This window comes from Mycobacterium sp. NGS50, from assembly GCF_059812545.1.
The window spans coordinates 1-56566 of the sequence record NZ_JCALCW010000029.1 but is presented as its reverse complement, the minus strand read 5'-3'; the positions used below and the strand labels follow the sequence as shown (position 1 = coordinate 56566).

Genomic DNA, 56566 nt, shown 5'->3' with positions numbered 1-56566 from the left:
ACGTCGGCCGCATCGACGGGCGGGGTTTCGTCACGCTGACCGATCGGGCCAAGGACGTGATCAAGTCCGGCGGTGAATGGATCTCCTCCGTCGAGCTGGAGAACGAACTGATCGGGCACCCCGACGTGGTGGAGGCGGCCGTGGTCGGGGTCCCCGACGAGCGCTGGGAGGAGCGGCCGCTGGCGGTGATCGTGGCGCGCGAGGGTGCGCACGTCGATGCGGGCGAGCTGCGGGCGTTCTTGGCCGACAAGGTCGTTCGCTGGTGGCTGCCGGAGCGCTGGACGTTCGTCGACGAGATACCGCGGACCAGCGTCGGCAAGTACGACAAGAAGACCATCCGGGCCCGCTACGCCGAGGACGCGTACCCGGTCACCGAGGTGCGAGACTGACCGCCGCCGGGTGTTGGGCCCACTTCGAGCAGACACTAAATCGCACGATTTCGGCCGTGAACGTGCGAGTTTGTGTCTGCTCGCGGTAGAAAGTGAGCATGAGTCTGCGGGTCGTGCAGTGGGCAACCGGATCGGTTGGGGTGGCCGCGATCAAGGGAGTGCTCGAACATCCCGAACTCGAGCTGGTCGGCTGCTGGGTGCATTCGGAAGCCAAGAGCGGCAAGGATGTCGGCGACATCATCGGGACGCCGCCGATCGGGGTGATTGCCACCAACAACATCGACGACGTGCTGGCCATGGACGCCGACGCGGTGATCTACGCCCCGCTGCTGCCCAGCGTCGACGAGGTGGCCGCGCTGCTGCGCTCGGGCAAGAACGTGGTCAGCCCGCTCGGGTGGTTCTATCCGGGTGAGCGTGAGGCCGCGCCGTTGGAGATCGCCGCGCAGGCCGGCAACGCCACGCTGCACGGCGCGGGCATCGGGCCCGGCGCGGCCACCGAACTGTTTCCGCTGCTGCTGTCGGTGATGTCCACCGGCGTGACCTTCGTGCGCTCCGAGGAGTATTCCGACCTGCGGACCTACGGGGCCCCCGACGTGCTGCGCTACGTGATGGGCTTCGGCGGCACACCGGACGAGGCGTTGACCGGACCGATGCAGAAGCTGCTCGACGGCGGGTTCGTGCAGTCGGTGCGGTTGTGTGTGGATCGGCTGGGCTTCGCCGCCGACCCGCAGGTCCGCTCCTCCCAGGAGGTGGCGGTGGCGACCGCCCCGATCGACTCGCCGATCGGGGTGATCGAGGCGGGGCAGGTCGCCGGGCGCCGCTTCCACTGGGAGGCGATGGCAGACGACACCGTGGTCGTGCGGATCACGGTCAACTGGTTGATGGGTGAGGAAAACCTGGATCCGCCATGGTCTTTCGGGCCGGCGGGGGAGCGCTACGAAATGGAGGTGCTGGGCAATCCGAACACCTTCGTCACCGTCAAAGGCTGGCAGCCGGAAAGCGTCGAGGAAGGCCTGAAGAGCAACCCCGGCATCGTCGCGACCGCCGCGCACTGTGTGAACAAGATCCCGGCGGTCTGCGCCGCACCGGCCGGCATTCAGAGCTTCTTCGATCTGCCGCTGGTCACCGGCAGGGCCGCGCCCGAACTGAGGCGATAGCCGCTAATCTCGGCTGATGGCTCTCGTCGTCGAGCAATCCCTGGCGATCCCGGTCCCGGTCGAGGAGGCGTTCGCCGGCACGCTGCCGATACCGCTGCCGACCCTGTTCCGGCGCCGGTACGGACCCATCCCGCCGATCAAGCAGGTGCGCGACCAGACCGGGGACTGGGCGGCCGCCGGGCAGACCCGCACCGTGCTGCTCAAGGGCGGCGGCAGCATGCGTGAACAACTGACCGGGGTGGACCCGCCGCACAGCTTCGACTACACACTGACCGGGATAACCGGCCCGATGGCGCCGCTGGTGCGCCTGGTGGAGGGGCAGTGGCTTTTCAACCCGGCCGGTACCGGAACCGAGGTCACCTGGCGCTGGACACTGCATCCCCGATCCGCGCTGGCCGCCCCGGCGCTGCCGGTGCTGGCCGCGCTGTGGCGCGGCTACGCACGCCGCTCCCTGGAACAACTCTCGACGCTGCTGACCGGCTGACCACGGTGTGCCGACTGTTCGGGCTGCACGCCGGGACCAACGTGGTCACCGCCACCTTCTGGCTGCTCGACGCCCCGGACAGCCTGGCCCAGCAGAGCCGGCGCAACCCGGACGGTACCGGGCTGGGCGTCTTTGACGCGCACGGAAACCCGGAGGTGCGCAAGCAGCCGATCGCGGCGTGGCAGGACCGCGACTTCGCGGTGGAGGCGCACCACATGACCGGCACCACGTTCACCGGCCACGTTCGCTACGCGACGACCGGCGCCCACGACGTCGTCAACACCCACCCGTTCCTGCAGGACGGCCGGATCGGCGCGCACAACGGCGTCGTGGAGGGCCTGGACCTGCTCGACGAACGCCTCCGCGAGGTGGGCACCGCCGACCTGGTGGCCGGCCAGACCGACTCCGAGCGGGTATTCGCCCTGATCACAGCCGCGATCCGGGCCCGGGGCGGCGACGTGGCCGGCGGTCTGGTCGACGCGGTGGGCTGGCTGGCCGCCAACGTGCCGGTGTACGCCGTCAACCTGCTGTTGAGCACGGGCACCGACGTGTGGGCGCTGCGCTACCCCGAGCCCAACGAGTTGCACCTCCTGGATCGTCGCGACGGCGGCGCGCCTGTCGGCTTCGAGCTGCGCAGCAAGCGAATTCACGCCCACGCCGAACAGTTGCGCGACCGGCCGGCGGTGGTGATCGCCAGCGAACCGATGGATGACGACCCGCGCTGGCAAGCGCTGGCCCCCGGTGAGTTGGTGCACGTCGACGCCGGCCTGCGGATCACCCGCGAGCTGGTGCTGCCGAACCCGCCCACCCACCAGCTGCACCGCAAGGATTTGAGTTCGGTGGCGGCCGCGGCGCAACACCCGTTCGGGTGATCGTCGGCGCCTGGCAGACTCGAGATCGTGACGGCAAAACGTGCGCTCGTGCTGGCAGGCGGGGGAGTGGCGGGAATCGCCTGGGAGACAGGGATTCTGCGCGGGATCGCCGACGAGGATCCCGCGACGGCGCAGCGGCTGCTGGATTCCGAGGTGCTGGTCGGGACGTCCGCGGGGGCGGCGGTGGCCGCCCAGATCAGCAGCCCGGCGTCGCTGCAGGAGCTGTTCACCCGCCAGGTCGACGGGCCGTCCGCCGAGATCGACCCGGGTGTGGGCACCGAAGCGATCGGTGAGCTGATCCTGGCCGCGATCAGCGAGCCCAACACGTCGAGGACCCAGCAGCTGCAGCGCATCGGATCCGTTGCCCTGAGCGCACAGACCGTCTCTGAGCCGGTGCGCCGCAACGTGATCGCGCAGCGCCTGCCATCACCCGACTGGCCGGAGCGGGAGCTGCGGCTGACCGCGATCGACGTCGCCACCGGGAAGCTTTTGGTGTTCGATCGGGATTCGGGCGTGCAGCTGGTCGACGCCGTGGCGGCCAGCTGCGCGGTCCCCGGTGCCTGGCCGATGGTGACGATCGGCGGGCGCCGCTACATGGACGGCGGGATCGGCAGCACCGTCAACCTGGCATTCGCCGAGGACTGCGCGGTGGCGGTCGTGCTGGTGCCCGCGGCCGAGGACGCGCCGTCGCTGTTCGGCCGCGGCCCCGCCGTGGAGATCGCGGAGTTCGCCGGGCGCGCGTTCGGCGTCTTCGCCGACGACGCATCGGTGGCCGCGTTCGGCGGCAACGCGTTGGACCCCCGCTGCCGGACCGCGTCGGCGCGGGCCGGTCGCGAGCAGGGCCGGCGGGTGGCTGCGACGGTCGCGGAGTTCCTCGACGGCTGAGTCAGCGTGCGTCGAGCGCCTGGCCGGTCAGCTCGCGGCCGACGTCGACCAACTCCGCGGCGCGGTGAAACTCCAGGCTGCGACACGCGGTGCGGGGCACCTCGATGAGCAGATCGGGTGGATGGCTGGCCAGGTGGTGTCGGGTCAGCGCCGCCTGAGCGATCTCGATGGTCCGGTTCATCACCTCAAAGCTGCCCAGCTTGGGTACCGCGGGCAGTTCGTCAGGCTCGGGTTCCAGCTCGGAGTCGGAGCCGCCGAACCGGCTGAGCACCGCCCGGGCGGTCGGCCGGTCCAGCAGCGACCGGGCAGCGCTGGTGTCCAGCAGCGCCGACGTGCTGCGCAGCACCCGGTTCAGCAATTCCGCGGTCGGACCCGGCTCGGGGTCATCCTCGGGCTCCTCGCAGGTGACCGGATCGTCGGCCCGGCCGCTGAGGTTCACCGCGACCGTCAGATCGGCGTTCACCGCGGCCATCGGCGCCATCGGCAGCGGGTCGAGGATGCCGCCGTCCGCCAGCAGCCGGCCATCGACGACGTGCGGCGCGATCACCCCGGGAATGGCGATCGAGGCCCGGATCGCCTCGTCGAGCCGGCCACGTTGCAGCCACACCGATTTCCCGGCGATCAGGTCCGTCGCGACCGCCGTGTAGGGGATGGGCAGCTGTTCGATGAGGACGTCGCCCAGGATCTCTCGGACGGCGTCCAGAATCTTCTCCGCCCGCAACACCCCGGACGCGGTGAGCGACGGGTCCAGCAGCCGCAGCACCGCGCGTTGGGTCAGCGACTTGGCCCAGTCGGTGAAGTCATCGATCCGCCCGGCCGCCTGCAGCCCGCCGACCAGGGCACCCATCGACGAACCGGAGATCCCCACGATGTCGTAGCCGCGGTCGCGCAGCTCGTCGATCACGCCGATATGGGCGTAGCCCCGGGCGCCACCGCTGCCCAGAACCAGGGCCACCCGTGGATTCATGGCGTCCATTGTGCCTGCGGTGACAGCCGGGATTTGTTCGGCGTGATCGGAATTGTCCCCGTTCACCGGGTATCCGACATTCCTGCACGTGGCGCCGCTGATCGCCGGTATGCGCGCGGCCACCAGGTGCACCTGGCCCGTCGGCGAGGGACACCGGCGTTTAGGCGGGCTATAGCATTGACGCCGTGATGGAACTCGCCGGACTCGGATCCGGATTCTGTGGATGTTGTCGCTGTAGCTGACCGCTGCCGCCGCTATCCCCAGCCATCCCATTTGGAGTTCCCGAAATGCTCACTGCAAATCCTGTCGCGTTGCGACCGATCCCGACGCCGTCGCCCAGCCCCACCCGGTTGCGACTGCCCGACCTGCTGCACGCCACCGACCGAGCCGCCGACGAGGTGCTCAGCGGACGCTATGACGCGCTGCTGCCGGCCGGCGGCGTGCCCACCGACGCTCGCTGGTTCACCCGCCTGCACGGCGACGAAGACCTCGATATCTGGTTGATCAGTTGGGCGCCCGGACACGCCACCGAACTGCACGACCACGGCGGGTCCCTCGGGGCGTTGACGGTGTTGTCCGGCTCGCTGCACGAATTCCGTTGGGAAGGTCACGAGCTGCGCCGGCACCGGCTCGACGCCGGCGATCAGGCCGCGTTCCCGCTGGGATGGGTGCACGACGTCGTCTGGGCACCGACATCGCCCGCGGAAATCACCTCCGGACCGGCCCCGACCGTGGGACCCACGCTGAGCGTGCACGCCTACTCGCCGCCGCTGACGGTGATGTCGTACTACGAGGTCACCGATCGCGACACCCTGCGCCGGCAGCGCACAGTGCTGACCGACGAGCCGGAGTCCTAGCCATGAGCCGCATTGATCAGGTGCTGGACGCGGCGCGGGCCCGGTTGCGGCGCCTTTCCGCGGAGGAGGTGCCCGCCGCACTGCGGCGCGGCGCGCTGCTGGTCGACATCCGTCCGCAGGCACAACGAGCGGCCGAAGGCGAGGTTGCGGGGGCACTGGTGATTGAGCGCAACGTCCTCGAATGGCGCTGCGACCCCACCAGCGATGCCCGGCTGCCGCAGGCGGTCAGCGACGACGTCGAGTGGGTGATCCTGTGTTCGGAGGGCTATACCTCCAGCCTGGCCGCGGCCTCCCTGGTCGATCTCGGGTTGCACCGCGCCACCGATGTCATCGGCGGATATCACGCCTTGGTGGCTGCCGGGGTGCTGAGCGCGGTTTAGCCGCCGCCACCGGCAGCGCCGCCGCCACCGCCGGTGTCGCCGGATCCCTCGTCGTCCCACGGGTTGGAGCTGGGGACGGTGGGAACATCGTTGCTGCCCTGGGCGGAGGCCGGGATGAGGTAGTAGCAGGTGGTCGCGGTCCGGGCCACGCAGGTGATCTCAGTCGGTGCGGCGTGCGCGATGGCGGGGAGGGCGAGCGCGGGGAACGCGATGAACGCACCGGCCACCGCAGCCTTGGCGATCCCTGTTATCGTCATCCGGCCCATCGCTAACACCTCCCGTGCAGGTCTCGTTCACCTGTTGTACATCTTGGATTCACCGAATGTAAGCGACGGCACGGCGTGTTGCAAGTTTTGGTCCCTGTGAACTGCCTGTACGGGTCAGCCGGGGCTGTGTAGCAACGGGTGCAGTTTCCTGGTCTTCTCAGGTGTCCAGCCCGGCGGCTGCAGGATCTCCGCCCAGGCATCGGCGACATCCTGGGTGTAGTGGTGGCCGTGCCCGTCGGGCACGTCGACAGCGACCGCCATGTCGGCGGAGACCTGCAGGAACGTCACCACCGGGATCCAGCCGACCTCGGGCAGCACGTCGTAGCCCCTGGGCTCGCCCAGCCAATCGGGTTTGTGGAACAGCAAATCCGGGTTCCACCAGGCGATCGGGTCGGACGCGTGCTGCAGGTAGACCACCTTCGGCGAGTTCCAGGCGGGGTGCGGGCGGTGCAGGTCGTCGGGGCGGGCAACGAATCGGACATTGTTCCCGTCGTCGTAGACCGGCAGCCACTGCGGCGAGCCGGGGTCACGGTTGATGGTCAGGTCGGCCCAGATGGTGTTGTTGAACGTCGGACCGGAGAACAGCGCCCCGTCGGTGCGCGCCAGCACGTTGTTCAGGCTCATGAACGGCGACTCGCCGCCGAAGGAGCCCAGGCTCTCGCCGAACACCACCAGCTTGGGGCGCCGGGACTCGGGCATCGCGCGCACCAGCGCGTCGACCGCTTCGAACAGTGCCTGGCCCGCCTGGCGGGCGTTTTCCTTGTCCACCAGAAAGGACAGCCAACTGGGCAGAAACGAGTACTGCATGCTCACGATGGCGGTGTTGCCGTTGTACATGTACTCCAGCGCCGAGGCTTCGGCCTCGTTGATCCAGCCGGTGCCGGTCGTGGTGGCCACCGCGACGACGGCGCGATTCAATCCGCCGGTGCGCTGCAGTTCCTGCGCCGCCAACCGCGCGGTTTCCTTGATGCCGTGCGCGGAGTTCAGTCCGGCGTAGGCCCGGATCGGCTCGACGGCCGCCGCACCGTTGAAGGCGGCGAGCCGGCTGACGTCGGGTCCGCCCTCGATGAACACCCGGCCCTGATGGCCCAGCGACTCCCAGGACGCCAGCGATCCGGGCCCGCCGGAACGCAGCGGCGAGGTGGGGGCCGAATGGTCGGGGTCCATCTCGTTGTTCACCCTGGCGAAGGTGGAGTTCATGGTGTGCATGGCGACCTTGACCACGACGCCGTTGAGCAATGCGATCGTCAGCGCCACCAGTAGCGACACCGCGACCACGAACGACACCCGCGGCGGCGCCACCCGGTTGAGTTGTCTGATCAACGCGCCGAGCAGCCGTCGGGTCAGCTGGCCGATCTCGACCAGCGTGAACAGCACCACCACCGACAGCAGCCCGGCCAGCGGGTATGCGTACCAGGCCAGGCGGGGCACGCCCATCAGATCGCGCACCCGGTCCTGCCAGATGTGGAACCAGGCGTCCATCCCGACCAGGCCGATCAGGCTGACGGGCAGCAGGATCGCCCACGCGCGGCGCGGCGCGGGCGGGCTGGTGTCCTGGGAGCGCAGGTAGCGGACCAGCCACACGGCGAACACGCCGAGGCCGTAGCCGACGGCGCCGGACACGCCGCTGACCAGGCCCTGGAACAACGGTCCGCGGGGCAGCAGCGACGGCGTCGTCGACAACCAGATGAACACCATGCCGACCGCGCTGCCGGTGAATGTGTAGCGCCGAACCCACCACGGCCGGCGGGTCTTGGCGCCCTCGGATTCGGCCGCGGCGGTTGCGCTCACGCCGAACCCCTAGCGGTGGGTGAAGTTCGGCGGTCGCTTCTCGACGAACGCCGCCATGCCCTCGGTCTGGTCGTCGGTGGCGAACGCCGAGTGGAACAGCCGGCGCTCATAGAGCAGGCCTTCGGCCAGCGTGGATTCGAAGGCCCGGTTGACGGCCTCCTTGGCCATGCGGGCCGCCGACAGCGACATGCCCGCGATGGTCGCGGCAACCTTCTTGGCTTCGGTCAGCAGGTCATCGGCGGGCACCACCCGCGACGTCAGCCCGGACCGTTCGGCCTCGGCGGCGTCGATGGTGCGGCCGGTCAGGATGAGGTCCATCGCCTTGGCCTTGCCGATCGCCCGGGTCAGCCGTTGCGAACCGCCCATGCCCGGCAACACGCCCAGCTTGATCTCCGGCTGGCCGAATTTCGCGGTGTCCGCGGCGATCAGCAGATCGCACATCATCGCCAGTTCGCAGCCGCCGCCGAGCGCATGCCCGGCGACCGCGGCGATGGTCGGGGTGCGCACCGCCGCGAGCTTGCCCCACGCCGCGAAGAAGTCGGCGCGGTACACATCGGCGAAGGACAGCTCCGACATCTCCTTGATGTCGGCGCCGGCGGCGAACGCTTTCGCCGAACCGGTGATGATGATCGCGCCGATGCCGGGGTCATTGTCGAACTCTGCTGCGGCGCTGGTCAGCTCGTCCATCACCTGGCTGTTGAGGGCGTTGAGCGCCTGCGGCCGGTTCAAGGTGATGGTGCCGACGCGACCGTCGCGGTCGACGAGGATCGTTTCGTAAGTCATGTCTCTCCTTAAAACGTCAGATCGGGTTGTGCCGGTACGAAGTACAGGTCGACGTCGGCGGCGGTCACGTCGGCCAGTGACGCCGGCGACCATTGCGGATTACGGTCCTTGTCGACCAGCTGGGCTCGGATGCCCTCGACCAGGTCGTGCGAACGCAGCGACGCGCACGACACCCGATACTCCTGGACCAGAACGTCTTCCAGGGTGTTGAGTTTCGCCGCCCGGCGCACCGATTCGAGCGTGACCGAGCAGGCGATGGGCGAACGGGTGGCGATCAGCTTGGCGGCCTCGTTCGCGTCCGCGTCGGCATGGTCTTCCAGCGCGGCCACGATCTCGGCGACGGTGTCGTGTGCGTAGCATTCGTCGATCCAATCCCGTTGTGCGGCAAGACGGCTCGACGGAGGCTGGGTGGCATGAGCGGCCAGCGCGGCAGGCACGCCGTCGGCGACGATCGCCGCGGTGAACTCGCCCAACGCGGCGTGCGGTACGTAGTGGTCGGCGAACCCGAGGGCTAGGGCGTCGGCGCCGTCGAAGGGTGCGCCGGTCAGCGCCGCGTGCAGACCCAGCGATCCGGGAGCGCGCGACAGCAGATAGGTGCCGCCGACGTCGGGGATGAAGCCGATACCGACTTCGGGCATCGCCACCTTCGAAGTGTCGGTGACGATCCGGGTATTGGCGTGGGCGGCCACACCGACGCCGCCGCCCATCACGATGCCGTCCATCAACGCGACATACGGCTTGGAGAACCGTCCGATGTGCGCGTTGAGCAGATACTCCTCGAACCAGAACCGCCGCGCGTCGGCGCCGTCCGCTTTGGCGCTGTGGTAGATCGCCACCACGTCGCCGCCGGCGCACAGGCCGCGTTCGCCGGCGCCGTCGAGCACCACCGCGCGCACCGCGTCGTCGCCTTCCCAGTCCGCGAGCACCACCCGCATCGCGTCGACCATCGTCTGGGTCAGCGAGTTGATCGCCTTCGGACGGTTCAGGGTCACAAACCCGACACCGTTGTCGATGCGGGTGAGGACTTCATCGGATTCGTCAGCCACAGCTTCGCAATCTAGATCGCTACCCGCGTCTGCCCGCCCGCGGGTAAGGTCTATCAGTGAACGACCGGGGAACTTGCCCCGATCCGTGAGCGTTGACTATTTGTTCGCGCATTCAAAGTCAGGGACAAGAGAGGATCCGACGGTGCGGGAGACCAGCAACCCGGTATTTCGTTCGCTGCCGAAACAGCAGGGCGGATACGCGCAGTTCGGCACCGGCGTCGCCGGTGCGGCGGCCCAGCAGATGCAGGGCTATCACGCCGACCCCTATGTCGCTGAGCAGGGCCGTGTCGCACGGCCGCTGACCATCGATGACGTGGTCACCAAGACCGGCATGACGCTGGGGGTGTTGAGCGTCGTCGCCACCATCTCCTACTTCTTGGTCAACGCGCACCAGGAGCTGGCCAGCCTGTTCACCTTCGCCGGCGGCATCGGCGGTTTCGCGCTGGTGATGGTCGCCACCTTCGGCCGCAAACAGGACAACCCGGCGATCGTGCTGAGCTACGCCGCGCTGGAGGGCCTGTTCCTCGGCGCGGTCACCTTCATGCTCACCTTCTCGGTGTCGGGCGCCAACGCCGGCATGCTGATCGGGCAGGCCATCATGGGCACCATGGGCGTGTTCCTGGGCATGCTCGTCGTCTACAAGACCGGCGCCATCCGGGTCACCCCGAAGTTCACCCGCATGGTGGTTTCCGCGCTGTTCGGCCTGGTGGTGCTGATGCTGGGCAACATCGTCGTCGGGATCTTCAACCACGGTGAGGGCCTGGGCCTGCGCACCGGCGGAACGTTGTCCATCGTGTTCTCGCTGGTCTGCATCGGTATCGCGGCGTTCAGCTTCCTGATCGACTTCGACGCCGCCGACCAGATGATCCGCGCCGGCGCCCCGGAGAAGGCCGCCTGGGGGATCGCCCTGGGTCTGACCGTCACCCTGGTCTGGCTCTACATCGAGATCCTGCGGCTGCTCAGCTACTTCCAGAGCGACTAGCCCTTCTGCGTTGACTCTGCGGCCACGGCGCGTTCTACCCGAACTTTTGCGCCATGGCCGCAGAGTCATTTGGTGACTGGCGCCGCTCATAAGGTGGTAGCACCATGCCCGCATGGGGGAGCAGCCTTTCATCGGTAGTGAGGCGTTGACGGCCGGGACGCTGAGCCGCTACGACCTACGCAAGCGGTACCGCGCGCTCATGCCCGATGTCTACCTCGACCGACAGCTCGTTCCGACATTGCGGCAACGCACCTGTGCCGCCTGGCTGTGGTCTCACCGTCAGGCGGTTATCGCCGGGCTGGCCGCTTCGGCGCAGCACGGTGCGAACTGGGTCGACGAGACCGCTACCGTCGAGCTGATCTGGCGCAACGCCAGGGCGCCGCGGGGCGTCAAAACGCGGGCTGATCTGCTGCTGGAGGGAGAGACGCAGCGGCTCGACGGGCTGCCGGTGACCACACCCGAGCGCACCGCCTTCGACCTGGGCCGACGCGGTTCTATCGGCCAGGCGGTGGCCAGACTCGATGCGCTGGCCAACGCCACTCAGTTCAAGGTCGGCGATGTGGCGGCGTTGGCCGCGCGGCATCGTCATACCCGCGGTCTGCGTCAACTGGAGACGGTGCTGGATCTCGTCGACGCCGGCGCCCAGTCGCCGAAGGAGACCTGGCTGCGGCTGTTGCTCATCAACGCCGGGTTCCCCCGGCCGCAGACCCAGGTACCTGTCGACGGACCGGACGGTTTCCCGAAGTACTACCTGGACCTGGGCTGGAAGGACATCATGCTCGCCGTCGAGTACGACGGCGAACAGCACCGGACCAGCCGCCCGCAGTTCGCCTGGGACGTCGAACGCCTGGAGTACATCCGACAGGTCGGTTGGACCCACATCAGGGTGTTGGCGGACCACCGGGGCCCGGACGTCGTCGGCCGCGTGCAGCGCGCCTGGGATGGCTTGACTCTGCGCTGACGGCGCGAATTACTGGAGAATTCGCGCCGTAGTCGCAGAGTCAGCGCAATCAGGACAGTCTTTCCACAACCATGGCCATGCCCTGCCCGCCGCCGACACACATGGTCTCGACACCGAACGTCTTGTCGTGGGTCTGCAGGTTGTTCAGCAGGGTGGCGGTGATGCGGGCGCCGGTCATGCCGAACGGGTGGCCCAGCGCAATCGCGCCGCCGGAGACGTTGAGCTTGTCCTCGTCGATGCCCAGCTCGCGCGCGGAGCCCAGCACCTGCACCGCGAAGGCCTCGTTGATCTCGAACAGGTCGATGTCGGACACCGACATCTTGGCGTTGGCCAGGGCCTTCTTGACTGCCGCGATCGGACCCAGACCCATGATCTCCGGCGACAGCCCGGACACCCCGGTGGACACGATGCGGGCCAGCGGCTTGAGACCCAGCTCGCGCGCCTTGGTGTCGCTGGTGATGATCACCGCGGCCGCCCCGTCGTTGAGCGGGCAGGCGTTGCCGGCGGTAATCGTGCCGTTGGGCCGGAACACCGGCTTGAGCTGGCTGATCTTCTCGTAGGTGGTGCCGGCGCGCGGGCCGTCATCGGTGCTGACCACGGTGCCGTCGGGCAGCGTGACCGGCGAGATCTCGCGGGCGAAGAAGCCGCTGTTGATGGCCTCCTCGGCGCGGTTCTGGCTGCGCACACCCCAGTGGTCCTGGTCCTCGCGGCTGATCCCGGTGTGCAGCACCACGTTCTCGGCGGTCTGCCCCATCGCGATGTAGACGTCCGGCAGCAGGCCGTCGGCCCGCGGGTCGTGCCATTCGGTGGCACCGGCCGCGGCGGCCTCGGAGCGAGCCTGACCCTCGTCGAACAGCGGGTTCTTGCTGTTCGGGGCCCCGTCGGCGGCGCCGATACCGAACTGCGAGACGGTCTCCACCCCGGCGGAGATGAACGCGTCGCCCTCGCCGGCCTTGATCGCGTGGAACGCCATCCGGGTGGTCTGCAGCGACGACGAACAGTAGCGGTTGACGGTGGTACCGGGCAGGAAGTCGTAGCCGAGCAGCACAGCGACCACCCGGCCGATGTTGTACCCGGATGCGCCGCCCGGCTGACCGCAGCCCATCATCAGGTCGTCGATCTGGTGGGGGTTCAGCTCGGGCACCTTGTCGAGGGCGGCGCGCACCATCTGGGCGGCCAGGTCGTCGGGCCGCATGGTGACCAGAGATCCCTTGCCGGCGCGACCGATCGGGGAACGCGCGGTTGAGACGATGACGGCTTCGGGCATAACGGCTCCTCCCAAGGATGTTGTGGGCTGAACCTACCCTTCGGCGGCGATGACCGGCGCGGGGACCCCGGTCGTCGGACGCCGGCGCAACCGCGATATCGCGGCCAGCCGGGTACCGCGCGGAACCGACTCGGCCGCGACGGGCGCCCAGGGCAGCGCCGGTATCGGTCCGTCGGTCCGTTCACCCAGCGCCTCGCACAATGCGGGGAGCAACTGGTTGGCCGCCAGCGCGTAGCCCGCCGCCGACGGGTGGTACTGGTCCTCGGAGAACATCAACTCCGGGGCCTGGTAGAACTCCGGCGCCAGCAGATCGGCGAACGGGACGGCCACACCGCCGGCAGCCTTCACCGCGGCGGCTTGGGCGCGTGCCAGCCGCAGCCCGCGGGCGTGCGCCACCCATCGCAGCGGTTGCGGGATGGCGGTGATGACCCCGAAGTCCGGGCAGGTGCCGACGGCGACCACCGCGCCGCTGGCACACAGCCGGCGAACCGCGGCACCGAGCCGTTGCGACGAACGGGAAATGGCGTTGAGCGCGGTCACGTCGTTGGCGCCGACCATGATCACCGCGGCGTCCGGGGGCGGCCCGGCCACAAACATCGCGTCGACCTGGCCGGAGAGTCCTTTGGAGGTGGCGCCCACCAGCGCTTTGGTGCTCAGCCGGATGCGCTTGCCGGTGCGTTGGGCCAACGCCCGGGCCACCAACACGCCCGGCACCTCCTCAGCGTTGCGGCAGCCGTACCCGGTCGCCGTCGAGTCGCCGAAGATCATCAGATGCAGGTCGACGGGTACGCCGCGCTGCCAGCGCTGCACCGGTCCACCGTCGGGCGAGTACACGCCGTCGGCGCGAGGGGGCACGTCCCGAGACTTCGGAATCACCTGGCGAGCTGCGATCGCCTGGCCGGCCAACAGATTGCGTGCGCCGAGGTAGGCCGTGCCCGTCGAGGCGAGCGCGCCCGCTGCAGCCAATGCGATCGTGGATCGCCGCGGCACCAGAATCCGCACGTCGTCAAGTCTAGGGAGCGCGGAGTCAGGGAGTCTGAACCTCAACGGAACAGGCGGTTACGTTGTGGATCAAATGTGATATCGAAACAGACTCGTTTACTGTTGAAATCCTTAAAGATGTCAAGCTAAATTACCGGGGTTGGCCAGTTCGGCCTCGGGGGCAATCGCTACAACGTCGTAGGGAGTGTTGACATGACTGCAGTTATCGAGGCATCGGACCCACCCCGTTCTTATCTGAACCCTGCTGGGCATCTGCGAACCCGTCGATATCCCGTCAGTGATGGGGCACCCGTCGAGGTCGTCGAGGATCGGCCCAGCATCGCCGGCCGGCTGGCCTGGCTCGCCGCTCGTCTCACCATTCGGCCCACGCTGTCCATCGGCAGCTATCTCCCGCATGCGCCGTGGCCGTGGGGCATCCTCGACCTCGCCGCCCGCGCCATGCTGCCCCCGGTGGGCACCATCCGGGCCACCATCGGATTGCCGCGCTGCACCGCGCAGCTGGTCCGCGCCGCCGGGGTGCTGCCGGCCGACGGAACCCGTCGGGTGGTGCTGTACCTGCACGGCGGCGCCTTCATCACCTGCGGGGCGCACACCCACGGCCGCCTGGTCACCAAGTTGTCGGAGTATGCCGACAGCCCGGTGCTGGTGGTGAACTACCGCATGCTGCCCAAACATTCGATCGGCCAGGCGCTCGACGACTGCTACGACGGCTACCAGTGGCTGCGGGGCCAGGGATATGAGCCCGACCAGATCGTGCTGGCCGGTGACTCGGCCGGTGGTTACCTGTCGTTGGCGCTGGCCGAACGGCTGCTCGACGACGGCGAAGAGCCCGCGGCCATCGCCTGCATGTCACCGCTGATGGAGATCGACAAAGCCCCCAAGCAGTCGCATCCCAACATCCGCAGCGATGCGATGTTCCCCGCCAAGGCCTTCGACGCGTTCGTCGACCTGATCGCCCGGGCCGCGCGCGGACACGTCGTCGACGGGCGCCCCGAGCAGGTCTTCGAACCCCTCGACCACGTCGAGCCGGGCCTGCCGCGGACGCTGATTCACGTCTCCGGTTCCGAAGTGTTGCTGCACGACGCCCGCTTGGCGGCGCGAACGCTGGCGGCGGCCGGGGTTCCGGTGGAAGTGCGGGTGTGGCCGGGCCAGATGCACGTGTTCCAACTGGCGTCGCCGCTGGTACCCGAAGCGACCCGCTCGCTGCGGCAGATCGGTGAATACATCCGCGAAGCCACGGGCTAGCTGCTTGGCTCGGCAAATCACCTGAGACGATGTGGGCATGCGGATTGCGCGCCACGTCAGTGAACTCATCGGCAACACCCCCTTAGTCCAGCTGAACTCGGTCGTTCCGCCCGGCGCCGGCCGGGTGGTCGCCAAGATCGAATACCTCAACCCCGGCGCGAGTTCCAAGGACCGCATCGCGGTCAAGATGATCGACGCCGCCGAGGCGAGCGGGCAGCTCAAGCCCGGCGGCACCATCGTCGAACCCACCTCCGGAAACACCGGTGTCGGGCTGGCGCTGGTCGCCCAGCACCGCGGCTACAAATGTGTGTTCGTCTGCCCGGACAAGGTCAGCGAGGACAAGCAGAATGTGTTGCGGGCCTACGGCGCCGAGGTGGTGGTGTGCCCGACCGCGGTGCCGCCGGATCACCCGGACAGCTACTACAGCGTGTCCAACCGGTTGACCGCCGAGATCGAGGGCGCCTGGAAACCCGACCAGTACTCCAACCCGGCCGGCCCTGCCAGCCACTATGAGACCACCGGGCCGGAGATCTGGGCCGACACCGACGGCACCATCACCCATTTCGTCGCCGGCATCGGCACCGGTGGCACCATCACCGGCACCGGCCGCTACCTCAAAGAGGTGTCCGGGGGATCGGTACAGGTGATCGGCGCCGACCCGGAAGGGTCGGTGTACTCCGGCGGCACCGGCCGGCCCTACCTGGTCGAGGGCGTCGGTGAGGACTTCTGGCCGGCGGCCTACGACCCCGCCATTTCCGACGAGGTCATCGCCGTGTCGGACGCGGACTCCTTCGATATGACCCGGCGGCTGGCCCGCGAGGAGGCGCTGCTGGTCGGCGGATCCTGCGGCATGGCGGTGGTGGCCGCGGTCGAGGTGGCGGTCAAGGCCGGACCCGACGCGCTGGTGGTGGTGCTGTTGCCCGACGGCGGTCGCGGCTACATGTCGAAGATCTTCAACGACGCGTGGATGTCCTCCTACGGATTCCTGCGTTCCCGGCTGGACGGGTCGACCCGGCAACACACCGTCGGCGACGTGCTGCGCGGCAAGTCCGGGATGTTGCCGGATCTGGTGCACACCCACCCATCGGAGACCGTGCGCGACGCCATCGGCATCCTGCGCGAGTACGGCGTGTCGCAGATGCCGGTCGTGGGCGCCGAACCGCCGGTGATGGCGGGGGAGGTGGCCGGCAGCGTCTCCGAGCGTGAGTTGCTGTCGAAGGTATTCGAGGGCCGCGCCAACCTGGCCGACGCGGTCGCCCAGCACATGAGCCCGCCGTTGCCGCTGATCGGGGCCGGGGAATTGGTCAGCGCGGCCGCGGAGGCGTTGCGGGAGCAGGACGCGGTGATGGTGGTCGAGGAGGGTAAACCGGTCGGCGTGATCACCCGCCATGACCTGCTGGGGTTCCTGTCCGAAGGCGGCCGCCGCCGGTAACCGTTGGATGGATTGTGAGCCTGCGGCCGTGAGTCGTCGGCTAGGGTGTGTTTCGCCCGCGTACGGCAATCGACTCGGAATGGAAGGTGCCCATGACGTACCCGCCGCCTGGACCGCCCCCGGGACCACCTGGAAATTACCCGCCCCCGGGACCGCCCGGACCGCCCCCGGGACCGCCTGGCAACTACCCGCCCCCGCCGCCGGGGAACTACCCGCCGCCGCCTCCGGGCGGAGGCTTCCCGCCCCCCGGGTTCGGGCCGAGCCCCGGCGCGCTGGGCAACTTGCCGCCGGAGGCCTACGCGCAGTGGTTCACCCGCGTGTGCGCGTTCCTGATCGACATGGTCCCGGTCTGGCTGATCTCCGGCATCGGCTACGGCATCATGATGGCGACCGGTGACACCACCTGTGTCGGTGCCGAATACGGCTACGGCGGCGCCTGTGTGACGGAGCCGTCGGTCGTCGGACTGCTGCTCCAGGCGGTGCTGTCGCTGGGAGCCTTTGCGTTCCAGCTGTGGAACCGGGGTTACCGGGCGGGCACGACGGGGCAGAGCCTCGGCAAGTCGGTCATGAAGATCAAACTTGTCTCCGAGGCGACCGGCCAGCCGCTGGGCTTCGGTATGGCCTTTGTTCGGGATATCGCGCACTTCGTGGACGCGATCATCTGCTACATCGGTTTCCTGTTCCCGTTGTGGGACAACAAGCGCCAGACGCTGGCCGACAAGTTGATCTCGACGGTTGTTCTGCCGGCCGAGTAGTCGGCAGCAGTCAGAAACGCCCGGCCGGGTCACTCAGGCCGGGCGTTTCTGTTGGGCAGGCCTTAGGCTGGCCTGCGATGAGTGATCACCGCGCCCCGATGGGTTTGTCCACGAAGGCCGTCCACGCCGGCTATCAGCCGGACCCGGCCACCGGCGCGGTCAACGTGCCGATCTACGCCAGCAGCACCTTCGCTCAGGACGGCGTCGGCGGTCTGCGTGGCGGGTATGAATATGCCCGCACCGGCAACCCGACCCGCGCCGCGCTGGAAGCCGCGCTCGCCGCCGTCGAGGAGGGCGGCTTCGGTCGTGCGTTCGGTTCGGGGATGGCCGCCACCGACTGCGCGCTGCGCGCCCTGCTGCGGCCCGGCGATCACCTGATCATCCCCGACGATGCCTACGGCGGCACGTTTCGGCTGATCGACAAGGTCTTCACCGAGTGGGGCGTGGCCTACACGCCGGTGGCGCTGTCTGACCTTGACGCGGTGCGCGCGGCCGTCACGCCGGCGACACGGCTGATCTGGGTGGAGACCCCCACCAACCCGCTGCTGTCCATCGCCGATATCGAAGCCCTCGCCGCGATCGGCCGTGAAGTCGGCGCGAAGACGTTGGTGGACAACACCTTTGCTTCACCTGCGCTGCAGCAGCCGCTGACGCTGGGCGCCGACGTGGTACTGCACTCGACGACCAAATACATCGGCGGGCACTCCGATGTGGTCGGCGGTGCGTTGGTCACCAACGACGAAGAGTTGCATGCGGCGTTCGGTTTTCTGCAGAACGGGGCCGGCGCGGTGCCAGGACCGTTCGACGCCTACCTGACGATGCGGGGCCTGAAGACCCTGGTGCTGCGCATGCAGCGGCACAGCGAAAACGCGGCGGCGGTGGCGCAGTTCCTCGTCGGGCATCCGGCGGTGAGCGCGGTGCTGTACCCGGGCCTGCCCGAGCATCCGGGCCACGACGTCGCCGCCCGGCAGATGCGCGGCTTCGGCGGCATGGTGTCGGTGCGGATGCGCGGCGGGCGCGCCGCCGCGGAGAAGCTGTGTGCGGGTACCGGGGTGTTCATCCTGGCCGAGTCGCTGGGCGGGGTGGAATCGCTGATCGAGCACCCGGGGGCGATGACGCACGCGTCGACAGCGGGCTCGCAACTGGAGGTGCCCGACGACCTGGTGCGGCTGTCGGTGGGCATCGAGGACGTCGCCGATCTGCTGGCCGACCTGGAGCAGGCACTGACTTAGCCCGACTTAGCCCCGCGAGCAGACGCAAATGTGCCCTATTTCGCTGCGGAAAGGGCACATTTGCGTCTGCTCGGCACCTACAGGGCCTGGCGGACCGCCGCCATCGTCAAGGCCAGGTTGAACTCCGGCAACTCCGGCTCCGACTCGGTAACCCAACTGCCGCTGGCGATCTCAGCGGCCCGGTTACGCACCCAGCCCCAGCCGCGGTCGTTGAGACTCAGCAGGGCGCCGAACCCGTCGATGGTGTGCAGCAGCGTGATGATGGCCGCTGTCGGGGGAGCCGGGCGCTGATCGTCGAACACGGCCGACAGTAGCGCCGCGCGCGCCGCGGCCACCCGGGTCCGCTCGGTCAGCGGCCAGGACCGCGACTGCTTGAACCCCTTGCGGATACGCACCGGCTGGACCTGGCCGGTCGCTTCCAGGTGGATCAGCAACGCGGCGGGAATGGACCGGCGCAGCTTGGCGATCGCGTCGGCGGGCTTGAGCGAGCGATGCGCCAGCAACTCCAGGGCGGGCACCTCGACGGCGTCCACCGGACCCGTCCCGTCCATCAGCACGAGCTGACCGGCCGGCGTGGGTTCGCCGTCGACCGTCGGGCGGACTCGGCAGGCATGCGCCAGATCCAGCAGGACCGCCGCGGTCAGCACCCGGTCGCAGATGGCGGTTTCCAACTGCGGCCGCGCGGACGCGTTGTCGAGCAGCAGCAACAGCAGCTCCTCGGCGATCTGCGCCATCAGCCGACTGTAAAACTCTCCGCGGGGCGGGGACTACTCGTGGTAGGGCTCGGCGCTGACCAGGGTCACCTTGACGGTGCTGCCGTTGGGCACCTTGTAGCTGCGCTGGTCGCCGACCTTGGCGTCGATCAGCGCGCCACCGAGCGGCGAGTTCGGCGAGTACACCTCGAGCTTGCCGTCGTTGACACCCTCCTGGCGGGTGGCGATCAGGAACGTCTCGGTGTCGGATTCGTCGTCGTTGTAGAACACCTTCACCACCGAACCCGGCAGCGCGACCCCGGACTGGGTGGGCGCCTCGCCGACCTTGGCGTTGTTCAGCAGTTCCTGCAGCTGGCGGATCCGGGCCTCCTGCTGGCCCTGCTCCTCGCGCGCGGCGTGGTATCCGCCGTTCTCGCGCAGGTCGCCCTCTTCGCGGCGGTCGTTGATCTCTGCGGCGATGACGGGTCGGTTCGCGATCAACTGGTCCAGCTCAGCCTTGAGCCGGTCATGTGATTCCTGGGTCAACCAGGTCACCTGAGTGTCCGTCATGTTGTCGCGCTCCTTGTGTCGTCGGTCCCCCAGTAGGCAGTGGCCGGGGCTTCGGCTCGGCTGCCGGGGCCGCTGTGGTGCATCCTCGCGTCTTACTGATCCAGTGCGGGGTACCCCCGAGAGGACGCACCTAATGCAGCAATACACGGTCCCATCAGGAACCGTGTATCCAAACAGGGTACCACCGTGTTCACGGGGCCCGCAGGTAGTCGGGTACGTCGGTGCCGCACCCGTAAATATCGCCCATCGCCGGCGGCTTGCTGGATTTCAGGGTTGTGGTGACCTGGATGGTCTCCTGCTGCGAGGGCCCGACCAGCACTTCACGGCGCCCCGTCTCGGTGCCGTCCTTGGCCCGGACCCGCACGATGCAGTCCACCGGACGCGACGGGTCGGATCGGGTCACGCTGATTGTTACCGACACGGTTTCGTCGTCGATCAGCCGGTAGCCGGCCAGCGCACCCTTGACCTCGCTGCTGCTCAGGCGCTGATAGCCGATGACGGCGATGACGGTGGCGACGGCGACGGTGACGACCACCAGCGCGATGGCAACCCGATGCCGCGCGGTACGAGACAGCCGGGAGTGCCCGTAGCGCCCGTCCGGGCGGGTTGCGGCAGCGTCGATCATGAGAGTGGTCCTAGGTCGGGTTCCACTGCGTTGTCGACAGGGTGGAACTATGGGGGCCGGAACTTTCTGGAACTATAAGGCCACATGGTCGGCTGACGGCAGACGGAGCAGGTAAGACACACGTGAGCGAACTGCGATTGATGGCAGTGCACGCCCACCCGGACGACGAGTCCAGCAAAGGGGCGGCCACCCTGGCCCGCTATGCCGACGAGGGCCACCGCGTGCTGGTGGTGACGTTGACCGGCGGTGAGCGCGGCGACATCCTCAACCCGGCGATGGATCTGCCCGAGGTGCACGGGCGGATCGCCGATGTCCGCCGCGACGAGATGGCCAAGGCCGCCGAGATCCTCGGGGTCGAGCACGCCTGGCTGGGTTTCGTCGATTCCGGTCTGCCGCACGGCGACCCGCTGCCGCCACTGCCCGACGACGCCTTCGCGCTGGTTCCGCTGGAGGTCTCCACCGAGGCGCTGGTCCGGTTGGTCCGACAGTTCCGGCCGCACGTGATGACCACCTACGACGAAAACGGCGGCTACCCGCACCCCGATCACATCCGCTGCCACCAAGTTTCGGTCGCCGCGTACGAGGCGGCCGCGGATTACCGGCGCTTCCCCGATTCCGGACCGGTGTGGACGGTGTCGAAGCTGTACTACAACCACGCGTTTCTGCGGCAGCGGATGCAGATGCTGCAGGACGAGTTCGCCAAGCACGGTCAGCAGGGTCCGTTCGAGAAGTGGCTGGCCCACTGGGACCCATCCCACGACCATTTCGCGGACCGGGTCACCACGCAGGTCGAATGCTCCTCCTATTTCGACCAGCGCGACGACGCGCTGCGCGCCCACGCCACCCAGATCGACCCCAAGGGCGACTTCTTCCACGCGCCGATCGAGTGGCAGCAGCGGCTGTGGCCGACCGAGGAATTCGAGTTGGCCCGTTCGCGGGTGCCGGTGCGCCTTCCGGAGACCGACCTGTTCGCTGGAATCGAGGCCGACCTGTGAATCACGTCCTGATCCTGACCCTGGGCCTGCTGGCCGATGAGGCCCCCCGCAACAACGGACCGGACTTCGGCAAGGCCAGCCCGTTCGGCCTGCTGGTGATCGTGCTGTTGCTGATCGGCACGTTCTTGTTGGTGTGGTCGATGAATCGGCAGCTGAAAAAGGTGCCCGAGTCATTCGACCCGGAAAACCCGGGGCCGGACCAGGACGCCGACGAGGGGACCGTCTCCGGAGACGACGACGACACACCGCCCCCGCCGGCGGGCTAGCCCACCGGCGGCCTGTTGGTGCCGGTGGTGCCAACGCGTGCCGACCAACCGGTAACGGCCAGATTAACCTTCGTACCTGCGGCTTTGTGTTGCTTCGTGGACGTCGCCGGCCGCGCCGCGGCGTGCGATGATCGCACTGTCCGCTGGGTGTCGTGGGATCAGCGACAGTCGCGTTCCTGCCGAACGGAGAGGGTCAGGGATGATGCCGTCCCGAGGTCAGCCGCAGCGTCTGGCGCCCGTCGCGGCGGTGGTACTGGTCGGCATGGTGGCAGCCTCGACCGCACACGCCGACGCCGTGGACACCAACTTCCTGTCCGCGCTGAACTCCAAAGGCATCGACTTCGCCTCCGGGCAGTCCGCGGTCGTCGCCGGTCATGAGGTCTGCGACGAGCTGGATCTCGGCCGGCAGAAGAACGACGTGGTCTCCGACGTGATGCAGAGCAGCCAGCTGGACGGCTACCACGCCGGCTTCTTCGTCGGGGTCAGCGTCAGCGCATTCTGCCCGAGGCACCACGGGTAATTGTGGTTCAGCCCGCCGACGGCGGGCGCGGCATCACCGGCCCCCTGAGCTCCAACCCGACTTCCAGGTCTTCGTACTTCGTCTGCTTGCGTTTGCGCCAGCCGCTGCCCGCCGAGATCGGCGGCGGCATGATCGGCGGCAGCATCGGGAACGTGGATTCGCCTGCGGGTAGCGGTGATACCGACGATGCGAGCTGCACCGGCGTCGCCAGCGCCGCGACGGCGGGCGGCGCGGTCAGCGGGCCCAGCGACACCCCGACGCCGACCGCCGCGGTGGGCGCCTCGGACAGCCCGGCGGCCCCCAGCGCCCCGCCCAACGCCCCCATCGAGCCCAGCGCTGACGACGGGATCAGGGCGGCTTCGCCCTCCGAGATCCCTTGCCCGATCGCGTTGTCGACGCTCTGCAGCGCCTGAGCCGACGTGTTCTGCGCCAGATAGCTGAGCATGTTGATCGGGAACCCGGACGACACGAACTGGTTGGCGTAGGTGTTCGCCAGCCCGAACCAGCCGCTGTTGGGATCGAAGTTCGCCAGGTCCGACGCCAATGTCGAACCGGCTGAGGCCGGTTGTGTCAGCGTGGGCGCTGCGGATGCGGCAGCGGCGGACACGGTGCTTGCTTGTCCGGCCGACCCGGTGGGTGTGGTGACCGGGGCCGTCGGGCTGAATGCCGGCAGGGTGGTCGCCTGCGCCGAGGCCGCCTGGTAGCGACTCATGGCCGCCGCGTTGTTGGACCACATACCCTGATACTGGTTCTCGTTCTCGGCGATCGCCGCGGAGTTGCTCCCGAATCGGTTGGCGGCCAACAGCTGTGCCCGCCGAATCCGGTTGGCGGTGACCTGTGCGGTGGGCGGCACCGCGGCACGCACGGATTCGAACGCGGCGGCCGCCGACTGGACCGCAGCGGCGGTGCGTTGGCATTGCTGCGCGGCGGTACGCAGCCAGGCCAGGTACGGTTCGGCGGCCTGCACCATCGCGACCGCGGACCGGCCGTGCCACAACCCCACCAGCGACGACACGGCGGCGCGATAATCATCAGCGGATTCGTCGAGGGTGACACCGAGCTGCCGCCACGCCCCGGAAGCTTCCAGCAGCGACCCCGCACCGGGCCCGGAGTGCACCAGCGCCGAGATGACCTCGGGGGGCGACGTCAGGTACTGCATGACGCCCAACGTCGACTACGGGCGGAACACTCTCGGAACATTGTGCTGTCCACAGTGAAAAGAGCGGTGGAACATTGGGCACCGCGGTAGGCAGGCATTCACGCGATCGCACTGATGGCGGCCGACAGCCGCGACCTGAACTCATCGGGGATCGGGACGTAGCCGTGGTCGGCAAGGCCGCGCTGGCCCTCGCCGATGGCGCTCTGCAGAAACGCCCTGACCGCCGCGCCGACCCGCGGATCGGGATACTTCGAGCAAACGACCTCATAGGTGGCCAACACGATCGGGTAGGCGCCCGGCCGGTTCGGCCGGTAGAACGAGATCGTATCGAGGGCCAGATCGTTGCCGTCGCCGATGAACCAGGCCGCCGAGATCGTCTTGCCGACCGAATCCGCGCTGATGGCAACCGGATCCGGTCCCGCGGACGTGACGATGTCGGCCATGCTCAGCTGATGGTCCTGTGCGAACGACCATTCGGTGTAGGTGATCGACCCTTCGGCGCCGGCGACCGCCGCGGCGACACCGTCGTTGCCGTGGGCGCCCGCACCGACGCCGCCGTTGAATGCGCGTCCGGCACCCTTACCCCAGGTTCCGGCGGATGCGGTATCCAGATACCGCTGGAAGTTGTCGGTGGTCCCGGAGTCGTCGCTGCGGAACACCACCCGGATCGGCGCCGCGGGCAGATCCGCGTTCGGGTTCAACGCCCGGATCACGGGATCGTTCCAGGTCGTGATGGCGCCGTTGAAGATTTCCGCGGTGGTCGGGCCGTCCAGAATCAACGACGTCACACCCTCGAGGTTGTAGGCGACGGCAACCGGCCCGAACACCACCGGAAGGTTCCACACCGGCGCACCGCAGCGTTGCTGCGCCCGGTCGTATTCGCCCTTGCTCAGGGGTGAGTCCGAGCCGCCGAAATCGGTCTTGCCCGACATGAATTCGTCGATCCCGGCGCCGGATCCGATCGCCCGATAGGTCAGCGACTGTCCCGCGCAGGCCTGGTCGAAGGCGGCGATGAAGCGTGTCATCGCGTTCTCCTGGGCGGTGGAACCGCTGGCCGTCAGGGCCGGGCTCCCGCCGCAGCGCACCGGGGTCGTCGGCGCGGGCGGGGCGTCGCGGTCGCTGCCACACCCGGACAGCGCCGTCGCGCCGGCAGCCAGAATGCTCAGTGCGGCACGTCGAATGCTGGTCAATCAGGTCCCTTTGGATCGTCCCGATGAGGCATGCTAACAACGGTCATAGCCGTCAATCACCGGTCTTTGCAGTCGAATTCAAGATTTCAGCCGCCGTTTCCGATCTGGTCACGGGTTAGACCGCTGGACGGCATCGAATCACGCCAGCGGGCCTATCTCGGAGCAAGCAACCACCGCGGTTAACGTGAAGGTATGGTCAATCGCCTCGTGAGCTCCGCCAGCCCGTATCTGCGCCAGCACGCCGAGAACCCGGTGGACTGGCAGGAGTGGACCCCGCGCGCGCTGGCCGAGGCGGTGGACCGCGATGTACCGATCCTGCTGTCGGTGGGCTACGCGGCCTGTCACTGGTGTCACGTGATGGCCCACGAATCCTTCGAGGACCACGAGGTCGCCGCCGCGATGAACGCCGGCTTCGTCTGTGTCAAGGTCGACCGCGAGGAGCGTCCCGACTTGGACGCGGTCTACATGAATGCGACCATCGCGCTCACCGGTCAGGGCGGCTGGCCGATGACCTGTTTCCTCACTCCCGACGGCCGGCCGTTCTACTGCGGTACCTACTATCCGAAATCTGCGTTTCTGGAGTTGCTTTCGGCTGTGAACAGCACCTGGCAGATCCGACGTGACGAGGTCGAGCAGGCGTCGGATCACATCGCCGCCGAGTTGACTTCGATGGCGGCGGGGCTGCCCGGTGGTGGCCCGCCGGTTGAAGAAGCGCTGTGTGACCACGCGGTCGCGGGCGTGCTCGCCGACCAGGACACCGTGCACGGCGGGTTCGGCGGCGCACCCAAGTTCCCGCCGTCGGCGCTGTTGGAGGCTTTGCTGCGCAACTATGAACGCACCGGGTCGCCGGCGGCACTGGACGCGGTCGCGCTGGCCGGCGGCGCGATGGCCCGCGGCGGAATCTATGACCAGCTGGCCGGCGGATTCGCCCGTTACAGCGTCGACAACGCCTGGGTGGTGCCGCATTTCGAGAAGATGCTGTATGACAACGCGCTGCTGCTGCGGGTCTACGCGCACTGGGCCCGGCGCACCGCGGACCCGTTGGCAAGCCGGGTCACCCGGCAGACGGCACGGTTCCTCCTCGACGAACTCTCCGATGCCGGCATGTTCGTCTCGTCGCTGGACGCCGACGCCGACGGCCGGGAAGGCTCGACCTACGTATGGACACCGGGACAGTTGACCGAGGTCCTCGGCGAGGACGACGGACGATGGGCGGCAGAGGTTTTCGGCGTCACCAGCGCAGGCACCTTCGAGCACGGGACTTCGGTGCTGCAGCTTGCAGCCGATCCCGGCGACGAGGATCGCCTGCAGCGGGTACGCGACGCGCTGCTGGCGGCCCGGCGCACCCGGACCCAGCCGGGCCGTGACGACAAGGTGGTCACCTCCTGGAACGGCCTGGCGATCACGGCGCTGGCCGAAGCCGGCGTGGCGCTGCAGGAACCCGAGTTGGTCGCCGCCGCACAGCGATGCGCCACCGAACTGCTGGCCACGCACCTGGTGGACGGCCGGTTGCGGCGGGCCAGCCTGGGCGGTCAGGTCGGCGACAGCGCGGCGATCCTGGAAGACCACGGCGCGCTGGCCACCGGCCTGCTGACCCTGTATCAGCTGACCGCCGAACAGCATTGGCTGACCGCTGCCACCGGCCTGCTGGACACCGCGCTGGTCCACTTCGCCGACCCGGATCGGCCCGGTCGATGGTTTGACACCGCCGACGACGCCGAACGGCTGATCCTGCGCCCCGCCGACCCGCTGGACGGGGCCACCCCGTCGGGGGCCTCGTTGATCACCGAGGCCCTGCTGATCGCGGCACACCTGGCCGGTGCCGAGGCCTCGGGTCGTTACCGCCGGGCGGTCGAGGACACGCTGGGGGCGCATTCACCGTTGCTGGCCCGCGCCCCACGATCAGCCGGGCACTGGCTGACGCTCGCCGAGGCGGCCGTGCGGGGACCGCTGCAGATCGCGGTGGCCTGCGAGACGCCGTCGCCGCTGCTGACCGAGGCGCGCCGCCTGGCGCCGGGCGGGACCATCGTGATCGGTGGTCCCGCCGACTCCGCAGAGCTGCTGACGGGCCGGGACCGGGTGGCCGGTGCCGACGCCGCTTACGTCTGCCGGGGTCAGGTCTGTGACCTGCCGGTGAGCACAATTCAGGAGTTGGCTGCTGCGCTGAAGGTGCCCGTGTAACCTGCGTCCCATGCCGAGTGCTGACGCCATCAAAGAATCTGTTCACCGCTACATCGGCCTGGTCGCCAAGGGCACTGCCGACGACATCGTCGAGCTGTATGCGGACGACGCCACCGTCGAGGATCCGGTGGGCGGTGAGGTGCACATCGGCCGGCAGGCGATCCACGGCTTCTACGCCACCCTCGACAACCTCGAGCGGCAATGCGAGCTGGTGACGTTGCGGGTAGCCGGCAACGAGGCGGCGTTTCAGTTCGCGCTGACGGTGACCGCCGGCGACAGCAAGATGCTGATCGAGCCGATCGACGTGATGGTGTTCAACAACGAGGGCAAGGTCAGCGGGATGAAGGCCTACTGGTCGGCGGAGAACGCCACCCAGCTCTAGCCGTCAGGACTTGGGCGTCCTCGTCGGCGAAACGGTCCTCCAGGGCCAGCGGCGTGTAGTCCACGTCGATCTCCTCCAGCGGACGGCCGCGGGCGCTTTCGATGGTGCCGAGCCGCCGCATCCCCTTGTCCATGGCGTAGCCGGCGAACTCCGCCGTGGACAGCCCGAACGGGATGTCGTCGCCGTAGAGTCCGAAGACCTCGTCGACGACCTGCACCGCCACCGGCACCAGCTCGTTGAGGCGCGCCTCGAACACCGCCCAGTTGGCGTCGTCGGCGGCCACGTGGCGTCGGCAGGTGAAGGTGCCCCACGCCATGTGCCGGCGCTCGTCGTCGCCGATATGGCCGACCAATTGCATCATCCCGGGCAGAATGCCGCGGTCGGCGCAGACCCGCTTCCAGGCCTGGTAACCGGTCAGCGCCAAGGTGCCCTCGACGACGTGGTTGTAGGTCACCGAGGCCCGGATCTGAACCGCCGGTGAGGGGTCGGTCAGCAGTGCATTCAACGATTCCGGCAGCTCCTCGTTGAAGATCCTCAAATACGACGGCATCGGATCCAGATAGTCCTGCAGATCGTCGGTGATCCCGACGGCGTCGAGCCACAACCGGAACACCTGGACGTGCTTGGCCTCTTCGAACGCGAACTGGGTCAGGTACATTTCGTCGCCGAGCCGGCCCTCGGCGCGCATCGCCGCCATGAACGGCTGGATGTCGCTGGTGACGGCTTCTTCGCCGGCGATGAAGATCGCGCAGAGCCGGGTCGCGAGGTCCCGCTCCCGATCCGACAGCGACTCCCAGTCCTCCCGGTCGCGGGAGAAGTCGATGTTGGCGGGGTCCCAGGACTTCGCGTTGCCGCCGGCGAAGAGCTTCAACGGCAGACTGTGCCAGTTGAGGCCACCCGAGGCCAGCGAAGCGTAGCCGGTCCGGCTCACCGGGGTCACGCGGCGCCGCCGTCGAACATGTAGCTGAATCCTGCCGACAGCATCTGGAACAGCGACTGGTGGAGATCTTGCAGCTCGTCCCAGGCGGAGGTGAAGTCACTGAATGCCAGCTGCGAGTGGCTGCTCGAGTTCAGTATGGAGACCGCTAGGTCGTCGCGTGCGTTCTCGAAGCCCGCGGTGATACTGGTGGCCGGGTCGGTCCACATCTGATTGAAGACTCCGCCGAGGTCACGAATGCCGCCCGTGAAATCTGTCCACGCCTGCGAGTAGTCGCCCGACGAGAAATCGCCGCGGATTTCCTGGAAGGTGTCTCCGGTGATCATCTCCATCCGCAGTGTGTTCAGAACGGTGGGCAATTCGACATCTTTGGCGAGCAAGGCCCAATTGTCGATGAGCGCTGACGTGGCGAGGCCCGGATTGTGCAGGAACGCCGAGAAGACGCCGGCCCAGCTGGGCGACAGCGACGAGTCCGTGATCCGGTCCAGCACCGAGGGCACGTCTCCCTGGCTACCGAAGATCGTGTTGAACTGTTGAGCGCCGACGGCGTCCTTGATCTGGTCGTATTCCAGGTTGGTGGTCACCCATCCGATCGGGTCGTGTGTCCCGTCCATGACGTAGTCGTACTGGAACAGCCGCTCCTGGATGTCCGCGGCGTACTCGGAGGCGCTGACCGTGGGATAGTCGGTCGGCAGGAGTTGGCTGACCTGGCCGACGGGTACGGTTCCGACGATCTGCGCATCTGCCGGCATGTCACCGTTCAGGCCCTGAATCCGCAGCGCGAGCAGCCCGTCCTGTAGGCCCGAGGTGTTGATCCAGTTGGCCACTCCGGGGTTCTGGCTGCTCAGGATGTAATAGGTGTAGCCATCGGAGTCCTGGAACGCCTGGGTGTTGTTGAGGCTGCCGGTCACGGTCGCGTAGGGAGACGTCGCCGTCCACGCGTTGGAGATCTGAGCGCCGGTGTACGTGGCGTCGATGTTGGGCACCTTGACGACCATCGCCTCGTCGCTCGGGATCTGGTAGTGCACGAAGCTCGTTATCTGACCGGGCAGCAGCGGCCCGCCGGGAATGGCGGAAGTGGTTGTGGCCCAGTCCTTCACCGTGTTCATCGGTATCGTATTGAAGACATACTGCAGGCCGAAGAGGGTGAAGCTCCCGTTATTGGACACCAGGTTGTCGCCGGTCTGAGCCAGCAGCGACGAAATGTCGGTATCCGAGAGCACCGGCATGGTGAACGCGGGCTGATTCACCAGTGCGGCGGAGATAGTGGTCTGCGGCAGGCCCCAGTCGCCGAGGGTGTCACGAACCAGTACGGTCTGGTACCCAGTCGTATCGATCCAGTTGGCGCCGGCCGGCCCGCTGGGACCCACATAGATGGTGTAGCTGCCGTCGGAATTGGGGGTGAACTGATCCAAGTTGTGCGCGATAACGGCGTGCCAGTCCGTCTCCTTGGTCATGCCGTCACCGGTCATCATCGTGAAGGTCACTTCTTCGGTGCCCGGCCCGGGGTGCACGGTGACCACCTCCGTCGTATCCCCGACGGGCAACAGGTGGTACTGCTCATCCGGGTTCGGGCTGTTCAAGAAGTTGTACGGTTCGGCGCCGGAGGCATTCCACTGGTACGGAACCACCGACGTCGCATTCTGCGAGTAGCCGTGCTCCAAGTTGTATTGCGAGAGTCCGAGGATGATCTGGTTCATCGCGGACATCTGCGCATAGGCGGGCAACAGGGTCTTGTCGAAATCGGTGACGAACGGATAGAGGTTGTTCGTGGCGATGACCGTGGCCTGTGCGTTGACGATCTGGGCAAGCAACTCTTGGACCGAGCTCGTCGCGCCTGACGTCAGCGTCATCGCCGGCGCGGCAACTGCCGGCGGTGCAATTGCCGCGGTCATCGCCGGGGATGCCGTCAATGCGACCGCCAACGCGCCGGCCGCCGTGGCTGTAGCGGCCGCTCGCGCGCCGTGACGGCTCCGAACGCGTTCGCGTCCTTGCGACGACCGACGGTTGAGATCCAGGGTGCGGCGGTGGTGAGTCATCTTGCTCCAGGTGCTGATAGAAAGGCCGATTTCAGCTAATAGTTCCCCGTGAAATTGATGTTCACAAGTGGCAGACGCACCGATATCCGGTCGATAACACGGTATTGTTGGTGCGCTATGCACCAGTCACGGATATGCTCTCCCCGTGAACGGGGAGCGTCCATCCGACCGGGCGTGCGAGCTGATGCGGCAAGGCGCCCAGGTGGGTGTCAGCGGTCTCGAACCGTGGCTGCGTGAGCTGCACGAAGCAACAATGGCCTCTGACTATGTGCGCACCATTGCCGATGATCCGGTGATCGTCGAGGCGGTCCGTCAAAGCCTTCAATCGAACCTGCTGCACTGGCTGGCCGCGAACGTCGCTCACCCGGGTGCGCCGGCATCGGCCAATCTCGACGACGAATCACTGACCGCCGCCCGTGATCTGGTTCGTCACGGGTTGGATGAGGCGGCGATCGTCGATGCGTACCGAGTCGCGCACAATACGGCGTGGCGGTACTGGCTGCAGATCATATTCGCATTGACCTCTGAACCGGACGAATTGCGTGAGCTAGTCGATGTGTCGGCTCGCTCCCTGGCGGGCTTCATCGATGCGACGGTCCGCGCGGTCTGTCGGCAGATCCGAACCGAGCGCAATGAGCTGACCCGCGGAACCCACGCCCAACGACGACAGACCATCGCACTGATCATCGACGGCGCGCCGATCATCCCCAACCACATCGAGGATCGGCTTGGCTACGAACTCGGGCAGAACCACATCGCGGCGGTGATCTGGGGCGACGAGTTCAATACCAACCTGTCCGATCTCGACCATGTCGTCGAGGTACTGATCCGCAGCACCGAAGGGCGGGCGTTGTCGGTGCTGGCCGACGCCCGGACCCGCTGGGTGTGGCTGCCCGGGGCAGGCGACCCGGACCTGAGCGACGTCGCAGTCGAACTGAATCGGCGGTCCGGTGTGCGGATGGCCATCGGGCCGACGGCAGAGGGGATCGAGGGTTTTCGGAGCAGCCATCTCGATGCGATAACCATTCAGCGCATGATGGCGCGCCTTGGTTCGCCCCAGCGGATCGCCAAGTTCACCGATATCTACCTCATCGCGTTGATCACCTCGAATCCTGACCAAGCGGATCGATTCATCAAACAGACGCTCGGTGACTTCGAGTCGGCCGACGCTGAACTCCAGCGGACCGTACTGACTTTCGTCAACGAGCAGTTCAACGCCGCACGAACGGCCGAGCGGCTGTACACGCATCGAAACACGGTGCTGCGCAGGATCGCCCGTGCCGATGAGTTGTTGCCGCAACCATTGGAGAAAGACGGTGTGCACATCGCGGTCGCGCTGGAAGCCCTGCACTGGCGTGGTACGCGCCGCTGAGACACAGCGGGAGGTGGGCCCCAGCGAAAGTCCCCATTTCCGGCCCGAAATGGGGACTTTCGTGTCTGCGCGGCACGCGGGTTAGTCGTAGAACGGGTAGAGCGCCGCGAACCAGATCGCGATGTACTGGCAGATCGCGGCGACCGCGGTGCAGGCGTGGAAGAACTCGTGGTAGCCGAACGTGGCGGGCCACGGGTCCGGCCACTTGAACGCGTACATGATGGCGCCGATGCTGTACAGCGCGCCGCCGACCGTAAGCAGCACCATCGCCGCGACTCCGGCGTTGTGCAGGATCACCGCGATGTAGAACGCCGAGACCCAGCCGAGCATCAGATACAGCGGCACCCCGACCCACTTGGGCGCGGTCGGCCAGCACAGCTTGAGCAGCACCCCGAGCAGGGCGCCACCCCACACGATCGCCAACACCGTATTGCCCTGGGCGGGGTCCATGGCGAGCACCGCGAACGGGGTGTAGGTGCCGGCGATGAACACGAAGATCATCGCGTGGTCGACGCGCTTCATCCGGATCCGGGCGGCCACCGTCTGCCAGGTGATGCGGTGATAGGTGGCGCTGACCGCGAACATGCCGACCACCGAAAGGGAGTAGATGAAGGTCGACATGCCCGCTTTGAACCCGGCCATCGCCCCCGCGTGGTGTGCGACCAGCGGCCACGACACCGAGATCAGCGTCGTACCGGCGACGAAGGCCACGAACGCGGAGACCAGATGAATCCAGCCGCGCGCCCGCGGTTTGAGGTGCGGGGCCAGGCCGGCGGCCGGATCCGGTGTCTGCACGGTTTCGGCGCTCAAGGTGCCTCCCTGACTTCGAGGTCGCCGGTAAATCTTGCGCCCCACAGTAGTCTGGATTCTCGTGGAGATCATCCCAGCTCGCCTGAAGGAGCCGTTGTATCGGCTCTACGAGCTGCGGTTGCGGCAGGATCTGGCGGGATCGCAGTCGAGCCTGCCGCGGCATATCGCGGTGCTGTGTGACGGCAACCGGCGCTGGGCGCGCGACGCCGGATACGACGACGTCAGCTACGGCTACCGGATGGGCGCGGCCAAGATCGCCGAGATGCTGCGCTGGTGCCAGGAAGCCGGCATCGAGATGGCCACCGTGTACCTGCTGTCCACCGAAAACCTGCAGCGCGACCCCGAGGAACTCAGCGCCCTCATCGAGATCATCACCGACGTCGTCGAGGAGATCTGCGCGCCCGCCAATCGGTGGAGCGTGCGCACCGTCGGGGATCTGGAGTTGCTCGGTGAAGAGCCCGCTCGCCGGCTGCGCGAGGCCGTCGAGAGCACCACCAGCGCCGCAACCGGGGATGGCGGGTCCTCCCAGTTCCACGTCAACGTCGCCGTGGCCTACGGCGGGCGTCAGGAGATCGTCGACGCGGTCCGCGGCCTGCTGAACAAGGAGCTGGCCAACGGGGCCACCGCCGAGGAGCTGGTCGACGCGGTCACGGCCGACGCCATCTCGGAGAACCTGTACACCTCCGGGCAGCCGGATCCGGACCTGGTCATCCGGACGTCGGGGGAGCAGCGACTGTCCGGGTTCCTGCTGTGGCAGAGCGCCTACTCCGAGATGTGGTTCACCGAGGCGCACTGGCCGGCGTTTCGACGGGTCGACTTCCTGCGCGCCCTGCGCGACTTCAGCCAGCGGCACCGCCGTTACGGGCGATAGCTCACCGTCTACAGTTCACCCATGATGCGGCGGTTGGCAGCCTTGGCGCTGGTTCCCGGAATGCTGGTGTTCGGTAGCGCGCCGGCGCAGGCCGACGAAACGAGCTACCTCGGCTACCTCGACGCGCACGGCTTCAAGTACCAGAACCACGTCGGGGTCACCACCCCCGACGGGGCCGTCCGTTTCGGGCAGGTCATCTGCCAGAACCTTCGGCATGGCCGCCCGGCCCGCGACCGGTTCGATCCCAAACTCGCGAGCGGAATCGATCAGGTGATGATCGATGGCGCGCAGCGCGAGCTGTGCCCAGAGACCCTGGCCAAGGCGCCGGCACCGCCGGGAGCCCCGCCGCTGGGCGCGCCGTTGCAGCCGCCTGGCGCGCCGCCGGCACCGGAGCCTGCGCCGGCCCCCGAGCAGCCGCCGGCCCCCTGGCTGCCGCCGCCCCCTGAGGCGCCGGGCCCGGAGGCACCCGGCCCCGAGGCGCCGCCCGCTCCGGAAGGCCCAGCGCAGCCGTCGCCCGAGCAGCAGCCGAATCCCTAGTCGACGGCACCGGCCAGCGCTCGTGCCACACTGAATACATGGCTGCGCTGTCGGCGCTGGTGTTCACGCTGAGCTGGTGGTTGGGGCTGTACCTGCTGGCCCGCGACCCGCGCAAACCGGTCCTCGTGCTGGCCGCGATCGGGTTGTGCGGGTTCGCGATCGTGGTGGCGGCCGACGCGATCCGGGTGGTCGCGGACCTCGACTGGCTCAGCCACCTGGAGGTCTATCTGGTCGGTGTTCCCGGCGTGGCCTGGTTCGCGGTGCTCGCCGAGCTGTGCCGACCCAGTGACAGCACCCGGGCACGCACCCGGGAACTGCTGCTCGTCGGCGTCGTCGCGACCCTGACCGTGCTCGGCGCGGCCATGGCCGGCAGCGTCGACGGGCCGCTGCGGCTCGGCCATTGGGTGATGTGCGCGGTGATCTCGGTGTCGACGCTGGCCGCGATGGGCACGGCGCTGCTTCGGCCCGCCCAGCCGATCAGCGTGGTCGGTGTCGCTGTGGTCGCCACCCTGTTCTTCGCACTCGCCAACGCCATCCTGATCATTCCGCTGGGGCTGGTACCCAGCGGGCTGGCGTTGGCATCGACCGGCTTCGACGTGCTGCTGCTCGGGGTGGCGGTGGCGTTGTGGGATGCCTTCGACGAAGGCCAGGCGCTGCGCGCCGACATGCTGCGCTCGTGCATCGGCACCGCGGTGGTCGCGGTGGTGTTCGGCGGTCAGGCGTTGATCGGGATGGCGGTCACCGACGGTGCGCGGACCGCCCTGACGGTCCTGCTGTTCACCAGCCTGGCGGTGGCGATCGCGGTGCAGGTGTTCGCCGACCCGCTGGCCGGATTGCTGGACCGGGTGGTGTTCTGGCAATCGCCTACGCTGCGCGCCGACCGGGCCGCGCTGCGCAGCACCGAGGCCGCACTGCCGTTGCGTGCCGCCGGCCCCCTCGACGACGTGGACGACGACACCTTCGCCCGGCTCACCCGTCGCGCGCTCGGCCACTACAGCGACCTGTCCAAACTGGTCGCCAGTCCCCTGACCGCGTTGCCGGTGATCGACGAGCGCCTGGCCGCCCGCGGGGCTCCCGACCGGCCGCTGGAGCGGGCCAACGAACTCAAGGCGCTGCTGGCCGATCACATCACCCGGCTCAAGCCGCGCGACGGCGGCGAGTTCGGCACCACCGAGCAGTGGCGTTACTACAACGCGCTGTACTTCCCGTACGTCGCCGGGGTGCGGGCGTACGCGCAGAACGCGACCGCCACCGGCCTGGATCCCACCGCCCGGCAGGCCTGGCAGTGGCTGGTCACCGAGGTGCCCCAGCGGTCGCTGCACAACTGGCAGAACTCCGCGGCCCGGCTCATCGCCGCCGATCTGCGCGGCCGGGTGCCGGAGATGCGCTGACGTAAACCCCCTTTGACCTGCGGTTGGCAGTAGTTGGCAGCGCGCGGTGTCGACCTGGCAGCGCGGTGTGCGCAGTCTCGGAGGTGTTACCCCACACCGACACGTCAGGAGACACCGATGACCGCCATCGCCACCCGGCCACTGTCCGACTCGACCGACTCCCTGCTGCGTTTCGCGATGCGGGCCGACGCCACCCTCACCGGGCTGGGCGGCCTGATCGTCGCGGCAGCCGCCGGCCCGATGTCGTCGCTGACCGGCCTGACACCCGCCCAGGAGTACGGCATGGGCGCCTTCTTCGTCCTCTACGGCTTGGCCGTGTTCAGCCTGGCGGCGCTGCCGAACCTGCACCGCGCCGGTCTGGGCGTCGTGATCGCCAACATGGTGTACACGGTGCTGGCCGCCGCCGTGGTGGTGGACGGCTTGGTGCCGCTGACCGCCGCGGGTGTCGTCGTCACCCTGGCCAGCGGCATCTACACGGCGTTCTTCGCGCTGCTGCAATACCTCGGGGTGCGCCGTCTGGCGTGACTCCCGCCCCGCCGGTGCGGGGCGCCACCGTTCGAGGTTTACGGTGTGCAGCCCCGCGCCGGCCCCCCCTGGTCCCAACCGCGCTGGTCCCAAGCGCGCCGGTCCCAAGCGCGCCGGTCCGAACCGCGCCGGTCCGAACCGCGCCGAATGTCGGGTTTTGTCACGCATTCGGGCGAAAAACGTGCATCAAGCCGACACTCGGCACACACCTGATTGGAGCAACCTGCCATGCCTGATATCGACCTGTCCGCCGGCACCATCCGCTACCACGACAGCGGCGACGGTCCGCCGATCCTGTTCGTGCACGGCCTGCTGGTCAACTCATCGCTGTGGCGCAACGTCGTCGCCACACTCGACGGCCGGTTCCGGTGTCTGGCACCGGACTTGCCGTTGGGCGCCCACCCCCACCCGATGCGCGCCGGCGCCGACATGAGTCCCCGCGGCGTGGCCCGCCTCATCGCGGAATTCCTCGACGCACTCGACGTCGAGGAGGTGACGGTGGTGGCCAACGACACCGGCGGCGCGGTCACCCAGCTGCTGCTCGCCGAGGGCTGCCCGCGGATCGCGCGGGTGGTGCTGACACCGTGTGATTCGTTCGACAACTTCTTGCCGCGGTCGCTGCGGATCCTGCAGCACGTGCCGCGGGTGCCGGGTCTGCTGACGGCCAGCGCACAGCTGCTGCGGCTCGGTGTCGTGCAACGGATGTCCTTTGCGACGCTGGCCAAGCGGCCGATTCCAGCCGAGATCGTGGCCGGCTGGGTGCGGCCGGGCATCACCGACGGTGGCGTCCGGCGTGACGTCGGCACCTTCCTGCGGGCCATCGACTACCACGACACCCTGGCCGCCGCGGAGGTGTTGCGGAGCTTCACCAAACCGGTGCTGCTGCTGTGGCCGCGCAGGGCCCCGTTCTTCCCCTTCTCGCACGCGCAACGCTGGCTCGAGCTGCTCCCCGCGGCTCAGCTCGTCGAGGTGCCCGACTCCTACGCCTTCGTGTCTGAAGACCAGCCGCAGTTCACCGCCGAGGCCATCGCGAGTTTCGTTGCGGCCGAAAGCAGGCCGGCGCGGTGAGGACATCCAAGGCTCAGGGCGTTTTCGTCAGCGTGTGCTCCATCAAGGAGGTGGCCATGCTGCACGCATCGACGCCCGGGGAATCGGGGTTGACCCACCACCCGACCACGCCGGCCGCGTCGCTGGCTACCCCGCATGCGCCGTTGGGATCGTGAGGTCGCGTCACGATCGAGGGCACGTCGGCGATGACGGTGTCTTCGATCTGATACTTCAAGCTCTGCGCGACCCGCCGCTCGTTGTCGAGATTTCCTAACGCGAACCACGATCGGGTGAGCTTGAGGTGGGTGGAACCGGTCGCAATATGCCAGCCGCAGACCACGCCCGTGAAGGTCAGTGTGACATCCGGTTCGGCAGTGTTGACAACCGCGGCGATATCGGGGGCAAGGGTTTGGCATCCACGTAAGAGGTTGGGGAATTGCAGAGCAGAGGTGTTGTCAGGTTTGCCTGAGATGGTTGTGAGCGCACCGATCGCCGCGATGGAGTCGGCGGCGAACTTTTTGGCGATGGTGCATGGGTCGGGAAACGGCTTCTGGGAGAAGATGATCGACCACTCGATGTAGTCGTCGCTGGAGTACAGCTGGACACCGACTTCGCACAGGTTGTTACCGAGATTGGGGTCGGTCCCGACGGCGACGAATCCGTCATGGCCGTCGATCTTGAGATCGTCGACTGAGTTGCGGCTGGCTTCTTCTGTTTTGCGCTCGACTTCGATGGGGGTGCCGCGATACCACACGAACGAGAAGCGCGGCCCGTTGGCATCACCGTTCTGCAGCCACTGACAGCTGACCGAGTTTTTCGCCACGGCAACCAGATTGGGCACTTCGGTGACCAGCTGGAGGGCCTGCTCGTTGATGCCGCCGCATGCCGGGACGAAGGGTCCTTGGAAGGCCTCGGTTGATGGCGTCGCCGGATGTCTGGACTGGTGACCGCTGACGCTGAGGGTGATGACGGTGGCGACGACGGTGACCAGCGCCGCCGCGGCAGCAGCGATCGCCGGGACCCGGCGCCACCACGGGCGCGCATGATGCGGGGTTTGTCCGTTGGGCGTCCCGGTGTGGGAATGCGCCGGCGCGGAGAATGGCTGCGGATTGTGCTGGGTTGCGGCCAACGGTGATGTGTATGGGTAAGTGACCGGTGGTGCCGGCTGCGCTTCCGCGAAAGCCTGAGGTGCGGGCGCCCAGGGCGACGTGGAGGTCAACGCTGCGCGCGCCGCGGCGGCCAGGTGCTTGGTGGTCGGGTAGCGCTCGTCGGGATCCTTGGCCATCCCGCCCGTGATCACGGCGTCCAGCGCCGGCGGCAGGCCAGGCCGCGCCTGGGAGGCCAGTGGGGGTGGCGTCCACAGATGTGCGCTGGCCAGCTGTTCGAAACCATCGCCGGAGAACGGCTGTTGCCCGGTGAGCGTCTGATAGAACACGCAGGTCAGGGCGTAGACGTCGGCGCGGGCGTCGGTCTGCCCGCCGGAGAAGCGCTCGGGCGCCATATATGCCCAGGTGCCGATCGTGACGCCGACATTGGTCAGGGCCGTGCGGTTGACGCTGCGTGCGATCCCGAAATCGATGAGGTAAGCGAAATCTCCGTCGCCCAGCAGGATGTTGGACGGCTTGACGTCGCGGTGGATCAACCCGCTGCGGTGGGCCGCGTCGAGCGCGGACGCCACCTGCTCGACGATCGCGACGGCACGGGCGGGCTCAAGCGGTCCGGCGGCCAGCACTGACTGCAGGTCTTGGCCCTCCACCAGGCGCATGTCGACATAGAGCCGGCCGTCGATCTCGCCGAAACTGTGGATCGGCACCACGTGGGGTTCGTTGAGCGCGGCAGCCGTGAGGGCTTCGTGGCGGAAGCGTTGCTGGAACTCCTCGTCGTCGGCGAGGTGGGCCGGCAGGACCTTGACGGCGACAATCCGGTGAGTCTCGGTGTCGAATGCGCGCCAGACCTCGCCCATACCGCCGCGGCCCAGCAATGCCTGCAGTTGGTAGCGGCCAAATGACGTCCCCTCCATCGCCGCACTATAAACCGTTGTGTCACGGCGCCGGCGGAAGGCACCAAGCGTGCTACAGCTTGCGCAGCCGCAGCCGGTTGATCGAATGGTCGGTGTCCTTGCGCAACACCAGCGTGGCCCGCGGCCGGGTGGGCAGGATGTTCTCCACCAGGTTGGGCCGGTTGATGGACCGCCAGATCTCCCGGGCGGCGACCATCGCCTGCTGATCGTTCAACGCCGAGTAGTGGTGAAAGTGCGACGCCGGGTCGGCGAACGCCGTCGAGCGCATGGTGAGAAACCGCGAGACGTACCAGTGTTCGATGTCCTCGATCCGCGCGTCCACGTACAGCGAGAAGTCGAACAGGTCGGACACCATCAGGGTGGGCCCGGTCTGCAGGACGTTGAGGCCCTCCAGGATCAGGATGTCGGGATGGCGGACCACTTGCTTGGCGTCGCGGATGATGTCGTAGTGCAGGTGTGAATAGACCGGCGCGCAGACGTAATCGGAGCCCGATTTGACCGACGTCACGAACTTCATCAGCGCACGACGGTTGTAGCTTTCCGGAAACCCCTTGCGGTGCATGAGGTTTCGCCGCTGCAGCTCGGCATTCGGGTACAGGAATCCGTCGGTGGTCACCAGATCCACCCGCGGGTGGTGGTCCCAGCGGGCCAGCAGCGCCTGCAGCAGACGGGCGGTGGTCGATTTGCCGACGGCGACGCTGCCGGCCACCCCGATGACGAACGGCACCGGTCGATCCGGATTCTGCCGGGGCTCGCCGAGGAACTCCGCGGTGGCGGCGAACAGTCGCTGCCGGGCGGCGACCTGCAGGTGCAGCAACCGGGCCAGCGGCAGGTAGACCTCTTCGACCTCGCGGAGATTGACCTGCTCACCCAGGCCACGCAGCCGGACCACGTCCTGCTCGGTCAGTGGCTGCGGCGTTGACATGCGCAGTGCACGCCATTCTTTCCGGTTGAACTCCACGTAGGGGCTCGGCTCGCTCGGCCGCGGCATCCCCTCAGTGTTCCAGCAGGGGCCGGGTGGTCGGCGGCGGGGTGTGACCTTGGATACCGTTGGCGGTCATGGAGCCCGCTGCCCTGATCCGTGAGTACCTGCTTCTCGGTCTGCGTTTCGACCGGATCGAGCCCGGCTACGTCGACTCCTTCACCGGTGACCCGCTGCTGCGCCGAACCGTCCAGGACGAGCCGGCGCCGCAACCCGCGGAGCTGGCGCGACAGGCCGAACGGCTGATCGAGGCCCTGCCGGCCGGCCTGGAGCCCGCGCGCGTCGAGTACCTGCGCGTGCATCTGCGGGCGTTGCGCAGCGCCGCGCGCAAGTTCGCCGGGGACACCATCGGCTTCGTCGACGAGGTCCGTGACTACTTCGACGTCGAGATCACCAAGGGCGACCCGGACCGCTACCGCGGCGCGCACGCCCGGCTCGACGAGGCGCTGGGCGGCAGCGGGCCGCTGGCCGACCGGATGGCCGCCCACCGCGCCGCCGAGGAGATCCCGCCGCAGCGGCTGGCCGAGTGCATCGAGGCGTTCTCGTCGGCGCTGCGCGACCGGGTCCGCGCCGAATACCCGCTGCCGGACACCGAGACCGTGACCTACGAGGTCGTCACCGACAAACCCTGGTCGGGGTTCAACTACTACCTGGGTGACTACCGGTCCACCGTCGCCGTCAACGCCGACCTCAAACAGCTGATGTCGAATCTTCCGCGGCTGGTGGCGCACGAGTCCTATCCCGGCCACCACACCGAGCACTGCCGCAAAGAGGCCGGCCTGGTGGCGCGGCACGGCCAGGCCGAACAGACCATCTTTCTGGTCAATACGCCGCAATGCCTGATGGCCGAGGGTCTGGCCGACCTGGCGCTGTACGCGGCGATCGGGCCGGGCTGGGGGGCCTGGGCCGCCGAGATCTACGCCGACCTGGGCCTGCGGTTCGACGGTGAGCGGGCCGAGCTGATCGCCGAGGCGACCGGGGCGTTGATCGACGTGCGCCAGGACGCGGCGCTGATGCTGCACGACGAGCACTGCGACACCGACGACGTCGCGGCCTATCTGCAGCGCTGGCTGTTGGTGACCGACGATCGGGCCCGCCAGATGCTGCGGTTCTTGTCCTCGCCGCTGTGGCGTGCCTACACCAGCACCTATGTGGAGGGGTATCGGCTGCTGCACGGCTGGCTGGATGCCCGCCCGGTCGGGGTCACCCTGGCCGAGCGGTTCGGTCGGTTGCTGGACGAGCCGCTGATCCCCTCGGCGCTGCGCTGACGGACGGTCCGGCAACGCCGTGCTGCAGGTCCAACGGCGCAGGTTCGTGGCGAGGACGCGGCATCGGAGCTCGCCGTGCCGCGTGACAAAATGGACGCCGTGACCGCTGCAGCTGAAACCCACTCCTCCGTCATGTCGGCCCCGCTGGCCGAGGTCGACCCCGCCATCGCCGACCTGCTCGGCAAGGAGCTGGGCCGGCAGCGCGACACGCTGGAGATGATCGCCTCGGAGAACTTCGTGCCGCGCGCGGTTCTGCAGGCCCAGGGCAGCGTGCTGACCAACAAATACGCCGAGGGGCTGCCGGGTCGTCGCTACTACGGCGGCTGCGAGCACGTCGACGAAGTCGAGAACATCGCCCGCGACCGCGCCAAGGCGCTGTTCGGCGCCGAGTTCGCCAACGTGCAGCCGCACGCCGGTGCACAGGCCAACGCCGCGGTCCTGCACGCACTGATGGACCCGGGGGACCGGCTGCTGGGCCTGGACCTGGCCAACGGCGGGCACCTGACCCACGGCATGCGGCTGAACTTCTCCGGCAAGCTCTACGAGAACGCCTTCTACGGAGTCGACGCCACCACCCACCTGATCGACATGGATGTGGTGCGCGCCCAGGCCAAGGAGTTCCGGCCCAAGGTGATCGTGGCGGGCTGGTCGGCCTACCCGCGGACCCTGGACTTCGAGGCCTTCCGCTCCATCGCCGACGAGGTCGACGCCACGTTGTGGGTGGACATGGCCCACTTCGCCGGGCTGGTCGCGGCCGGTCTGCACCCGTCGCCGGTGCCGCACGCACGGCTGGTGTCCACCACCGTGCACAAGACCCTGGGCGGCCCGCGGTCCGGGCTGATCATGGGCAAGAAGGAGTTCGCCAAGACCGTCAACTCGGCGGTGTTCCCCGGCCAGCAGGGCGGGCCGTTGATGCACGTGATCGCCGCCAAGGCGGTGGCCCTCAAGATCGCGGGCACCCCGGAGTTCGCCGAGCGTCAGCAGCGCACACTGACCGGTGCCCGCATCATCGCCGACCGGCTGCTGGCGGCCGACGTCGCCAAGACCGGGGTGTCGGTGGTCAGCCGCGGCACCGACGTCCACCTGGTGCTGGTCGATCTGCGTGACTCCCCGCTGGACGGTCAGATGGCCGAGGACCTGCTGCATGAGATCGGTATCACGGTCAACCGCAACGCCGTGCCGAACGACCCGCGCCCGCCGATGGTGACCTCGGGTCTGCGGGTGGGCACCCCGGCGCTGGCCACCCGCGGCTTCGGGGACACCGAGTTCACCGAGGTCGCCGACATCCTCGCCACCGCGTTGGCACAGGGCAACGGGGCCGATGTGCCGGCGCTGCGGGCCCGGGTCACCCGCCTGGCCCACGATTTCCCGCTGTACCAGGGGCTGGAGGACTGGCCGCTGATCGGCCGCTGAGCCCCCCGGTCAACGCGGGCGGGCCACGCCGACACGGCCGACCCGATTTCAAAAAACATGTGAATTCGGGTTACAGTTACTTTCATGGCTGTGAGACCCGTCGCTAACGCGCTGATCCTCGAACTCGAACCGGTGGTCGCCGCCAACCTGGTCCGTCACCTGGACTCCCAGAGCCCCTGGTACTCGCACGACTACGTGCCCTTCGACCAGGGTGAGAACTTCGCCTTCCTGGGCGGCCGCGACTGGGATCCCGAGCAGGCCAGCCTGCCCCGGCTGATCACCGACGCCCTGGAGATCCTGCTGATCACCAAGGACAACCTGGGCGGCTACCACCGCGAGCTCGTCGAACACTTCATCCTCGAAGACCAGTGGGGTCGCTGGATCGGCCGCTGGACCGCCGAAGAGCACCTGCACGCGATCGCGCTGCGCGAATATCTGGTGGTGACCCGCGAGATCGACCCGACCGCCAACGAACTGGTCCGCTTCGAGCACGTGTGCAAGGGCTACCGCGCCGACAAGTACAGCCAGGTGGAGACCCTGGTGTTCATGGCGTTGTTCGAGCGCGCCCACGCCGTGTTCTGCCGCAACCTGGCCGCACGTATCGAGGAGCCGGTGCTGCAGGGCATGGTCGAGCGGATCGCCGGCGACGAGGACCGTCACGAGGAGTTCTTCGCCAACCTGGTCGCGCACTGCCTGGACTACACCCGCGACGAGACGGTGGCCGCCATCGCCGCCCGCGCCGCCGAACTGGGCGTCGTCGGTGGCGACATCGAGCCCTACCAGGACAAGGTCGCGGCCATGGCCGAGCACGGCATCTTCGGGCCCGAGCAGCTCAAGCAGGTCATCTCCGACCGGATCACCGCCTGGGGTTTGGCGGATCAGCCCGAACTGCAGCAGTTCGTCCTGCGGTAAGGAAATCTTCGCGGGCACCCGGGCGTAACAGCCCGGCGTGTCGGCCAGGTTACTCACACGCTCCCGACAGGGCGGCGGAGTAGCGTCGCAACCGATGGCTAGCGACATGCTCTGCTATCCGGGCGGTACCTCCCACTACGGCAGGACCGGTCCCGGTCCTGGTGCCGCAGCCCCCGTCGACAGGCTCGCGCGGGGCCGCGCGAGGCAGGAGCGCTCGTGACTGATTCGCCGTCGGTTGCCCAAGACGTCCTACGGACCTATGTGCTCGACACCTCGGTTTTGCTGTCGGATCCCTGGGCGTGTACCCGGTTCGCCGAACACGAAGTCGTCGTCCCCCTGGTGGTCATCAGTGAACTGGAGGCCAAGCGCCATCACCATGAGCTGGGCTGGTTCGCACGTCAGGCGCTGCGCCTGTTCGACGATCTCCGGCTGGAGCACGGGCGTCTCGACCAGCCCATACCCGTTGGGACGCAAGGCGGGATGCTGCACGTCGAGCTCAACCACAGCGACCCGGCGGTGCTGCCGGCCGGGTTTCGCACCGACAGCAACGACTCCCGGATTCTGACCTGTGCCGCCAACCTCGCCGCCGAAGGCAAGCGGGTGACGTTGGTGAGCAAGGACATTCCGCTGCGGGTCAAGGCTGCCGCGGTGGGCCTGCCCGCCGACGAGTACCACGCCCAGGACGTCGTCACGTCCGGATGGACCGGCATGACCGAGCTCGAGACGTCGTCGGAGGACATCGACACGCTGTTCGCCGAAGGTGTGATCGATATGGCGGCGGCCCGGGATCTGCCCTGCCACACCGGGGTTCGGCTGCTGGGCGGCAACTCGCATGCCCTGGGCCGGGTCAACGCCGCCAAACAGGTGCAACTGGTCCGCGGTGACCGGGAAGCCTTCGGGCTGCACGGGCGCTCCGCCGAACAGCGGGTCGCGCTGGACCTGCTGCTCGACGAATCGGTGGGCATCGTGTCGCTGGGCGGCAAAGCCGGCACCGGCAAGTCGGCGCTGGCGTTGTGCGCCGGCCTGGAGGCGGTGCTGGAGCGACGCACCCAACGCAAGGTGGTGGTGTTCCGGCCGCTGTACGCCGTCGGCGGCCAGGAGCTGGGATACCTGCCGGGCAGCGAGAGCGACAAGATGGGCCCCTGGGCGCAGGCGGTGTTCGACACGCTGGAGGGCCTGGCCAGTCCCGCGGTGCTCGAGGAGGTGCTCTCCCGCGGCATGCTGGAAGTGCTGCCGCTGACCCACATCCGCGGCCGCTCGCTGCACGACTCGTTCGTCATCGTCGACGAGGCACAGTCGTTGGAGCGCAACGTGCTGCTGACCGTGCTGTCCCGGTTGGGCACCGGCTCGCGGGTGGTGCTGACCCACGACGTGGCCCAGCGCGACAACCTGCGGGTGGGCCGGCACGACGGGGTGGCCGCGGTCATCGAGAAGCTCAAGGGGCATCCGCTGTTCGCCCACATCACGCTGCTGCGCAGCGAGCGTTCACCGATCGCGGCGCTGGTCACCGAGATGCTCGAGGAGATCAGCGGCCCCGAGCTCGGCTAATGCTTACGCGTTGACTCTGCACCCACGGCGCCATCTACTCGCAGTTTGTCGCCGTGGCTGCAGCGTCAACGCCGCCGGTAGGCTGCCGGTGTGGCCAAACGACCCGACAACCAGGCGTGGCGGTATTGGCGCATGGTGGCGGGCCTGGTGGTCGCGGTCGCGGTCCTGCTGATCGGCGGGCTGACCGGGCACGTGCGCCGCGCCGAAGCCGACACCGACTGTGCGCAGGTCAAATGTGTGGCGCTGACCTTCGACGACGGACCCAGCCCCTACACCGACCGGCTGCTGCGCATCCTGGCCGACAACGACGCCAAGGCCACCTTCTTTCTGATCGGCAACAAGGTGGCCGCCAACCCGGCGGGCGCCAAACGCATCGCCGACGCCGGGATGGAGATCGGCAGTCACACCTTCGAACACCCCAACATGACCACGATCCCCGCGAGCGCCGTCCCCGCCCAGCTGTCCAAGGCCAACGACGCGATCCGCGCCGCCACCGGGCACGCGCCGACGCTGTGGCGACCGGCCGGCGGGCTCACCAACGACGCGGTCAACGCCCAGGCCGCCAAGCTCGGGCTGGCGGCGATCCTGTGGGACGTCATCCCGTTCGACTGGATCAACGACGCCAACCTCGCCGCCAGCCGCCAGGTGCTGATGACCCAGATCAAACCGGGATCAGTGGTGCTGTTTCACGACACCTATTCCTCCACAGTGGATTTGGTCTACCAGTTCATCCCGGTGCTCAAAGCCAACGGCTATCACCTGGTGACCGTGAGCCAGCTGCTGGGCCCGCGCGCGGCGGGCAGCGTCTACGGCGGGCGGGACAACGGCGCGCCGGCCAACGACCTGCACGACATCGCACCCGACCAGATCCCGTCGCTGCCGGCCACCCCGTCGCCGCCGCCGATGCCGAACGTCCCGATCACCGACATTCCCGGCGCCAACTCCGGCGGCCCCAACAACGGCGCGTAGCCCCAGCCCGACCCCGCGCGAGCAGACGCAAATGTGCTCCAAATCGCGGTGTTTTGGGCACATTTGCGTCTGTTCGGCCCTAGCATTCTTGACACGTTGACACAAAGAAGTAATCTTTGTGTCAACGTTCCGAGAGGAGTCGTCCGATGACAGCAGTCGCGCACCATCCGATCGACACCGACCACGACGCCCGCGCCGTCCGTCCCCGGGTGATGGCCCAGTTCCGCAAGCATTCCGGCAGCGTGTTCTCCGGGCTGTTCGGCGCCGCGGCATTCGACGAGGTCGCCCTGGTGCCGGTGGCCGCCGCGGTGGACAAGACCGGACGCTTCGAACGTAACTTCACCGACCGCGGCATCCGCAGCGGATTCTCGGCGCTGCTGGCGATCTGGGGTGACGTCGACGACCGCGCCGCCGAGGGGGAGCGGCTCAAGTCGCTGCACCGCGACGTGCGCGGTTTCGGCACCGGCGACTTCGCCGGGGTCCGCTACAGCGCGCTGAGTCCTCCGCTGTGGAATTGGATTGCGGTCAGCGGGATTTTCGTGATCTTGCATTCGTTCACCCCGGTCACCGGCATCGAACTCTCGGCGGCCGAGCAGGAGGCCGCCTACCAGCAACTCGTGCACGCCTTTCGGGCGATCGAGCTGCCGGGCAAGTCCGCCAAGCTGCCGGCGACCTACCCCGATGCCGTGCGCTACTACGACGAGGTGGTGCAGACCGAGCTGCAGGGCAACCCGTTCCTGGACCGGGTGACCGCCGGGCTGACCAAGTTGCCGCTGCCCTCGGCGGTGCCGGCGCCGGTGCGGGTCGCGATCACGCCGCTGTGGCGGGTCGTGCGCAGCGGGGCCGGGCGGGTGGTCAAGGTCTGCTCGTTCGGGATCATGCACCCCGGTGTGCGTAAGCTGACCGGTTTCCAGTGGCAGCCCCACCACGATGTCGAATTCGGCGTCTACACCCGGCTGACCCAGCTGGCCTGGCGGGTGCTGCCGGACCGGTTGGTGCTGGTGCCGTTGGCATACAACCGCCTGCAGTACGAGAAGCTGGTCCGGCTGCACCGCTCGGTGGCGCTGGACTCGTTCGCGCCGCCCGGCTGTCCGGTCGGCTGACATACTTCCGTCAATGCCCAGACGAAGCACCGCCAGTCCCGGCGAGCAGGAGGACGCCATCCTCAAGGCGGCCGCCGAGGAGGTCTCGCTCGTCGGTGTCGGGCGCGCCAGCCTCGACGTCATCGCCCGCCAGGCCGGGGTCAGCCGCAGCACGCTGTATCGCCGCTTCCCCAGCCGGGATTCGTTGATGGCCGAATTGGGGCGCCGCACCTTCGATTTCGCGATGGCGCGGCTGCGCACCGTCGCGATGGACTCCGGCCCCCAGGAGGCGGCGGTCGCGGCCTTCCGCGAAGGTCTTCGCCTGCTGACCAGCGAGCCGGTGATGCGCAAGTTCCTGCGCCTCGACGACGACCTGACCTCGCTGAGCGGGATGTATCAACAGGCTGAGGTGTTTCTCGACAACGCGGCCACCGCGATGGCCAAGGCGCTGCGCGCCGCCGGTGCCACCATGCCCGACGCCGACCTGCGGGCCGTCGCCGAACTGCACATCCGGACGGCGTGCTCGATCGCGCAGGTGCCTACCAGCGTGCTCGATGTGCACGACGACGCCGCGGTGCGCAGCTACGCGCGCCACTACCTGGCGCCGCTGGTGCGCTGAGCCGGGGCCGGGGGCCGGGGGCCGGGGCCTACTTCTTCACCTTGAGCGCGGCGATGATCGTGTCGATCATGGCGCGCGAGCCCGAGTCGCCGATCGGCGAGGCGGCGAAGAAGATGGTGACCGGCGTGGTCTTGACCGCGATCACCACGACGGAGTCACCCGGCACGCTGCGGGAGGTGTCGCCGATGGTGATGTCGGCGTCCACCCGGGCGGCCTCGGTGCCGTCGACCTTGATCGACGAAGACTTGCTGGGCCCCAGCGACGGGTCGGCGTTGGCGTAGCCGGGTCCGTCGGCCACACAGGTCAAGAACTTCGACGCCTGCGCCGCGGGGTCCATGCTGGTCACGAAGTTGGACTCGGCGACCTCGGCCTGCATGATCCACTTGCTGGCGCCGGGGACCTCGTGGGCCACGCCGAGTGCGTCGATGGCGTTGGGCAGCGTGTCGTCGCCGAACATCGTCCATCCCGGTGCCGCGCTGGCGGGGAAGGACAGTGCGCCGGCGCTGATATCGCCGCCGTTGGTGGGGATTCCGCCCGAGACGTTGTCGGTGCAGTCGGTCGCGGTCTGTTCCGAGGGGCCCGGCGACGCCTTGCCCGACGGTGCGGTCGCGCTGGGGCTGGGGCTTGCGGCGGTCGAGCCGCCGCCGTGGCTGCGGTTCACCGCCAGGAACACCACCAGGCCGATGACCACCAGCAGCACCACACCGACGCCGATCAACCACGGCAGCGGTGAGCGGGGACCCTTGGGCGGCGGTCCCGGCGGGTACGCGCCGGCCGGCCAGCCGCCGGGCGGGTAGGGCCCCTGCGGGCCGGGCGGGTAGGGGCCCGGCGGGTAGGGGCCGGGCTGGGCCGGGCCGCCCGGGTAGGGGCCCGGCCCATACGGGTTCGCGCCGGAGGGATCCTGACCGTAGGGGTCGCCGCCGGGGGGAACCGTCATCGCTGAACCAGCCTTTGCTTTTGGGGGCCGCCGCGACGCGCCGGCCGCGTTCCGTGCAGTATGCCGCGTTGTCCTCACCCCGATCGAGCCCCGGTCGATCACGATTCGACGGCGCTTTCGGCTGATGCTGTGCGCGCCTGAGACCACGCCACGTGGAGTTCACCGCGAACACCGGTGTACAAGTGCGTCAATTTTGCTCATTTTCCCTTGGCGGGGTTGGATACGTGGAAGCCTGTTCAGCACATCCTTGGCTTTGGCTCACGCCAGGCATAAAATGCGCCCGCATTGCGTCACTTCGTGGCGCCACGTCATCCGAAGGGAACCCGGCACCGATGGCCGCAAACCGCAGCAGCAAGGGAAATCGTCAGGCGCGGCGGCGCGGTCGTAGTCGTGTCGTGGGGTTGGGTGCGGCTGCCGCAGCGGTCGCGGCGTTCGGGATGACCCCGTTGGCCCCGGCGCCCGCGGCGCAGGCCGACGAGTTCGACTGGATCACCGACCTGTTCGACCCGGCGGCCTGGTCGGCGGACCCCGCCGGAAGCTTCGATTTGGGTGCGCTGTTCGAGCCCGGGAACTGGGACCACGGCGCCTTCGACTTCGACACGCTGTGGGGCGGATCCGCGGATTCCGGTGCGGCGTCGGCGTTGGCGGCGGCAGAGCCGCTCGCCTCCACCAGCACCGACCCGACCGTGTTGATCTACCAGCTGATCTACAACCCGATCCACACCAGCATCGAGGCCTGGATCAACAACGACGCCAACAGCTGGCTCATCAACTGGATTAACGGGTCCTACACCGGCGACGCGTGCGGCTACATCTGCGACGGTGCCGCCGGGACCGCTGACCACATCAATGGCGGTGCCGGCGGAGAGTGGTTCGGCGACGGCGGTGCCGGCTACTCGGGCCTCGCTGACGCGGACGATCCAACCTCGCAATGGCTCGCCGGCGACGGTGGGGCTGCCGGGGCCTTCGGCAACGGCGGCGCCGGTGGTAGCGGTGTCGGTACCGAGACCACTACCGGCACCGACGGTGCCGCCGATACCACCACCACTTTCCCCACGGGTGTTGCCGGCGGTGACGGCGGGGCCGGCGGCACGTTCATGGGCTTCGGGGGCAATGGCGGCGACGGCGGCGCGGGACTTGCCGGCAACGATGGAGCGGCCGGCGGCAACGGCGGTAATGGCGTCGGGAGCTTCTTCGGCGTCGGTGGTAACGGTGGTAATGGCGGTAACGGCGGCACCGGCGTGGACGCCGCAAACCCGGCCGGCAACGGTGGCGCCGGCGGCAATGCCGGTAACTCCGGCGAGTTGTACGGCGCACCCGGTAAGGGTGGTAATGGCGGTGACGGCGGAGCGGGCTACGTAGGTGCTGACGGCACCGCCGACAGTCACGGGGGTGTCGCCGGTGGCGCCGGCGGTAACGGTGGTGCCGGTGGCACTGGCGGGCTGGCGTCCGACGGGCAGAACCACGCGGTGTCGGGCAATGGCGGCAACGGCGGTGCCGGTGGTGCCGGCGGCAACAGCTTCGATGGCGCCGGCAAGGGCGGCGATGGCGGTGCCGGCGGTAGCGGCGCCGGAGCGGTCGGCTCGGCCACCGCCGGCAACGGCGGGAACGGCGGCGCCGGCGGGAACGGCAATGACGGCGGCGGCAACGGTGGTGCCGGTGCTAACGGCGCCGTCTCCGAAAAGGGTGCTTCAGGCGGAGGCGGCAATGGCGGTGCCGGCGGCGAAGGCACGGGCGAGAACGCAAACGGCGGCAGCGGTGGTGCCGGTGGTAACGGCGCCAACTCTACGGGCTCGGTTGCAGGCGGCGACGGTGGCAGCGGCGGTGCCGGTGGTAAGGGCGCCGGGGACGGCGGCAACGGTGGTATCGGTGGTAACGGCGGCACGGCCGCCGCCGGTATTGCGGGTGACGGCGGCGACGGCGGCGATGGCGGCCAGGGCACCGCGGGACTCGGCGGCAATGGTGGCGCCGGCGGTACCGGCGCTAATGCCGACACCGGTACCGGTGGCTTCGGCGGTACCGGCGGCACCGGCGGTGCGGGCGGTACCCACGGCGGGTATGGCGGCATCGGTGGCGACGGCGGCTCCGGCGCAGCAGGACAGGCCGGGGGCATTGGCGGCGTCAACAGCACGGTCGGCACCGGCGACAGCGCAGTCGGCTATGGCGGCACCGGTGGTACGGGCAATGTCACGACCGGCGCCCTCGGTGGCGGTGGCGGTGGCGGCGGTGGCGGCGGCGCGGGTAGCTCGGCCGGACCCGCCGGCGACGGCGGTCTCGGCGGTAATGGCGCTGACGGCGTAACAGGCGGCACCGGCGGCAATGGCGGTTCCGGCGGCACCGGCGGCTTCGGCCTCAACCCGGATAAAGGCGCCGACGGTGGCGCGGGCGGCGACGGCGGTCAAGGTGTCGACGGCGGCGTCGGGGGCAATGGCGGCGACGGCGGCTTCGGCGGCAACGGCTCGGGTACTGGGCAAGCGCCCGGCAACGTCAACGATCAACCTGCCGGCGCGGGCGGCGACGGCGGCAAAGGAACCGGCGAGGGCAGCCACGGCGGCAACGGCGGTAACGGGGGCGTCGGTGGCAAGGCCGGTAACGGCGGCAACGGCGGCAACGGTGACGGTGACGGCGGCACGGGCGGCGCTGGCGGCACCGGGGGCAACGCGGGCACCGGCGCGGGCAACCTCGGTGGTGGCGGCGACGGCGGCGCCGGTGGTAACGGCACAGGCGCGGACAGTGTCGGCGGCAAGGGTGGTGCTGGCGGTGCCGGAGGTAATGGCAAGACCTCGAACGGCGGCGAGGGTGGCGACGGCGGTGCGGGCTCGGGCGGCGGCACCGGCGGGGCCGGTGGAGCCGGCGGTAACGCTGCAAGCGGCGCCGGCAACCTGGGGTCCGGCGGCAACGGCGGCAATGGCGGTGCCGGCACCAACACTGACGCCACCGGCGGTAAGGGCGGTGCCGGCGGCGCTGGCGGCACCGGGTCGACCGGCGGTAAGGGCGGAGTTGGCGGCCTCGGCGGTGATGGCACCAAGGTCGGCTACACCGGCGGCAACGGTGGCGCCGGCGGAACCGGCGGGACCAACGGCACCGTCGGAACACCTGGGTCAGAAGGCCAAGACGACCTCACCCCGCCCCCGTCGGCAACGCCGACCCCGGCCCCGACCCCCGGCGGCTAGAAACGCAAAAACGCCTGAGGCGGCTCCCTTCGGAGCCGCCTCAGGCGTTTTCGGTGTCAGTCGTCCGAGAGCCGGCTCGCGAAGATGCGCCGCCGTCACGACTATGTGGATGACGTCAAGGCCCATGTACATACCCGCCGTAATATGTATGCATTGCGCTGCGGCGGACAACGATCGAGTTGGACGAGGATTTGGTGCGCGCCGCAACGTCGGTAACCGGGCAGACACTTCGATCCACGGTGGAAGAGGCACTGCGCCGCCTCGTGGCAGATGCCGACGCGGAAAAGCGGGCCCGCCGCCAACGGATCGCCGACCACATCGCGCGCGCCGGGACGCAGGTCGACGTCGATACGCTGCTCGCCGACCAGGCGTGGCAATGAGCGCCTGGATACTCGACAAAAGCGCACATGTGCGGCTGCTGGCAGGGCAGTCGCCGCCGCCGGATATCGACCTGGCCGACCTCGCGATCTGCGAGATCGGTGAATTGGAATGGCTGTACGCCGCGCGGTCTGCCGCCGACTACGACAGTCAACGCAGTTCGCTACGTGGCGCCTACCCTGTCTTGGCCGCACCGTCGGACATCTTCCAACGGGTCCGCCGGCTGCAGCACGACCTGGCTCACCATCGGGGCATGTGGCATCGCACGCCGCTGCCGGACCTGTTCATTGCCGAAACCGCGATCTATCACGGAGCCGGTGTATTGCACCGTGATCGCGACTATGCGCGAATCAGCGAGGTGCGGCCCGGTTTTCAGGCACGCGAGCTGGGCTGACCTTAGGCGTCTTTCACCTTGGCCATGGCCAGCACGTCCAGGCGCTTGTCCAGCTCGGCCTCGGATAGCTTCTCGCCGATCAGTCCGCGGTCGATCACCGTCTGGCGGATGGTCTTGCGACCCTTGAGCGCCTCCTTGGCCACCGCGGCGGCCTCCTCGTAGCCGATCGCCGAGTTCAGCGGGGTCACGATCGACGGGCTGGACTCGGCCAGCTCCCGCAGGTGCTCGACATTGGCGGTCAGGCCGACCACGCAGCGCTCGGCGAACAGCCGGGACACGTTGGCCAGCAACGTGAACGACTCCAGCAGGTTGCGGGCCATCATCGGGATGTAGACGTTGAGCTCGAACGCGCCCGCCGAGCCGCCCCAGGCGACCGCGGCGTCGTTGCCGACCACCTGGGCCGCTACCTGGGTGACCGCTTCGGGCAGCACCGGGTTGACCTTGCCGGGCATGATCGAGCTGCCCGGCTGCAGGTCCGGCAGCTGCAGCTCGCCCAGCCCGGTCAGCGGGCCCGACCCCATCCAGCGGATGTCGTTGGCGATCTTGGTCAGCGACACCGCGATGGTGCGCAGCGCACCGGACGCCTCGACCAGCCCGTCGCGGGCGGCCTGGGCTTCGAAAGAGTTGATGGCGGTGCGCAGTTCGGTGACCCCGGTCTGGGCGACCAGCACCTCGACCACCTTGGGGCCGAAGCCGTCGGGCGCGTTGAGGCCGGTGCCGACGGCGGTGCCGCCGATCGCCAACTCGCCCAGCCGCGGCAGCGTCGCCTGCACCCGCTCGATGCCGGCGGCGATCTGGCGGGCGTACCCGGAGAACTCCTGGCCCAGGGTGACCGGCACCGCGTCCATCAGGTGGGTGCGCCCGGACTTGACCACGGTGCGCCACTCGGTGGCCTTGTCGGCCAGCGCGTCGTGCAGCACCTCCAACGCCGGAATCAGCAGGCGCACCGCGGCTTCGGTGGCCGCGATGTGGGTGGCGGTCGGGAAGGTGTCATTCGACGACTGCGACATGTTCACGTCGTCGTTGGGGTGCACCGTGACCCCGGCCGCGCCCGCGATCGAGGCGATCACCTCGTTGGCGTTCATGTTCGAGCTGGTTCCCGAACCGGTCTGGAACACATCGATGGGGAACTGGTCGTCGTGGCGGCCGTCGGCGATCTCGGCGGCTGCGGCGATGATCGCGTCGGCCTTCTCCGGTGCCAGCAGGCCCAGGTCCTTGTTCACCTGCGCGCAGGCACCCTTGAGCAGCCCCAGCGCCCGGATCTGGGTGCGCTCCAGGCCGCGGTGCGAGATCGGGAAGTTCTCCACCGCACGCTGGGTCTGGGCGCGCCACAGCGCGTTGACCGGCACCCGGACCTCGCCCATGGTGTCGTGCTCGATGCGGTACTCGGTTTCGGCCATGCAGGGTCCTTGTGTTCGCAGGGTCAGGGCAGCGGATAGGCGGCTTTGGAGTCGCCGGTGAAGTCGACCGCCGAATACTCGTTGAGCTTCGACAGCCGGTGATAGGCCTCGATCATCCGGACGGTGCCGGACTTGGAGCGCATCACGATCGACTGGGTGGTGCAGCCGCCGGGGTAGTAGCGCACCCCTTTGAGCAGGTCGCCGTCGGTGACCCCGGTGGCGCAGAAGAACACGTTCTCACCGGATACCAGGTCCTCGGTGGTCAGCACCCGGTCCAGGTCGTAGCCGGCGTCGATCGCCTTCTGCCGTTCGGCGTCATCGGTCGGGGCCAGCTGGGCCTGGATCGCCCCGCCCATGCAGCGGATTGCCGCGGCGGCGATGATGCCCTCCGGGGTGCCGCCGATACCGGCGAGCATGTCGGTGCCCGAGTCGGGACGGCACGCCGAGATCGCGCCGGCCACGTCGCCGTCGGTGATCAGCCGGATCCGCGCGCCGGTGGCCCGCACGTCGGAGATCAGCTGGCGGTGTCGCGGCCGGTCCAGGATGCACACCGTCATATCGCGCACCGAGAGGTCCTTGACCTTGGCGACGGCCTTGATGTTGTCGGCGATCGGCGCGGTGATGTCGAGCACGTGGGCGGATTCGGGACCGACCGCGATCTTGTTCATGTAGAACACCGCCGACGGGTCGAACATCGCCCCGCGCTCGGCGACCGCCAGCACCGAGATGGCGTTGGGCATGCCCTTGCTCATCAGGGTGGTGCCGTCGATGGGGTCGACGGCGAAGTCGCAGTCCGGTCCGTCCTGGTTGCCGACCTCTTCGCCGTTGTAGAGCATCGGCGCGTGGTCCTTCTCGCCCTCGCCGATGACGACCACGCCGCGCATCGAGACCGAGTTCACCAACTCGCGCATCGCGTCGACAGCGGCGCCGTCGCCGCCCTCTTTGTCGCCACGGCCCACCCAGCGCCCGGCGGCCATGGCGCCGGCCTCGGTGACCCGCACCAACTCCATGGCCAGGTTGCGGTCCGGAGCCTCACGTCGGGAAGTCATGCAGCAGATTGTCCCAGAAGCCCATCACCGCTCCGGAGCTGGGATGCTGGCTGGGATACTGGTCGGGTGACCACACAGCCGCAGCCCGCACCCCGGCCGGCCAAGCCACGGCTCTTGCAGGACGGCCGGGACATGTTCTGGTCGCTGGCGCCGCTGGTGGTGGCTTGCGTGCTGCTGGCCGGCCTGGTCGGCATGTGTTCGTTCATGCCGGGGAACACCGGGCCTGCGCCGTCCTACAACGCCGTCGCCGCACTGCGGGCGGACGCCGAGACGTTCGGGTTCCCGATCCGGTTGCCGCAGCTGCCCGACGGGTGGCAGCCCAACTCCGGGGGCCGCGGTGGCATCACCGACGGCCGCGCCGACCCGGCCAACGGTCAGCGGCTGCGGGCGGTGACCTCCACCGTCGGCTACCTGAGCCCGACCGGAATGTATGTCAGCCTGACCCAGAGCAACGCCGACGAGGACAAGCTGGTCGCCTCGATTCACCCGTCGATGCACCCCAGCGGCACCGTCGACGTCGACGGCACCCGCTGGGTGGTCTACACCGGGGACTCCGAACCGGTCTGGACCACCCGGCTGAGCAGCCCCGGCGGCGCGACGCAGCTGGCCATCACCGGCGCCGGCAACACCGAGCAGTTCCGCACCCTGGCCGCGGCGACCCAGTCGCAGCCACCACTCCCAGCGAAGCGATGACGGGGGATCGATGACCGCAGCACCCGAGGCCGACCTGAGCGGATGGGACGTGGCGCCCTTCACCGGCGGCGGATTCACCCACGACGTGTACCGCAAGGGCGAGGGCCCCGGCGTGGTGCTGATCCCAGAGATTCCGGGCATCCACCCCGGGGTGCTGGCCCTGGGCAATCACCTGGTGGACAACGGGTTCACCGTCGCGATGCCCTCCCTGTTCGGCACACCGGGTGCGCCGCGGCTCAGCGTGGACGCCGTGGCGACCATCGCCCGCGCCTGCGTGACCCGCGAATTCGCGGCGTTCGCCACCAACCGGCAACGGCCGGTGTCCCAGTTCCTGCGGGCGCTGGCCCGCGACCTCAACGACAAGACCCCGGGCAAGGGTGTGGGGGTGATCGGCCAGTGCTTCACCGGCGGTTTCGCGCTGGCCGCCGCGGTCGACGATGCCGTGTTGGCCCCGGTGCTCAGCCAGCCGTCGGTGCCGATTGCGTTGACGCTCAAGCAGCGCCGCGACCCCGGGCTCTCCGACGTCGAGCTGGGCGTGATCGCCGACCGGGTGGCCAACGACGGCCTGTGCGCGCTGGGTCTGCGGTTCAGCGAGGACAGGATGGCCCCCGGGGACCGATTCGTCACACTGCGCGAGCGGCTCGGCGACGCGTTCGAAGTGATCGAGATCGACTCGTCGCCGGGCAACGCGCACGGATTCACCCGGATGGCGCACTCGGTGCTCACCGACGAGGTCCGCGAGGTGGACGGCCACCCGGCCTACGAGGCGCGCAAACGGGTGGTGGCCTTCCTCACCGAACGGTTGAAGTGACCGGCCGCCCTGGTGCGCCATTGCGCCGAACGTGTACTGAGACCGAGATTGTGGCC

56 protein-coding genes (1 of these 56 cut by a window edge) are annotated in these 56566 nt (G+C 68.5%); 36 read left to right on the top strand and 20 right to left on the bottom strand.

Annotated elements, in window-relative coordinates; translation table 11 throughout:
- The 5 genes from AC5Y36_RS19160 to AC5Y36_RS19140 all read left to right on the top strand — a co-directional run.
- A protein-coding gene (locus AC5Y36_RS19160) for a long-chain fatty acid--CoA ligase (protein ID WP_500042529.1) crosses the window boundary here: on the top strand, nt 1-389 show its 3' end. The gene continues 1243 nt to the left of window position 1, outside the view; the window shows 389 of its 1632 coding nt (coding positions 1244-1632); its start codon lies beyond the left edge, outside the window; its stop codon occupies nt 387-389.
- Between the two features lie 92 nt (nt 390-481).
- A complete protein-coding gene (locus AC5Y36_RS19155; protein WP_500042528.1) occupies nt 482-1546 on the top strand; it encodes an NAD(P)H-dependent amine dehydrogenase family protein in 1065 nt (354 codons plus the stop codon).
- Between the two features lie 16 nt (nt 1547-1562).
- Nucleotides 1563-2030: an SRPBCC family protein gene (locus AC5Y36_RS19150; protein ID WP_500042526.1), complete on the top strand. Its 468-nt coding sequence runs from the start codon at nt 1563-1565 to the stop codon at nt 2028-2030.
- 5 nt (nt 2031-2035) lie between these two features.
- Nucleotides 2036-2902 (top strand): class II glutamine amidotransferase, encoded by an 867-nt coding sequence (locus AC5Y36_RS19145; RefSeq protein WP_500042524.1) that lies wholly within the window; start codon nt 2036-2038, stop codon nt 2900-2902.
- Between the two features lie 27 nt (nt 2903-2929).
- Nucleotides 2930-3787: a patatin-like phospholipase family protein gene (locus tag AC5Y36_RS19140; protein ID WP_500042523.1), complete on the top strand. Its 858-nt coding sequence runs from the start codon at nt 2930-2932 to the stop codon at nt 3785-3787.
- A 1-nt stretch (nt 3788) separates the two neighbouring features.
- Here the strand turns inward: AC5Y36_RS19140 and AC5Y36_RS19135 are convergent, their stop codons facing one another.
- Nucleotides 3789-4754, bottom strand: a complete 966-nt coding sequence (locus AC5Y36_RS19135; RefSeq protein ID WP_500042522.1) for a patatin-like phospholipase family protein — start codon at nt 4752-4754, stop codon at nt 3789-3791.
- Between the two features lie 287 nt (nt 4755-5041).
- On the opposite strand from AC5Y36_RS19135, the gene AC5Y36_RS19130 reads away from it, so the two are divergent.
- On the top strand, nt 5042-5611 hold the full coding sequence (locus tag AC5Y36_RS19130) for a cysteine dioxygenase (protein WP_500042521.1): 570 nt from the start codon (nt 5042-5044) through the stop codon (nt 5609-5611).
- A gap of 2 nt (nt 5612-5613) precedes the next feature.
- A complete protein-coding gene (locus AC5Y36_RS19125; RefSeq protein ID WP_500042520.1) occupies nt 5614-5991 on the top strand; it encodes a rhodanese-like domain-containing protein in 378 nt (125 codons plus the stop codon).
- Here the strand turns inward: AC5Y36_RS19125 and AC5Y36_RS19120 are convergent.
- The 4 genes from AC5Y36_RS19120 to AC5Y36_RS19105 all read right to left on the bottom strand — a co-directional run bounded on the left by AC5Y36_RS19120 (nt 5988) and on the right by AC5Y36_RS19105 (nt 9877).
- Entirely contained in the window at nt 5988-6248 is a 261-nt protein-coding gene (locus tag AC5Y36_RS19120; protein ID WP_500042519.1) for a hypothetical protein, read from the bottom strand. The genes AC5Y36_RS19125 and AC5Y36_RS19120 overlap by 4 nt on opposite strands.
- 123 nt (nt 6249-6371) lie before the next feature.
- Nucleotides 6372-8048 carry an alpha/beta hydrolase gene (locus AC5Y36_RS19115; RefSeq protein WP_500042518.1) on the bottom strand — a complete coding sequence of 559 codons (1677 nt, stop codon included), beginning with the start codon at nt 8046-8048 and terminating at the stop codon, nt 6372-6374.
- Between the two features lie 9 nt (nt 8049-8057).
- Nucleotides 8058-8831 carry an enoyl-CoA hydratase gene (locus AC5Y36_RS19110; protein ID WP_500042517.1) on the bottom strand — a complete coding sequence of 258 codons (774 nt, stop codon included), beginning with the start codon at nt 8829-8831 and terminating at the stop codon, nt 8058-8060.
- An 8-nt stretch (nt 8832-8839) separates the two neighbouring features.
- A complete protein-coding gene (locus AC5Y36_RS19105) occupies nt 8840-9877 on the bottom strand; it encodes an enoyl-CoA hydratase/isomerase family protein (protein WP_500042516.1) in 1038 nt (345 codons plus the stop codon).
- A gap of 142 nt (nt 9878-10019) precedes the next feature.
- On the opposite strand from AC5Y36_RS19105, the gene AC5Y36_RS19100 reads away from it, so the two are divergent.
- Entirely contained in the window at nt 10020-10859 is an 840-nt protein-coding gene (locus tag AC5Y36_RS19100; protein ID WP_500042515.1) for a Bax inhibitor-1/YccA family protein, read from the top strand.
- A 112-nt stretch (nt 10860-10971) separates the two neighbouring features.
- Nucleotides 10972-11820, top strand: coding sequence for a hypothetical protein (locus tag AC5Y36_RS19095; protein WP_500042514.1), 849 nt, complete (start codon nt 10972-10974; stop codon nt 11818-11820).
- A gap of 49 nt (nt 11821-11869) precedes the next feature.
- On the opposite strand, the gene AC5Y36_RS19090 is transcribed toward AC5Y36_RS19095, so the two are convergent.
- Nucleotides 11870-13087 (bottom strand): acetyl-CoA C-acetyltransferase, encoded by a 1218-nt coding sequence (locus AC5Y36_RS19090; protein WP_500042513.1) that lies wholly within the window; start codon nt 13085-13087, stop codon nt 11870-11872.
- Between the two features lie 33 nt (nt 13088-13120).
- The gene (locus tag AC5Y36_RS19085) at nt 13121-14089 is read right to left on the bottom strand and encodes an SGNH/GDSL hydrolase family protein (protein WP_500042512.1); all 969 of its coding nucleotides are present in this window, start codon (nt 14087-14089) and stop codon (nt 13121-13123) included.
- A gap of 192 nt (nt 14090-14281) precedes the next feature.
- Here AC5Y36_RS19085 and AC5Y36_RS19080 point away from each other — a divergent pair, with 192 nt between their 5' ends.
- The 4 genes from AC5Y36_RS19080 to AC5Y36_RS19065 all read left to right on the top strand — a co-directional run bounded on the left by AC5Y36_RS19080 (nt 14282) and on the right by AC5Y36_RS19065 (nt 18753).
- Nucleotides 14282-15334: an alpha/beta hydrolase fold domain-containing protein gene (locus AC5Y36_RS19080; RefSeq protein ID WP_500042511.1), complete on the top strand. Its 1053-nt coding sequence runs from the start codon at nt 14282-14284 to the stop codon at nt 15332-15334.
- A gap of 37 nt (nt 15335-15371) precedes the next feature.
- Nucleotides 15372-16766: a cystathionine beta-synthase gene (locus AC5Y36_RS19075; RefSeq protein ID WP_500042510.1), complete on the top strand. Its 1395-nt coding sequence runs from the start codon at nt 15372-15374 to the stop codon at nt 16764-16766.
- Nucleotides 16767-16858: 92 nt separating this feature from the next.
- Nucleotides 16859-17521 carry an RDD family protein gene (locus tag AC5Y36_RS19070; RefSeq protein ID WP_500042509.1) on the top strand — a complete coding sequence of 221 codons (663 nt, stop codon included), beginning with the start codon at nt 16859-16861 and terminating at the stop codon, nt 17519-17521.
- 77 nt (nt 17522-17598) lie between these two features.
- Nucleotides 17599-18753 (top strand): cystathionine gamma-synthase, encoded by a 1155-nt coding sequence (locus tag AC5Y36_RS19065; RefSeq protein ID WP_500042508.1) that lies wholly within the window; start codon nt 17599-17601, stop codon nt 18751-18753.
- A gap of 77 nt (nt 18754-18830) precedes the next feature.
- Here the strand turns inward: AC5Y36_RS19065 and AC5Y36_RS19060 are convergent, their stop codons facing one another.
- From AC5Y36_RS19060 to AC5Y36_RS19050, 3 genes are all read right to left on the bottom strand, one after another.
- Nucleotides 18831-19487: a GOLPH3/VPS74 family protein gene (locus AC5Y36_RS19060; protein ID WP_500042507.1), complete on the bottom strand. Its 657-nt coding sequence runs from the start codon at nt 19485-19487 to the stop codon at nt 18831-18833.
- A 33-nt stretch (nt 19488-19520) separates the two neighbouring features.
- Complete coding sequence (greA, locus tag AC5Y36_RS19055; RefSeq protein ID WP_500042506.1) at nt 19521-20015, bottom strand: transcription elongation factor GreA; 495 nt, start codon at nt 20013-20015, stop codon at nt 19521-19523.
- Nucleotides 20016-20205: 190 nt separating this feature from the next.
- Nucleotides 20206-20640: a DUF4307 domain-containing protein gene (locus AC5Y36_RS19050; protein WP_500042505.1), complete on the bottom strand. Its 435-nt coding sequence runs from the start codon at nt 20638-20640 to the stop codon at nt 20206-20208.
- A gap of 122 nt (nt 20641-20762) precedes the next feature.
- Here AC5Y36_RS19050 and mca point away from each other — a divergent pair, with 122 nt between their 5' ends.
- From mca to AC5Y36_RS19035, 3 genes are all read left to right on the top strand, one after another.
- On the top strand, nt 20763-21635 hold the full coding sequence (gene mca / locus AC5Y36_RS19045) for a mycothiol conjugate amidase Mca (protein WP_500042504.1): 873 nt from the start codon (nt 20763-20765) through the stop codon (nt 21633-21635).
- Entirely contained in the window at nt 21632-21901 is a 270-nt protein-coding gene (locus AC5Y36_RS19040) for a hypothetical protein (protein WP_500042503.1), read from the top strand. Before mca ends, AC5Y36_RS19040 begins: the two co-directional genes overlap by 4 nt.
- A gap of 199 nt (nt 21902-22100) precedes the next feature.
- Nucleotides 22101-22421: a DUF732 domain-containing protein gene (locus AC5Y36_RS19035; protein WP_500042501.1), complete on the top strand. Its 321-nt coding sequence runs from the start codon at nt 22101-22103 to the stop codon at nt 22419-22421.
- 7 nt (nt 22422-22428) lie between these two features.
- Here the strand turns inward: AC5Y36_RS19035 and AC5Y36_RS19030 are convergent, their stop codons facing one another.
- Nucleotides 22429-23580, bottom strand: coding sequence for a PPE family protein (locus AC5Y36_RS19030; protein WP_500042500.1), 1152 nt, complete (start codon nt 23578-23580; stop codon nt 22429-22431).
- 98 nt (nt 23581-23678) lie between these two features.
- On the bottom strand, nt 23679-24770 hold the full coding sequence (pstS, locus tag AC5Y36_RS19025) for a phosphate ABC transporter substrate-binding protein PstS (RefSeq protein ID WP_500042499.1): 1092 nt from the start codon (nt 24768-24770) through the stop codon (nt 23679-23681).
- A 192-nt stretch (nt 24771-24962) separates the two neighbouring features.
- Between pstS and AC5Y36_RS19020 the strand changes: the two genes are divergently transcribed.
- Complete coding sequence (locus AC5Y36_RS19020) at nt 24963-26951, top strand: thioredoxin domain-containing protein (RefSeq protein ID WP_500042498.1); 1989 nt, start codon at nt 24963-24965, stop codon at nt 26949-26951.
- Between the two features lie 10 nt (nt 26952-26961).
- Complete coding sequence (locus AC5Y36_RS19015) at nt 26962-27333, top strand: nuclear transport factor 2 family protein (protein ID WP_500042497.1); 372 nt, start codon at nt 26962-26964, stop codon at nt 27331-27333.
- Here AC5Y36_RS19015 and AC5Y36_RS19010 read toward each other — a convergent pair.
- Nucleotides 27284-28264 (bottom strand): R2-like ligand-binding oxidase, encoded by a 981-nt coding sequence (locus tag AC5Y36_RS19010; protein ID WP_500042544.1) that lies wholly within the window; start codon nt 28262-28264, stop codon nt 27284-27286. The two genes, AC5Y36_RS19015 and AC5Y36_RS19010, sit on opposite strands and share 50 nt — an antisense overlap.
- A gap of 5 nt (nt 28265-28269) precedes the next feature.
- Nucleotides 28270-30165, bottom strand: a complete 1896-nt coding sequence (locus AC5Y36_RS19005; RefSeq protein WP_500042496.1) for a DUF1214 domain-containing protein — start codon at nt 30163-30165, stop codon at nt 28270-28272.
- Nucleotides 30166-30454: 289 nt separating this feature from the next.
- Between AC5Y36_RS19005 and AC5Y36_RS19000 the strand changes: the two genes are divergently transcribed.
- Nucleotides 30455-31681, top strand: a complete 1227-nt coding sequence (locus AC5Y36_RS19000; protein ID WP_500042495.1) for a PucR family transcriptional regulator — start codon at nt 30455-30457, stop codon at nt 31679-31681.
- Nucleotides 31682-31762: 81 nt separating this feature from the next.
- Here the strand turns inward: AC5Y36_RS19000 and trhA are convergent, their stop codons facing one another.
- A complete protein-coding gene (trhA, locus tag AC5Y36_RS18995; protein WP_500042494.1) occupies nt 31763-32563 on the bottom strand; it encodes a PAQR family membrane homeostasis protein TrhA in 801 nt (266 codons plus the stop codon).
- Here trhA and AC5Y36_RS18990 point away from each other — a divergent pair.
- From AC5Y36_RS18990 to AC5Y36_RS18970, 5 genes are all read left to right on the top strand, one after another.
- Nucleotides 32553-33362, top strand: coding sequence for a (2Z,6E)-farnesyl diphosphate synthase (locus AC5Y36_RS18990; protein ID WP_500042493.1), 810 nt, complete (start codon nt 32553-32555; stop codon nt 33360-33362). The two genes, trhA and AC5Y36_RS18990, sit on opposite strands and share 11 nt — an antisense overlap.
- A 21-nt stretch (nt 33363-33383) precedes the next feature.
- Nucleotides 33384-33899 (top strand): DUF732 domain-containing protein, encoded by a 516-nt coding sequence (locus AC5Y36_RS18985; RefSeq protein WP_500042492.1) that lies wholly within the window; start codon nt 33384-33386, stop codon nt 33897-33899.
- 38 nt (nt 33900-33937) lie between these two features.
- A complete protein-coding gene (locus AC5Y36_RS18980; protein WP_500042491.1) occupies nt 33938-35290 on the top strand; it encodes a hypothetical protein in 1353 nt (450 codons plus the stop codon).
- Nucleotides 35291-35407: 117 nt separating this feature from the next.
- Nucleotides 35408-35815: a hypothetical protein gene (locus tag AC5Y36_RS18975; protein ID WP_500042490.1), complete on the top strand. Its 408-nt coding sequence runs from the start codon at nt 35408-35410 to the stop codon at nt 35813-35815.
- Between the two features lie 228 nt (nt 35816-36043).
- The gene (locus AC5Y36_RS18970) at nt 36044-36883 is read left to right on the top strand and encodes an alpha/beta fold hydrolase (RefSeq protein ID WP_500042489.1); all 840 of its coding nucleotides are present in this window, start codon (nt 36044-36046) and stop codon (nt 36881-36883) included.
- A 13-nt stretch (nt 36884-36896) separates the two neighbouring features.
- Here the strand turns inward: AC5Y36_RS18970 and AC5Y36_RS18965 are convergent, their stop codons facing one another.
- A complete protein-coding gene (locus AC5Y36_RS18965; protein ID WP_500042488.1) occupies nt 36897-38882 on the bottom strand; it encodes a protein kinase domain-containing protein in 1986 nt (661 codons plus the stop codon).
- 52 nt (nt 38883-38934) lie between these two features.
- The gene (coaA, locus tag AC5Y36_RS18960; RefSeq protein ID WP_500042487.1) at nt 38935-39873 is read right to left on the bottom strand and encodes a type I pantothenate kinase; all 939 of its coding nucleotides are present in this window, start codon (nt 39871-39873) and stop codon (nt 38935-38937) included.
- 68 nt (nt 39874-39941) lie between these two features.
- Here coaA and AC5Y36_RS18955 point away from each other — a divergent pair, with 68 nt between their 5' ends.
- The 7 genes from AC5Y36_RS18955 to AC5Y36_RS18925 all read left to right on the top strand — a co-directional run bounded on the left by AC5Y36_RS18955 (nt 39942) and on the right by AC5Y36_RS18925 (nt 47675).
- Complete coding sequence (locus AC5Y36_RS18955; RefSeq protein ID WP_500042486.1) at nt 39942-41132, top strand: DUF885 domain-containing protein; 1191 nt, start codon at nt 39942-39944, stop codon at nt 41130-41132.
- A 132-nt stretch (nt 41133-41264) separates the two neighbouring features.
- A complete protein-coding gene (glyA, locus tag AC5Y36_RS18950) occupies nt 41265-42545 on the top strand; it encodes a serine hydroxymethyltransferase (protein ID WP_500042543.1) in 1281 nt (426 codons plus the stop codon).
- 84 nt (nt 42546-42629) lie between these two features.
- On the top strand, nt 42630-43457 hold the full coding sequence (locus tag AC5Y36_RS18945) for an acyl-ACP desaturase (RefSeq protein ID WP_500042485.1): 828 nt from the start codon (nt 42630-42632) through the stop codon (nt 43455-43457).
- A gap of 216 nt (nt 43458-43673) precedes the next feature.
- A complete protein-coding gene (gene phoH2, locus AC5Y36_RS18940; RefSeq protein WP_500042484.1) occupies nt 43674-45005 on the top strand; it encodes an RNA 5'-3' helicase PhoH2 in 1332 nt (443 codons plus the stop codon).
- 90 nt (nt 45006-45095) lie between these two features.
- The gene (locus tag AC5Y36_RS18935) at nt 45096-45974 is read left to right on the top strand and encodes a polysaccharide deacetylase family protein (protein ID WP_500042483.1); all 879 of its coding nucleotides are present in this window, start codon (nt 45096-45098) and stop codon (nt 45972-45974) included.
- A gap of 146 nt (nt 45975-46120) precedes the next feature.
- A complete protein-coding gene (locus AC5Y36_RS18930; protein WP_500042482.1) occupies nt 46121-47077 on the top strand; it encodes an oxygenase MpaB family protein in 957 nt (318 codons plus the stop codon).
- A 13-nt stretch (nt 47078-47090) separates the two neighbouring features.
- Nucleotides 47091-47675: a TetR/AcrR family transcriptional regulator gene (locus AC5Y36_RS18925; protein WP_500042481.1), complete on the top strand. Its 585-nt coding sequence runs from the start codon at nt 47091-47093 to the stop codon at nt 47673-47675.
- Between the two features lie 28 nt (nt 47676-47703).
- Here AC5Y36_RS18925 and AC5Y36_RS18920 read toward each other — a convergent pair whose 3' ends face one another.
- Complete coding sequence (locus AC5Y36_RS18920; RefSeq protein ID WP_500042480.1) at nt 47704-48612, bottom strand: hypothetical protein; 909 nt, start codon at nt 48610-48612, stop codon at nt 47704-47706.
- A 395-nt stretch (nt 48613-49007) separates the two neighbouring features.
- Between AC5Y36_RS18920 and AC5Y36_RS18915 the strand changes: the two genes are divergently transcribed.
- The 3 genes from AC5Y36_RS18915 (at nt 49008) to AC5Y36_RS18905 (ending at nt 52557) form a co-directional block, all read left to right on the top strand.
- Complete coding sequence (locus AC5Y36_RS18915) at nt 49008-51785, top strand: hypothetical protein (protein WP_500042479.1); 2778 nt, start codon at nt 49008-49010, stop codon at nt 51783-51785.
- Between the two features lie 152 nt (nt 51786-51937).
- On the top strand, nt 51938-52165 hold the full coding sequence (locus AC5Y36_RS18910) for a type II toxin-antitoxin system VapB family antitoxin (protein WP_500042542.1): 228 nt from the start codon (nt 51938-51940) through the stop codon (nt 52163-52165).
- A complete protein-coding gene (locus AC5Y36_RS18905; protein ID WP_500042478.1) occupies nt 52162-52557 on the top strand; it encodes a PIN domain-containing protein in 396 nt (131 codons plus the stop codon). The genes AC5Y36_RS18910 and AC5Y36_RS18905 overlap by 4 nt, the downstream gene beginning before the upstream one ends.
- A 2-nt stretch (nt 52558-52559) precedes the next feature.
- Here the strand turns inward: AC5Y36_RS18905 and AC5Y36_RS18900 are convergent, their stop codons facing one another.
- Together AC5Y36_RS18900 and glpX are read right to left on the bottom strand one after the other, a co-directional pair.
- Nucleotides 52560-53957: a class II fumarate hydratase gene (locus AC5Y36_RS18900; RefSeq protein WP_500042477.1), complete on the bottom strand. Its 1398-nt coding sequence runs from the start codon at nt 53955-53957 to the stop codon at nt 52560-52562.
- 23 nt (nt 53958-53980) lie between these two features.
- The gene (glpX, locus tag AC5Y36_RS18895; protein WP_500042476.1) at nt 53981-55006 is read right to left on the bottom strand and encodes a class II fructose-bisphosphatase; all 1026 of its coding nucleotides are present in this window, start codon (nt 55004-55006) and stop codon (nt 53981-53983) included.
- Between the two features lie 66 nt (nt 55007-55072).
- On the opposite strand from glpX, the gene AC5Y36_RS18890 reads away from it, so the two are divergent.
- Entirely contained in the window at nt 55073-55699 is a 627-nt protein-coding gene (locus AC5Y36_RS18890; RefSeq protein WP_500042475.1) for a DUF4245 domain-containing protein, read from the top strand.
- A 10-nt stretch (nt 55700-55709) separates the two neighbouring features.
- Nucleotides 55710-56510 carry a dienelactone hydrolase family protein gene (locus AC5Y36_RS18885; protein ID WP_500042474.1) on the top strand — a complete coding sequence of 267 codons (801 nt, stop codon included), beginning with the start codon at nt 55710-55712 and terminating at the stop codon, nt 56508-56510.
- Nucleotides 56511-56566: the final 56 nt, after the last annotated feature.

What these genes read in the sequence shown, in the direction of transcription:
- AC5Y36_RS19130 (WP_500042521.1), top strand. Translation starts at nt 5,042, where the DNA reads ATGCTCACTGCAAATCCTGTCGCGTTGCGACCGATCCCGACGCCGTCG.
- AC5Y36_RS18930 (WP_500042482.1), top strand. Translation starts at nt 46,121, where the DNA reads ATGACAGCAGTCGCGCACCATCCGATCGACACCGACCACGACGCCCGC.
- AC5Y36_RS19110 (WP_500042517.1), bottom strand. Translation starts at nt 8,831, where the DNA reads ATGACTTACGAAACGATCCTCGTCGACCGCGACGGTCGCGTCGGCACC.
- glyA (WP_500042543.1), top strand. Translation starts at nt 41,265, where the DNA reads ATGTCGGCCCCGCTGGCCGAGGTCGACCCCGCCATCGCCGACCTGCTC.
- glpX (WP_500042476.1), bottom strand. Translation starts at nt 55,006, where the DNA reads ATGACTTCCCGACGTGAGGCTCCGGACCGCAACCTGGCCATGGAGTTG.
- AC5Y36_RS18925 (WP_500042481.1), top strand. Translation starts at nt 47,091, where the DNA reads ATGCCCAGACGAAGCACCGCCAGTCCCGGCGAGCAGGAGGACGCCATC.
- AC5Y36_RS18920 (WP_500042480.1), bottom strand. Translation starts at nt 48,612, where the DNA reads ATGACGGTTCCCCCCGGCGGCGACCCCTACGGTCAGGATCCCTCCGGC.
- AC5Y36_RS18975 (WP_500042490.1), top strand. Translation starts at nt 35,408, where the DNA reads ATGACCGCCATCGCCACCCGGCCACTGTCCGACTCGACCGACTCCCTG.
- AC5Y36_RS19080 (WP_500042511.1), top strand. Translation starts at nt 14,282, where the DNA reads ATGACTGCAGTTATCGAGGCATCGGACCCACCCCGTTCTTATCTGAAC.
- AC5Y36_RS18965 (WP_500042488.1), bottom strand. Translation starts at nt 38,882, where the DNA reads ATGGAGGGGACGTCATTTGGCCGCTACCAACTGCAGGCATTGCTGGGC.
- AC5Y36_RS19005 (WP_500042496.1), bottom strand. Translation starts at nt 30,165, where the DNA reads ATGACCGCGGCAATTGCACCGCCGGCAGTTGCCGCGCCGGCGATGACG.
- AC5Y36_RS18885 (WP_500042474.1), top strand. Translation starts at nt 55,710, where the DNA reads ATGACCGCAGCACCCGAGGCCGACCTGAGCGGATGGGACGTGGCGCCC.
- greA (WP_500042506.1), bottom strand. Translation starts at nt 20,015, where the DNA reads ATGACGGACACTCAGGTGACCTGGTTGACCCAGGAATCACATGACCGG.
- AC5Y36_RS19060 (WP_500042507.1), bottom strand. Translation starts at nt 19,487, where the DNA reads ATGGCGCAGATCGCCGAGGAGCTGCTGTTGCTGCTGCTCGACAACGCG.
- AC5Y36_RS18970 (WP_500042489.1), top strand. Translation starts at nt 36,044, where the DNA reads ATGCCTGATATCGACCTGTCCGCCGGCACCATCCGCTACCACGACAGC.
- AC5Y36_RS19065 (WP_500042508.1), top strand. Translation starts at nt 17,599, where the DNA reads ATGAGTGATCACCGCGCCCCGATGGGTTTGTCCACGAAGGCCGTCCAC.
- AC5Y36_RS19015 (WP_500042497.1), top strand. Translation starts at nt 26,962, where the DNA reads ATGCCGAGTGCTGACGCCATCAAAGAATCTGTTCACCGCTACATCGGC.
- AC5Y36_RS19095 (WP_500042514.1), top strand. Translation starts at nt 10,972, where the DNA reads ATGGGGGAGCAGCCTTTCATCGGTAGTGAGGCGTTGACGGCCGGGACG.
- AC5Y36_RS19050 (WP_500042505.1), bottom strand. Translation starts at nt 20,640, where the DNA reads ATGATCGACGCTGCCGCAACCCGCCCGGACGGGCGCTACGGGCACTCC.
- AC5Y36_RS19135 (WP_500042522.1), bottom strand. Translation starts at nt 4,754, where the DNA reads ATGAATCCACGGGTGGCCCTGGTTCTGGGCAGCGGTGGCGCCCGGGGC.
- AC5Y36_RS19035 (WP_500042501.1), top strand. Translation starts at nt 22,101, where the DNA reads ATGATGCCGTCCCGAGGTCAGCCGCAGCGTCTGGCGCCCGTCGCGGCG.
- AC5Y36_RS19070 (WP_500042509.1), top strand. Translation starts at nt 16,859, where the DNA reads ATGACGTACCCGCCGCCTGGACCGCCCCCGGGACCACCTGGAAATTAC.
- AC5Y36_RS19020 (WP_500042498.1), top strand. Translation starts at nt 24,963, where the DNA reads ATGGTCAATCGCCTCGTGAGCTCCGCCAGCCCGTATCTGCGCCAGCAC.
- AC5Y36_RS18955 (WP_500042486.1), top strand. Translation starts at nt 39,942, where the DNA reads ATGGAGCCCGCTGCCCTGATCCGTGAGTACCTGCTTCTCGGTCTGCGT.
- coaA (WP_500042487.1), bottom strand. Translation starts at nt 39,873, where the DNA reads ATGCCGCGGCCGAGCGAGCCGAGCCCCTACGTGGAGTTCAACCGGAAA.
- AC5Y36_RS19030 (WP_500042500.1), bottom strand. Translation starts at nt 23,580, where the DNA reads ATGCAGTACCTGACGTCGCCCCCCGAGGTCATCTCGGCGCTGGTGCAC.
- AC5Y36_RS19090 (WP_500042513.1), bottom strand. Translation starts at nt 13,087, where the DNA reads ATGCCCGAAGCCGTCATCGTCTCAACCGCGCGTTCCCCGATCGGTCGC.
- AC5Y36_RS18985 (WP_500042492.1), top strand. Translation starts at nt 33,384, where the DNA reads ATGATGCGGCGGTTGGCAGCCTTGGCGCTGGTTCCCGGAATGCTGGTG.
- AC5Y36_RS19120 (WP_500042519.1), bottom strand. Translation starts at nt 6,248, where the DNA reads ATGACGATAACAGGGATCGCCAAGGCTGCGGTGGCCGGTGCGTTCATC.
- AC5Y36_RS18900 (WP_500042477.1), bottom strand. Translation starts at nt 53,957, where the DNA reads ATGGCCGAAACCGAGTACCGCATCGAGCACGACACCATGGGCGAGGTC.
- AC5Y36_RS18945 (WP_500042485.1), top strand. Translation starts at nt 42,630, where the DNA reads ATGGCTGTGAGACCCGTCGCTAACGCGCTGATCCTCGAACTCGAACCG.
- AC5Y36_RS18980 (WP_500042491.1), top strand. Translation starts at nt 33,938, where the DNA reads ATGGCTGCGCTGTCGGCGCTGGTGTTCACGCTGAGCTGGTGGTTGGGG.
- AC5Y36_RS18905 (WP_500042478.1), top strand. Translation starts at nt 52,162, where the DNA reads ATGAGCGCCTGGATACTCGACAAAAGCGCACATGTGCGGCTGCTGGCA.
- AC5Y36_RS19150 (WP_500042526.1), top strand. Translation starts at nt 1,563, where the DNA reads ATGGCTCTCGTCGTCGAGCAATCCCTGGCGATCCCGGTCCCGGTCGAG.
- AC5Y36_RS19125 (WP_500042520.1), top strand. Translation starts at nt 5,614, where the DNA reads ATGAGCCGCATTGATCAGGTGCTGGACGCGGCGCGGGCCCGGTTGCGG.
- AC5Y36_RS19075 (WP_500042510.1), top strand. Translation starts at nt 15,372, where the DNA reads ATGCGGATTGCGCGCCACGTCAGTGAACTCATCGGCAACACCCCCTTA.
- trhA (WP_500042494.1), bottom strand. Translation starts at nt 32,563, where the DNA reads ATGATCTCCACGAGAATCCAGACTACTGTGGGGCGCAAGATTTACCGG.